Origin of the sequence: Streptomyces sp. CAI-85 (assembly GCF_013363615.1) — a bacterium.
Classification (GTDB): Bacteria; Actinomycetota; Actinomycetes; order Streptomycetales; family Streptomycetaceae; genus Streptomyces; species Streptomyces antibioticus_B.
The window spans coordinates 57,103-114,773 of sequence record NZ_JAANNX010000012.1 but is presented as its reverse complement, the minus strand read 5'-3'; the positions used below and the strand labels follow the sequence as shown (position 1 = coordinate 114,773).

At 73.2% G+C, this 57,671-nt stretch carries 42 protein-coding genes, 1 tRNA gene and 1 riboswitch (2 of these 44 only partly in view); of the genes, 23 read left to right on the top strand and 20 right to left on the bottom strand.

The features are described from left to right. The 3 genes in view from G6W55_RS16865 to G6W55_RS16855 are tightly spaced (at most 44 nt apart) and all read right to left on the bottom strand, a layout consistent with a single transcriptional unit that may run on beyond the window. A protein-coding gene (locus G6W55_RS16865; protein ID WP_030790626.1) for an acyl carrier protein crosses the window boundary here: on the bottom strand, positions 1 to 26 show its 5' portion. Its footprint begins 283 nt before the window's first position; only the first 26 of its 309 coding nucleotides appear in the window; the start codon lies at positions 24 to 26; the stop codon falls past the left edge of the window. Further along, positions 23 to 4,519, bottom strand: a complete 4,497-nt coding sequence (locus G6W55_RS16860; RefSeq protein WP_217687026.1) for a beta-ketoacyl synthase N-terminal-like domain-containing protein — start codon at positions 4,517 to 4,519, stop codon at positions 23 to 25. Before G6W55_RS16860 ends, G6W55_RS16865 begins: the two co-directional genes overlap by 4 nt. 44 nt (positions 4,520 to 4,563) lie before the next feature. Continuing rightward, the gene (locus G6W55_RS16855; RefSeq protein WP_175521667.1) at positions 4,564 to 11,529 is read right to left on the bottom strand and encodes a type I polyketide synthase; all 6,966 of its coding nucleotides are present in this window, start codon (positions 11,527 to 11,529) and stop codon (positions 4,564 to 4,566) included. 497 nt (positions 11,530 to 12,026) lie between these two features. On the opposite strand from G6W55_RS16855, the gene G6W55_RS16850 reads away from it, so the two are divergent. Both G6W55_RS16850 and G6W55_RS16845 read left to right on the top strand, forming a co-directional pair. Next, entirely contained in the window at positions 12,027 to 13,238 is a 1,212-nt protein-coding gene (locus G6W55_RS16850; protein ID WP_175521666.1) for a serine hydrolase, read from the top strand. Positions 13,239 to 13,332: 94 nt separating this feature from the next. After that, positions 13,333 to 13,406 (top strand) — tRNA-Pro (locus tag G6W55_RS16845). Here the strand turns inward: G6W55_RS16845 and G6W55_RS16840 are convergent. The 6 genes from G6W55_RS16840 to G6W55_RS39275 all read right to left on the bottom strand — a co-directional run bounded on the left by G6W55_RS16840 (position 13,388) and on the right by G6W55_RS39275 (position 20,757). Continuing rightward, on the bottom strand, positions 13,388 to 14,560 hold the full coding sequence (locus G6W55_RS16840; RefSeq protein ID WP_175521665.1) for a hypothetical protein: 1,173 nt from the start codon (positions 14,558 to 14,560) through the stop codon (positions 13,388 to 13,390). The two genes, G6W55_RS16845 and G6W55_RS16840, sit on opposite strands and share 19 nt — an antisense overlap. A 4-nt stretch (positions 14,561 to 14,564) precedes the next feature. Beyond that, positions 14,565 to 16,613 (bottom strand): methyltransferase, FxLD system, encoded by a 2,049-nt coding sequence (fxlM, locus tag G6W55_RS16835; RefSeq protein WP_175521664.1) that lies wholly within the window; start codon positions 16,611 to 16,613, stop codon positions 14,565 to 14,567. A 37-nt stretch (positions 16,614 to 16,650) separates the two neighbouring features. Next, complete coding sequence (locus G6W55_RS16830; protein ID WP_175521663.1) at positions 16,651 to 17,721, bottom strand: lanthionine synthetase C family protein; 1,071 nt, start codon at positions 17,719 to 17,721, stop codon at positions 16,651 to 16,653. Continuing rightward, positions 17,718 to 19,631, bottom strand: coding sequence for a lantibiotic dehydratase family protein (locus tag G6W55_RS16825; RefSeq protein WP_309243739.1), 1,914 nt, complete (start codon positions 19,629 to 19,631; stop codon positions 17,718 to 17,720). The genes G6W55_RS16830 and G6W55_RS16825 overlap by 4 nt, the downstream gene beginning before the upstream one ends. A 213-nt stretch (positions 19,632 to 19,844) precedes the next feature. Beyond that, entirely contained in the window at positions 19,845 to 20,033 is a 189-nt protein-coding gene (locus tag G6W55_RS16820; protein ID WP_175521662.1) for an FxLD family lanthipeptide, read from the bottom strand. Between the two features lie 337 nt (positions 20,034 to 20,370). Next, entirely contained in the window at positions 20,371 to 20,757 is a 387-nt protein-coding gene (locus G6W55_RS39275) for an ATP-binding protein (RefSeq protein ID WP_309243742.1), read from the bottom strand. A 253-nt stretch (positions 20,758 to 21,010) separates the two neighbouring features. On the opposite strand from G6W55_RS39275, the gene G6W55_RS16810 reads away from it, so the two are divergent. Continuing rightward, the gene (locus tag G6W55_RS16810) at positions 21,011 to 22,252 is read left to right on the top strand and encodes a helix-turn-helix transcriptional regulator (RefSeq protein WP_175521717.1); all 1,242 of its coding nucleotides are present in this window, start codon (positions 21,011 to 21,013) and stop codon (positions 22,250 to 22,252) included. A gap of 14 nt (positions 22,253 to 22,266) precedes the next feature. Here the strand turns inward: G6W55_RS16810 and cutA are convergent, their stop codons facing one another. Together cutA and G6W55_RS16800 are read right to left on the bottom strand one after the other, a co-directional pair. Next, positions 22,267 to 22,593: a divalent-cation tolerance protein CutA gene (gene cutA, locus G6W55_RS16805; RefSeq protein WP_175521660.1), complete on the bottom strand. Its 327-nt coding sequence runs from the start codon at positions 22,591 to 22,593 to the stop codon at positions 22,267 to 22,269. 115 nt (positions 22,594 to 22,708) lie between these two features. Continuing rightward, positions 22,709 to 23,359 carry a TetR family transcriptional regulator gene (locus G6W55_RS16800; RefSeq protein ID WP_175521659.1) on the bottom strand — a complete coding sequence of 217 codons (651 nt, stop codon included), beginning with the start codon at positions 23,357 to 23,359 and terminating at the stop codon, positions 22,709 to 22,711. A gap of 57 nt (positions 23,360 to 23,416) precedes the next feature. On the opposite strand from G6W55_RS16800, the gene G6W55_RS16795 reads away from it, so the two are divergent. The 12 genes from G6W55_RS16795 to G6W55_RS16750 all read left to right on the top strand — a co-directional run bounded on the left by G6W55_RS16795 (position 23,417) and on the right by G6W55_RS16750 (position 34,927). After that, on the top strand, positions 23,417 to 24,130 hold the full coding sequence (locus G6W55_RS16795) for a class II aldolase/adducin family protein (protein WP_175521658.1): 714 nt from the start codon (positions 23,417 to 23,419) through the stop codon (positions 24,128 to 24,130). Further along, positions 24,127 to 25,056, top strand: a complete 930-nt coding sequence (locus G6W55_RS16790) for a carbohydrate kinase family protein (protein ID WP_175521657.1) — start codon at positions 24,127 to 24,129, stop codon at positions 25,054 to 25,056. Before G6W55_RS16795 ends, G6W55_RS16790 begins: the two co-directional genes overlap by 4 nt. A gap of 130 nt (positions 25,057 to 25,186) precedes the next feature. Beyond that, the gene (locus G6W55_RS39570; protein WP_323181703.1) at positions 25,187 to 25,309 is read left to right on the top strand and encodes a putative leader peptide; all 123 of its coding nucleotides are present in this window, start codon (positions 25,187 to 25,189) and stop codon (positions 25,307 to 25,309) included. Between the two features lie 149 nt (positions 25,310 to 25,458). Next, positions 25,459 to 26,328: a glutathione S-transferase C-terminal domain-containing protein gene (locus tag G6W55_RS16785; protein WP_175521656.1), complete on the top strand. Its 870-nt coding sequence runs from the start codon at positions 25,459 to 25,461 to the stop codon at positions 26,326 to 26,328. Positions 26,329 to 26,429: 101 nt separating this feature from the next. Beyond that, a riboswitch (SAM riboswitch) is annotated at positions 26,430 to 26,550 on the top strand. Positions 26,551 to 26,932: 382 nt separating this feature from the next. Continuing rightward, positions 26,933 to 27,910, top strand: a complete 978-nt coding sequence (locus G6W55_RS16780) for an amino acid ABC transporter permease (protein ID WP_175521655.1) — start codon at positions 26,933 to 26,935, stop codon at positions 27,908 to 27,910. Then, a complete protein-coding gene (locus tag G6W55_RS16775) occupies positions 27,907 to 28,713 on the top strand; it encodes an amino acid ABC transporter ATP-binding protein (RefSeq protein WP_175521654.1) in 807 nt (268 codons plus the stop codon). The genes G6W55_RS16780 and G6W55_RS16775 overlap by 4 nt, the downstream gene beginning before the upstream one ends. Positions 28,714 to 28,809: 96 nt before the next feature. Next, positions 28,810 to 29,835 (top strand): transporter substrate-binding domain-containing protein, encoded by a 1,026-nt coding sequence (locus G6W55_RS16770; protein ID WP_175521653.1) that lies wholly within the window; start codon positions 28,810 to 28,812, stop codon positions 29,833 to 29,835. Between the two features lie 105 nt (positions 29,836 to 29,940). Then, a complete protein-coding gene (locus G6W55_RS39565) occupies positions 29,941 to 30,036 on the top strand; it encodes a putative leader peptide (protein ID WP_354799281.1) in 96 nt (31 codons plus the stop codon). Positions 30,037 to 30,111: 75 nt separating this feature from the next. Next, complete coding sequence (locus G6W55_RS16765; protein ID WP_175521652.1) at positions 30,112 to 31,302, top strand: LLM class flavin-dependent oxidoreductase; 1,191 nt, start codon at positions 30,112 to 30,114, stop codon at positions 31,300 to 31,302. 22 nt (positions 31,303 to 31,324) lie between these two features. Continuing rightward, complete coding sequence (locus G6W55_RS16760; RefSeq protein WP_078636117.1) at positions 31,325 to 32,698, top strand: NtaA/DmoA family FMN-dependent monooxygenase; 1,374 nt, start codon at positions 31,325 to 31,327, stop codon at positions 32,696 to 32,698. Continuing rightward, positions 32,695 to 33,786, top strand: a complete 1,092-nt coding sequence (locus G6W55_RS16755) for an LLM class flavin-dependent oxidoreductase (RefSeq protein WP_175521651.1) — start codon at positions 32,695 to 32,697, stop codon at positions 33,784 to 33,786. The genes G6W55_RS16760 and G6W55_RS16755 overlap by 4 nt, the downstream gene beginning before the upstream one ends. Next, positions 33,779 to 34,927 (top strand): LLM class flavin-dependent oxidoreductase, encoded by a 1,149-nt coding sequence (locus G6W55_RS16750; protein ID WP_175521650.1) that lies wholly within the window; start codon positions 33,779 to 33,781, stop codon positions 34,925 to 34,927. The genes G6W55_RS16755 and G6W55_RS16750 overlap by 8 nt, the downstream gene beginning before the upstream one ends. Positions 34,928 to 35,042: 115 nt before the next feature. On the opposite strand, the gene G6W55_RS16745 is transcribed toward G6W55_RS16750, so the two are convergent. Next, positions 35,043 to 36,125, bottom strand: a complete 1,083-nt coding sequence (locus tag G6W55_RS16745; RefSeq protein WP_175521649.1) for a M12 family metallopeptidase — start codon at positions 36,123 to 36,125, stop codon at positions 35,043 to 35,045. A 140-nt stretch (positions 36,126 to 36,265) separates the two neighbouring features. Here G6W55_RS16745 and G6W55_RS16740 point away from each other — a divergent pair, with 140 nt between their 5' ends. Then, positions 36,266 to 38,026 (top strand): helix-turn-helix transcriptional regulator, encoded by a 1,761-nt coding sequence (locus G6W55_RS16740; RefSeq protein ID WP_175521648.1) that lies wholly within the window; start codon positions 36,266 to 36,268, stop codon positions 38,024 to 38,026. Between the two features lie 16 nt (positions 38,027 to 38,042). On the opposite strand, the gene G6W55_RS16735 is transcribed toward G6W55_RS16740, so the two are convergent. Beyond that, positions 38,043 to 40,607: a CHAT domain-containing protein gene (locus G6W55_RS16735; RefSeq protein ID WP_175521716.1), complete on the bottom strand. Its 2,565-nt coding sequence runs from the start codon at positions 40,605 to 40,607 to the stop codon at positions 38,043 to 38,045. A gap of 310 nt (positions 40,608 to 40,917) precedes the next feature. On the opposite strand from G6W55_RS16735, the gene G6W55_RS16730 reads away from it, so the two are divergent. The 3 genes from G6W55_RS16730 to G6W55_RS16720 all read left to right on the top strand — a co-directional run bounded on the left by G6W55_RS16730 (position 40,918) and on the right by G6W55_RS16720 (position 43,510). Next, on the top strand, positions 40,918 to 42,342 hold the full coding sequence (locus tag G6W55_RS16730) for a S8/S53 family peptidase (protein WP_175521647.1): 1,425 nt from the start codon (positions 40,918 to 40,920) through the stop codon (positions 42,340 to 42,342). Between the two features lie 101 nt (positions 42,343 to 42,443). After that, complete coding sequence (locus tag G6W55_RS16725; RefSeq protein WP_030790569.1) at positions 42,444 to 43,019, top strand: RNA polymerase sigma factor; 576 nt, start codon at positions 42,444 to 42,446, stop codon at positions 43,017 to 43,019. Positions 43,020 to 43,024: 5 nt separating this feature from the next. Further along, positions 43,025 to 43,510, top strand: a complete 486-nt coding sequence (locus G6W55_RS16720) for a hypothetical protein (RefSeq protein WP_175521715.1) — start codon at positions 43,025 to 43,027, stop codon at positions 43,508 to 43,510. Between the two features lie 21 nt (positions 43,511 to 43,531). On the opposite strand, the gene G6W55_RS16715 is transcribed toward G6W55_RS16720, so the two are convergent. Beyond that, positions 43,532 to 44,329, bottom strand: coding sequence for an N-formylglutamate amidohydrolase (locus G6W55_RS16715; RefSeq protein ID WP_175521645.1), 798 nt, complete (start codon positions 44,327 to 44,329; stop codon positions 43,532 to 43,534). 107 nt (positions 44,330 to 44,436) lie between these two features. On the opposite strand from G6W55_RS16715, the gene G6W55_RS16710 reads away from it, so the two are divergent. Then, positions 44,437 to 44,778, top strand: coding sequence for a DUF5713 family protein (locus tag G6W55_RS16710; RefSeq protein WP_175521644.1), 342 nt, complete (start codon positions 44,437 to 44,439; stop codon positions 44,776 to 44,778). Between the two features lie 14 nt (positions 44,779 to 44,792). Here G6W55_RS16710 and G6W55_RS16705 read toward each other — a convergent pair whose 3' ends face one another. From G6W55_RS16705 to G6W55_RS16695, 3 genes are all read right to left on the bottom strand, one after another. Continuing rightward, the gene (locus G6W55_RS16705) at positions 44,793 to 45,926 is read right to left on the bottom strand and encodes a homoserine O-acetyltransferase (RefSeq protein ID WP_217687020.1); all 1,134 of its coding nucleotides are present in this window, start codon (positions 45,924 to 45,926) and stop codon (positions 44,793 to 44,795) included. Positions 45,927 to 45,934: 8 nt separating this feature from the next. Then, positions 45,935 to 47,245, bottom strand: a complete 1,311-nt coding sequence (locus G6W55_RS16700; protein ID WP_175521642.1) for a bifunctional o-acetylhomoserine/o-acetylserine sulfhydrylase — start codon at positions 47,243 to 47,245, stop codon at positions 45,935 to 45,937. Between the two features lie 217 nt (positions 47,246 to 47,462). Beyond that, a complete protein-coding gene (locus G6W55_RS16695) occupies positions 47,463 to 49,682 on the bottom strand; it encodes an NADP-dependent isocitrate dehydrogenase (RefSeq protein ID WP_175521641.1) in 2,220 nt (739 codons plus the stop codon). Positions 49,683 to 49,936: 254 nt separating this feature from the next. On the opposite strand from G6W55_RS16695, the gene G6W55_RS16690 reads away from it, so the two are divergent. Then, positions 49,937 to 51,529 carry a M1 family metallopeptidase gene (locus G6W55_RS16690; RefSeq protein ID WP_175521640.1) on the top strand — a complete coding sequence of 531 codons (1,593 nt, stop codon included), beginning with the start codon at positions 49,937 to 49,939 and terminating at the stop codon, positions 51,527 to 51,529. 16 nt (positions 51,530 to 51,545) lie between these two features. Here the strand turns inward: G6W55_RS16690 and G6W55_RS16685 are convergent, their stop codons facing one another. Next, complete coding sequence (locus tag G6W55_RS16685; RefSeq protein ID WP_175521639.1) at positions 51,546 to 52,649, bottom strand: mechanosensitive ion channel family protein; 1,104 nt, start codon at positions 52,647 to 52,649, stop codon at positions 51,546 to 51,548. A 231-nt stretch (positions 52,650 to 52,880) separates the two neighbouring features. Continuing rightward, on the bottom strand, positions 52,881 to 53,840 hold the full coding sequence (locus tag G6W55_RS16680) for a lysylphosphatidylglycerol synthase domain-containing protein (RefSeq protein ID WP_309243737.1): 960 nt from the start codon (positions 53,838 to 53,840) through the stop codon (positions 52,881 to 52,883). Positions 53,841 to 53,996: 156 nt separating this feature from the next. Here G6W55_RS16680 and G6W55_RS16675 point away from each other — a divergent pair, with 156 nt between their 5' ends. Beyond that, positions 53,997 to 55,871, top strand: a complete 1,875-nt coding sequence (locus G6W55_RS16675; protein WP_175521714.1) for an ABC transporter ATP-binding protein — start codon at positions 53,997 to 53,999, stop codon at positions 55,869 to 55,871. A 2-nt stretch (positions 55,872 to 55,873) separates the two neighbouring features. Here the strand turns inward: G6W55_RS16675 and G6W55_RS16670 are convergent, their stop codons facing one another. Further along, positions 55,874 to 56,875 (bottom strand): WD40 repeat domain-containing protein, encoded by a 1,002-nt coding sequence (locus tag G6W55_RS16670; protein WP_175521637.1) that lies wholly within the window; start codon positions 56,873 to 56,875, stop codon positions 55,874 to 55,876. A gap of 236 nt (positions 56,876 to 57,111) precedes the next feature. Here G6W55_RS16670 and G6W55_RS16665 point away from each other — a divergent pair, with 236 nt between their 5' ends. Continuing rightward, positions 57,112 to 57,671 carry the 5' end (the start) of a helix-turn-helix transcriptional regulator gene (locus G6W55_RS16665; RefSeq protein WP_175521636.1) on the top strand. 2,293 nt of this gene lie beyond the right edge of the window, so only the first 560 of its 2,853 coding nucleotides appear in the window; the start codon lies at positions 57,112 to 57,114; its stop codon lies beyond the right edge, outside the window.

Sequence of the window (57,671 nt, the reverse complement as noted above, 5' to 3'; positions counted from 1 at the left end):
CCCTCGTCCGCGGTGACGGGCGTCATCGGTCGTACTCCTTCGCTGGGACGGGGCCCGTGGTCCAGGCCACGACGTACTCCCGGGCCGGCAGGCCGGGCGGGTTGACGGACGGCTCGCAGTGCACGGTGTAGGCGCGCTCCAGCCGGCCGGCGACGGTCAGCCGGTCGCCGGACGGGGTCGCGTCGAGCACCGTGAAGTCCCGCGGCCGCCCGTCGAACCCGATGCCCTCCGCCTTGGCGACCGCCTCCTTCGCCGCCCAGAACCGGGTGAACCACCGCGCCTCCGAGTCACCACCGTCAGCCGACAGCCTCTGAAGCAGCCGGAGTTCGTCGGGACCGAGCGCGGTGGCGTGGGTTTCCGGGGTGCGGTCGACGACCTCCTCGATGTCGATACCGGGGCCCGGCCCCGGAGTGTGCGGCCGGACGATCGCCACGCCCGCCTCCGCGCGGTGCGCCAGGGACACGTCCAGCGCCGGCAGCACCCGGCCGTGCACGCCGGTGACGTACGGGCGGCCCAAGTCGTCGTTGTGCACCCGGAGTTCTGCCGGGAAGACGGGGCCCTCGCCGTGGTCCCACAGCCAGCGGCGGACCGCGTCCTTCACCGCGATCCGGCCCAGCAGCCACTGCCGCCGCCCGCGCGGGGCGTGCTCCGCGTACGCCGAACGCTCCACGCCGCCCAGGGAGTTGCGCATGATCAGCTCGCGGGAGGCCAGGTCGGGCCAGCGCTCGTGCAGCAGCGACCAGCCGCCCGGCCGGGCCTCGGAGAGCGTGTTGCGGTCCGGGAAGCGCTCCACCGGCCGGGTCCGCGGATCGTTGTCGAACCGCCGGTCCTGCCAGCCGGACAGCTCCGCCCACACCGCGCCGTCGACCGTCAGCCGGACGTCGGCCTCCAGGACGGTGTCGGTGAGCGAGGTGATCCGGATGTGGCAGTCCACCTCCGTCCCCACCGCCGGATGCGGGCCGTGGAACCGCATCTCCCGCATGCCGACGGGGAACACGACGGTCCGCTCGGAACGGGTCGCCATGATCCAGTAGCCGAGGATCTGGCCCACGTTGTCCAGCAGCGCGCCCGGCGCCGACGGGGTGCTGATGACCCCGCGCACATGGCGGTCGCCGATCGCGGTGAGTTCGGTGACCCCCTGGAACGCCGGGCCGTGGAACATCCAGCGCTCCGCGTAGAGCTGCGCGGCGGTGTGGTCGGGGATCCGTTCGTTCGCCGGGTCGAGCGGCCAAGGGGCGGCGGTGAACCGGGCGTATTCCGGGGCCAGTTCGACCGTGGCGCGGGCGCGCGGGCCGAAGGAGACGGCCACCCGGTCCGGCCCCTCGGGCGTCACCGTCACCGGTACGTCCACGGCGGGGGTGGCGGTCAGCCACTCCTCGAACCGCGCCCCGTGCACGGCGACGGGCACCGCGCCCGGCACGGCTTCCCGGGCCGCGTCCATCATGTGCCGCACGATCGTCGTCGCGGGCACGACCGGCCACCGGTCGGCCACGTCCGGCCAGCCGGGGCGCTGCGGGAAGAAGCAGTGGTCCAGAAGGTGAGGCATGGTGTCGGGGGAGACACGGACGGTGGTGCGCAGGGGTGCGGGCAGTGCACGGGGTGCGGGCCGGGCGGTCATGAGGGTGGCGGCCGTGTCCGCCGTCTCGCGGAGCAGGGCGCTCAACTCGGCGGCGAGCGGGTGGTGTTCGGAGAGGGTTTCGAGAGGGCTCGTGGTGGCCGTCGACGGGGAGATCCGTGTCTCGGTGCGGAGTTCCGCGCGCAGGGCGGCCAGCCGCTCCGGCGCCAGGGACACCAGGGCACCGCCGAGGTCGAGGCGTACGGCGGGCCGCCGGGACGACGGGTTCGCGGTGGGCCGGGACGCGGTGAGCGCCGGTGCCGTCTCCGCCCCCGCCGTCCACAGCGCGGTGGCGACCCGGCGGAGCTGGGCGAGGCCCGTGCGGTGCGGGGAGTTGGCGGGGACGACCAGATGGTCCCGGCTCCCCAGGGTGTCGCCGACGAGCGAACCGAGCTGCCCCGGTCCGACTTGGACGAACACCCGATGCCCCGAGCCGTACAGCGCCTCGGTCAACTGCCGGAAACGCACCGGCTCCAGCAGATGCCGGACGAACAACTCCCGTATCCGCGCCGGGTCCTCGGGGAAGGGCGCGGCCGTCGTGCCCGACCAGACGGGGGTGTGCGGCGGGCGCAGCCGGAAGCGGGCCGCCGCCTCCTCGATCGGGCCGAGATGCGGCCGCAGCATCGGCGTGTGGAATCCCGACCGGAACGGCAGCACTTGAGAGAGCACACCCCGGGCCCGGAACGCCCGGACGAACTCCTCGACGGCCGGCTCCGGCCCGCACACCATCGACTGGCCCGGCGCGTTGTCGTGGGAGAGGACAAGGCCCGCCTCTGTGCCGCCCTCCTCGCGCAGCGCGGCGAGCACCCGGTCGGCGCCCGCGCCGATCGCCCCGAACGCGAGACCGGGCACGCGCACACTGTCCGGGTCGAACTCCGCCATGAAGGCGTCGACCTCGTCCCCGGCGTACAGTCCGCCCGCCGCCATCGCCGTCCACTCGCCGACGCTGTGCCCGGCGACCGCGTCCGGCACGATCCCGACGCGGCGCAGCGCCGTGTCGAGCAGCCGGCTCACGGCGACCACGCCGAAGCCGTGCCGGCCTATGTCACCGGACCGCTCGTGCGGCAACTCGGGCGCGGACAGTCCGAAATGGACGGCGACGTCGTCCACGCGCGGCGTGAACTCGCCCTCCAGGCCGGGGAAGACGAACGCCAGCCTGCCGTGCCCGGTGCCCAGCAGGGGGCCCGGCCGGAACCAGACGTCGCTGCGGCCGTGCCAGGCACGCCCCTTGGCGACGACGCGGCGGGCCAGGGCCAGCCGTTTCGCGGTCGGGTCCACGACGCCGAGCCGGGCCGGTCCCGCGTCCGGCCGAGGGGCGGCGGGGTCGAGGCCCCCGGCGCGCACGGTGGTGTCGTCGGCGTCGAGGAGCGCGGCGAGGGCGGCCGGGGAGGGGGCGGCCAGCAGGAGGACGCGCTCGGGTTCGGTGACTTGTGCGGTCCCGACGGTGGCCGAAGGGCCGGCTGCCCCGACGGTGGCCGAAGGGCCGGCCGCCACGGCGGCCGCCGGTCCGGCGCCGGGTGCCTGCTCCAGCACCACATGCGCGTTGATCCCGCCGAACCCGAACGCGTTCACCGCCGCCCGGCGCACCGGCTGCCCGGGGCCGGTCTCCCAGTCGGCGGCCTTCTCCAGGGGGCGGAAGCGGGTGCGGGCCAGCGCGGGATGCGGGTCGTCGCAGTGCAGGGTCGGCAGCAGGACGCCGTGGTGGACCGCGAGCGCGGCCTTGATCAGACCGGCCACCCCGGCGGCCGGCATGGTGTGCCCGATCATCGACTTCACCGAGCCGATGACGGCGGTCCCGTCATCGCGTCCGTCCGCGTGCCGTGGCCCGAACACCTCGGCGAGGGTGGCCAGTTCGGCGCCGTCGCCCGCCGGTGTCGCCGTGCCGTGGGCCTCCAGCAGGCCGACCGAGCCGGGCGCGGCGGGGTCGAGCCCCGCGGCCCGCCACGCCTGCCGTACGGCCTGGGCCTGGCCGCCCGGGTCCGGGTTGACCAGCCCCGCGGCCCGGCCGTCGCTGGCCACCCCGGTGCCGCGGATCACGGCGTAGATCCGGTCGCCGTCCCGCTCGGCGTCGGCGAGCCGCTTGAGGACGACGACGCCGGTGCCCTCGCCGATCAGGATGCCGTCGGCATTCCGGTGGAAGGGGCGGATGCGCTGGCTGGGGGAGAGGGCGCGCAACTGCGAGAAGACGCTCCACAGCGTGATGTCGTGACAGTGGTGGACCCCGCCCGCGAGCATCACGTCACAGCGCCCGGAGCCCAGTTCGCCCACCGCCTGGTCGACCGCGACCAGGGACGAGGCGCAGGCCGCGTCCACCGTGTACGCCGGACCGCGCAGGTCGAGCCGGTTGGCGACCCGGGAGGCCGCGAGGTTCGGCACCAGACCGATCGCCGCCTCGGGGCTGTCGGGGCCGAGCCGCTCGGTGAAAGCATCGCGCACGCGGTCGAGTTGAGTGTCCGTCAGGTCGGGAAGCAACTCGCCCAGCGTGCGCACGAGCTGGCCCGCCGTGCGCACCCGCTGGTCCAGCCGGACCAGTCCGGGGGTGAGATAGCCGCCCCGGCCCAGGACGACACCCACGCGCGCCCGGTCGGGCAGCCGGGCCGTGCCGCCCGCGTCGTCGAGCGCGGCCGAGGCCACGTGCAGGGCGATGAGCTGGTCGGGTTCGGTCCCGGCCACCGAGTTCGGCATGATCCCGAACCGGGTGACCTCCACCTCCGCCAGCGCGTCCACGAACCCGCCCCGCCGCGCGTACACCCGGTCGGCGACGGCCGGTTCGGACGCCGTGCCCGGACGGTAGTAGTCCGGGTCCCAGCGCCCGGCGGGCACCTCGCCGATCGCGTCCACGCCGTCGCGCAGATTGCGCCAGTAGGCGTCGAGCCCGGCGGCGCCCGGCAGCAGCACCGCCATCCCGACGATCGCCACCGGAGTCTGACGGGGCGTCACTGCTGCCGTCACCAGCCCGAGGCGGTGTAGACGACGGCGGTGGCCGACTCCTCGCCCCACGCCAGCTCCCGCAGCAGCGCCGCGGTCCCCTCCTCGGGGTCGATCAGCCGGACACCCCGCCGGGCGTACTCGCGGGCCAGCTCCGCGCCGACCATCCCGGCGTGCCCGGCGGTGGGCGCCCACGGCCCCCAGTGCACGGTCAGCGCCCGGTGCCCGGTGCGGGCCGCGAAGGCCGAACCGAGCGTCTCCAGGGCGTCGTTGGCGGCCGCGTAGTCCGCCTGGCCCCGGTTGCCCAGGACGGCGGCGATGCTGCCGAACAACACGGTGAACGCCGGTGCCGTCGGCAGCTCCTCCAGCGCCGTGAGCAGCGCGTCGGCGCCGTTCGCCTTGGTGGCGTAGACCCGCTGGAAGGACTCGGCGCTCTTCTCGGCGATCAGCCGGTCCTCGATGACACCGGCCGCGTGCACCACACCGTCGAGCCGCCCGTGCTCGGCGTGGATCTCCTTCACCGCCTGCCGCACCGCGTCGGGTTCACGGAAGTCGACCGAGCGGTAGCGCACCCGGCTGCCCAGCGCGCCGAGTTCGGCGAGCGTGGCGGCGATCTCCCGCTGGGCGAGCAGGAGTTCGGCGGCCCGGTTGATCTCGGCCGGCTTCAGTCCGCCCCGGGCTGCGAGCACGGCCCGCAGCGCCTCCGGGGTGTGCGCGGCGGCGGTGTCGGGGTCCTCCGGGCCGTCCGGCGCGGGCGTCCGGCCGAGCAGTTCGAGCCGGCAGCGGGCGGCACCGGCGAGCGCGGCGGCGAACTGCGCGGTGATGCCCCGCGCCCCGCCCGCGAGGACCACCACCGAGCCCCGGTCCAGACCGAGCGCGGCCGCCTCGGCGGCCCCGTCCCCGGCCGGTCCCGCGCCCGTGCCGCCGAGCACGCCCAGCGGCGCCGTCACCAGCTCGAAGCCGTACCGGCCCGCCGCTGTCCGCAGCACCACCGGCTCCCGGTCGGCGGCCACCGCCTCGGCGACCACCGCGTCCGCGACGGCCGACGGCGAGGCGTCCGCCACCTCCACGACCCGGGCGACCGTCTCCGGGTACTCACGGGCCACCGTGCGGAACAGCCCGCGCAGCCCCGCCGACCGCCCGTCCGCCGCCGTGCCGTCGGTGCGGTCCGTGCCGTGGACGGCCAGCAGCCATCTCGGGCCGCGCGCCAGAGCCGCCTTGAGCACGGGGAACGTGTCCGGCAGCAGCGGCGGGCCGTCCGCGTCCGTCAGGGCCCCCACGTACAGCACACCGTCGACCGGCCCGTCCGCCTCCGACAGCGCGTGCTCCCGGCCGCGTACGACGGCCTCGGCGCCGTGGGCGGCCAGCAGGGCGGCGGTCTCGGGGGCGTCGCCGAGGACCGTCCAGCGGGTGCCGGTGAGGACGGCGGCGGGGTCGGGGGTGCCGTCGGGCGTGGCGAGGAGCACGGGGCGCAGGACGTGCCGTACCGGAGGCTCACCGGACGGCGTCTCGGTGCTCTTGTCGGGGGCCGCCCCGCCGGTCGCCCGGGGTGCAGTGCCGTCGCCGTTGCCGTCCAGCCGGGCCCTGAGCCAGTCCGTCACCGCGGCGGCTGTCCGGGCTTTCGCCAGTTCCTCCAGCTCGGCGTCGTCCATCGAGGCGAGGTCGGCGCCGGTGCTCGCGCCCAGGCGCCGGGCCAGCTCTCCGGCGATCTCCGCCCGCTTGATGGAGTCGATGCTGAGGTCCGCCTCCAGGTCGAGATCGGGCTCGATCATGTCGACGGGATAGCCGGTGCGCTCGCTGATGATCTCCAGGACCATCTGCCCCACGTCCACACCGACCGGGGCGGCCGGGGCAGCCGCGACGGGTGCGGGCTCGGGCGCCGACTCCACGGCCACGGGAGCCGGTTCGGCCACGGGAGCCGGTTCGGCCACGGCCCTCAGTACCGGGGGGCTCGCTGCGGCAGGGACGGCGGCCGGTTCCGCCCCCAAGTACGTGAGCAGCACGTCCCGTTGGGCGGCGATCATCTCCCGGCTGGTGCGCAGGAATTCGGAGATCAGCGCGTCCCGGTCGGACGGGACGCCGTGCGGGGGGTTGGTCGTCACAGTCGTCTCCAGAGGTTCCACGACAGAGGCCGCGACAGAAGGCAGGGCGGCTGCCTCGACTCGGCGGGCCGGGGCGAGCGCGCCCGGGAGGAGGGCGCCGTCGGCGGTGCGGACGAGATGGCCGTCCACCGTCCAGCCGGGCCGCTTCGGGACGGGCGTGCGGACGGCGTCGACCGCGTCCCGTCCGCGCAGCAGCCCCCCGGTGCGCACCGGCAGCCCCGCGACGGCGAGCCGGGCCAGCGCGTCGAGCCAGCCGCGCAGCCCGGAGCCGGGGCGGGGCTCGGGGGCCACCGTGCGGTGCGGACGGTCGCCGAGGATCTCCCCGGCAAGACGGGTCAGCACCGCCCCGGGACCGGCCTCCACGAAGACGCGCGCCCCGGCCGCGTACATCGCCTCGATCTGCTCGGCGAAGGCCACCGGTGCGCCGATCTGCGCGGCGAGCCCATGCCGTACGGCGTCCGCGTCGGCGGGATACGGGGTGGCGGTGCGATTGGCCCACACCGGGAACTCGGGCGGGTGCACCGTACGGTTCGCGAGCGCCTCGGCGAACCGCTCGCCCGCACCGGCCACCAGCGGGCTGTGGAAGGCGCAGGCCACCGGGATCCGCTTCGCGCCGAACCCGGCCGCGCGCAGCAGCCGTACCGTCTCGGTGACGGCGTCGGTCGGACCCGAGATCACCGTCTGCCGGGGGGAGTTGAGGTTGGCGACGACCACCGACGGCGGCGCTCCCGTGGTCCGCAGCGCTTCGCGGACCCGGTCGGCGCCGGCCGCGACGGCGGCCATGGTGCCCGGTTCCGGCCCCGCGGACCCGGCCGCCGCGAGGATCGCCGCCGCCCGCTCGGAACTCAGCTCCAGCAGGGTCTGCGGATCGAGGGCGCCGGCCGCGCTCAGGGCGACCAGCTCGCCGTAGCTGTGCCCGGCGGCCATGTCCGGGCGGACGCCGGCCGAGGTGAGCCAGGCGTGGGCCGCGAGCCCGGTGATCCCCAGGGTCGGCTGGGCCACCCGGGTGTCGGTGAGCGCGGCGAGCTGCCGGTCCCGTCCGGCGTCGTCGAAGGCGGCCGGCGGATACAACACGCCCGCGTGCGCTCGGCCCAGCTCCAGATACGCGTGCAACTCCGGGAAGGCCACGAACAGTTCGCCGAGCATCCCGGGCCGCTGACTGCCCTGCCCGGGGAAGAGGAACGCGACCTTGCCCGCCTCGGTGTCCCCGTCGCGCCCGGCCAGGTGCACCCCGTCGCGCGGCGCGTGGTCGCCGTTCAGGGCGCGCCGGAGTTTGGCGGTGAGGTCGTCCACGTCGTCCGCCACGACCGCGATCCACGCCGGGTCCGCGCTCGCGTCCGCCCGGCGGGCCGCGCTCAGCGCCAGGTCCCGCAGCCGCCACGGGCGCCCCTCGGCCTCCGCGGCCGTCAGCAGCTCGTTCGCCGCGCGGCGGGCGGCGTCCTCGTCCCGGCCCCGGAAGAGGAACAGTTCGGCCGGCCAGGCGTCCAGGCCGCGCACCGGCTGCACCCCGTCGGCGTACGCGGCGAGCACCGCGTGGAAGTTGGTGCCGCCGAACCCGAACGCGCTGACCCCGGCGACGCGTTGCTCGGGCGGCGCCGCCCACGGCTGGGCCTGCGCGTGGAAGGCGAAGGGGCTGTTCTCCCGGTCCCAGGCCGCGTTGGGCGTCTCGATGTGCAGGGTGGGCGGCCGGACGCCGGTGTGCAGCGCCAGGACCGTCTTGATCAGTCCGGCCAGTCCGGCGGCGCACTTGGTGTGCCCGATCTGCGATTTCACCGAACCGAGCACACAGTCGCCGGACGACGCGCCCGCCTCCGTGAACACCTCGCTCAGGATGCGGAGTTCGGTGCGGTCGCCGACCACCGTGCCGGTGCCGTGCGCCTCGACCAGGCCGACATCGGCCGGGGAGACGCCCGCGTTGCGGTAGGCCCGCTCCAGCGCCGACCGCTGGCCCTCGGGGCGCGGCGCGGTCAGACCGAGGGAGCGGCCGTCGCTGGAGGAGCCCAGGCCCTTGACGACGCCGTAGATCCGGTCGCCGTCGCGCTCGGCGTCCGCGAGCCGTTTCAGGACGACGCAGGCCACGCCCTCGCCGAGCGCGATGCCGTCGGCCGAGTCGTCGAAGGCGCGGGAGCGGCCGGTGGGGGAGAGGGCGTGCACGGAGGAGAACAGGACGTAGTCGTTGATGCCGTTGTGGAGATCGGCGCCGCCGCACAGGACCACGTCACTGGTGCCGCCGACGAGTTCCTTGCAGGCGACGTCCAGCGCGGCGAGGGAGGAGGCGCAGGCGGCGTCCACCGTGTAGTTGGCGCCACCGAGGTCGAGCCGGTTGGCGATCCGCCCGGAGATCACGTTGGCGAGCATGCCGGGGAAGGAGTCCTCGGTCAGCCGGGGGAGCTGCTCGTCCAGCCCGGCCGGGACCGTGCCGTAGTAGGAGGGCAGCACGGCCCGCAGGGTGGCCGCGTTCGACAGGTCGCTGCCCGCCTCCGCGCCGAACACCACCGAGGTGCGCGCCCGGTCGAACTCCCGCCCCCCGTCGCCGTATCCGGCGTCCTCCAGGGCACGCCTGGCGGTCTCCAGGGACAGCAGTTGGACCGGTTCGACCTGGCCGAGGGAGGCGGGCGGGATGCCGTAGCGCAGCGGGTCGAAGGGGATCGGGGGCAGGAAGCCGCCCCACTTGGACGGGGTGGACGTACCGTGGTGGACGGCCGGGTCCCAGCGCTGCGGCGGGACCTCGCCGACCGCGTCCGTGCCCGCGACGACGTTCGCCCAGAACGCCGGCAGATCGGGCGCCCCCGGGAACATGCAGGCCATCCCGACGACGGCGATGTCCAACGGGACGGGTGGCGCTATCTCCTTGGCCTCTTCCGGCGCCAACTCTGCGGCGCGCGCCGTGAGATGGTCGGCCGCGCCCGCCGTCACCGCCGTGTGCAGGGCGTCGAGCGTGGTGGTCGCCGAGCGCAGTACGGCCACCTGTCCGGCCATGAACATCCCCTCGGCGAGCTGGCGTTCCTCGTCGACGGGGGTGAGCGTGCCGTCGCCGTCCCGGGTCGTGCCCTTGCTGGCCAGGCGCAGCCGGCCGACGTTGAGCCGCTCCAGCTCCTCCCAGATCCGGCGGTCCGGGACGCCCTCGGCGCGCAGCCGGGCCCCCTGCTCGCGGTATCCGGCCGCGAACGGGCTGGGCACACAGCGCGTGGCGTGGCCCGGCGCCGACTCCAGCAGGGTGGTGCGCTCCGCCGCCAGCACCTGCCGCTGGAACAGCGGCCGGATCGCGCCGTGCGCCACCGCCTCCTCGGTGAACAGGTAGGCGGTGCCCATCAGCAGGCCGACGGCCGCCCCGCGCGCGGTGAGCGGAGCGGCGAGCGCGGCCACCATCGCCGCCGAGCGCTCGTCGTGCACCCCGCCCGCGAAGAACACCTCGATCACCGCGGCCGTCGAGTCGCCGGAGGAGCCAGGGAAGTTGGAGGACCCGGGAGAGCAGGCGGAGCCGGGGGAGTCCGCCAAGAAGTCTTCCAGTACGTCGAGTTGGGCCTCCCACAGCGGGAAGGCGGCGCGCGGTCCGACGTGCCCGCCGCACTCCGCGCCCTCGAACACGAACCGCCGCGCCCCCGCCTCCAGGAACTGCCGCAGCAGCCCCGGCGACGGCACGTGCAGGAAGGTCCGGACACCGGCCTCCTCCAACACCCGTGCCTGCGAAGGCCGTCCGCCCGCGATGATCGCGTGCGTCGGCCGCAGCTCCCGTACGGCGTCCAGTTGGGCCGCGCGCACGTCCTCCGGTGCGAAACCGAGCACTCCCACACCCCAGGGCGCGTCGCCCACCGCGTCCCGGGTCGCGGCGAGCAGGGACCGGGTCCGCGCGCCGTCCGCCAGGGCCAGCGCCAGGAACGGCAGTGCCCCCGCCCCGGCGACCGCGGCCGCGAACCCGGCCTCGTCGCTCACCCGCGTCATCGGCCCCTGCGCCAGCGGCAGCCGCGTCCCCAGCGCCCGCCCCATCGGAGAGTCCGCCCGTAACGCCCGTACGGCCGTGTCGTCGCGTACGGCGTCCAGGACCGCGTCGCGCACCGCCCGTACCGTGCGCCGGACATCGCCCCAGCGGTCGGCGAACCGGGCGGCGAGGAAGCCGTCCTGGCCCACCGGCAGCAGCCGGGCGGCCGGGTCCCCGGCGCCGAGCAGCGCCGCCACCGTCTCCGGGGCGGCGTCCTCGGGGAGTTCCGGGGCGCCGGGGCCGCGGCGCGGCAGGAAGCGGTGACCGGCGACGACGACGGTCTCCGAGCCGTCCAGGGTCCGTAGAGCGGCGGCCGCGGACTCGGGCAGCGCCGACTCGGCGAGCAGCGCGAGCTGGACGTCCAGGACGACCCCGGCCGCCCCGCCGGCCACCGCGGCGGCGGCCGTGCGCGGTCCGACACCGCCGTACGCCCACACCGGCAGGTCCACATCGGGGGCGGCCAGGAGCTGTTGGAGCAGTACGAACGTGCTCAGCTCCCCGATCCGGCCGCCGCACTCCGCACCCCGCGCGAGCAGCCCGTGCGCCCCGGCGCGCACCGCCTCGCGCGCGCCGTCCAGGTCGGTGACCTCCACCAGGACCCGGTGCCGTTCGGCGGTCCGCGCGACCGGCCAGGGGGCGTCCGCCGCCAAGACCACCGTGTGCGGTCCGTCGGCCCCGAGGTCGTCGGGGGCGAGCCGGCAGCCGGGGCCCACGCGGACCCCGAAGCCGCCGGGTGACGCGCGTCGCAGCCGGGCCAGCGCCTCCCTCGATCTTCGGTCGCCGGGCCCCAGATCCAGCACCCCGAGACCACCGGCCCGGGCGACGGCCAGGGCGAGTCCGGCGTCGGGCTCACCGAAAGGAGTGATGCCGATGATCATGTCCTCGGAACGCGCAGCGGACGTCATGATTCTCCGAATCAAGGAAGAAACCGCAGGGTGGGGGGGGGGTTCAGGACAGACAGCAAAGGCGAGGCACGGAACACGAACACGTGCAAAGACGCTTGCTCGAAACGCGTTGAAAGGTAGTGCTCTTATTACTCACTGGTCAACGTTCGAACGATCGGCCGGTAACCAGGCGCAATGATTCAGTCAGTCGCGGGCGGGGCGCCGGGGCGTAGGAAATCGGATGAATTCCTTTCGGGTCCGACGCCGTTCACTCGCGACTCACATTGTGGAAACATGAACGATCGAAAGAAATGCGTTCCTTTGGATTACATGTCCGAATCGGGGCGCCCTTTTCCGGCCTTCGGTCGACAGCTCGGAAAACTCCGCGTGTCGGCCGCCGAGTGTCCGGGAAGGGCCCTCTTGCCGCTGTCCGCTCCGTGCGTCCGTACGGGTCCGGCGCGCGAGGGCCCGGAGTGTTGATATCCGAACAGAACACGTCATCAGCTCATAGTGCGCGTATGACGCGAACCCGTACGGCGGCGGTTCTGTGTGCCGCCGCTCTTCTCGCCACCACCCTCCAGGCCACGGCCGCCGGCGTCCCCGCCGCCCCGCCCCCGGGCCGGGACCGGGCGGCGTGCGCCGCCACTGCCGAGCCGTCCGGCCAGGCGCGCAAGGTGCTCGACATCGTCCGCAAAGCACAGCGGGATCTCGACCTCCAGGCCGCGATCGTCCGCGTCACGGTCGACGGACGCCCGCTGGTCACGGCCGCGGTCGGCGAGTCCATGACGGGCGTGCCCGCCACCCCCGCGATGCACTTCCGCACTGGCTCGGTCGGCATCGCCTTCATGGGCACGGTGCTCAGCCAACTCGCCCAGGAGCGCAAGGTGAGCCTGGACGACAAGATCTCCCGCTGGCTGCCCGAACTGCCCCACGCGGACAAGATCACCCTGCGCATGCTCGGCTCCTCCACCTCCGGACTGCACGACTACGTCACCGACCCGGCGTTCCAGAAGAAGCTCTACGCCGACCCGTGGCAGCACTGGACGCCGAAGGAGCTCGTCGGCTACTCCCTGAGCCACCCCCTGTGGTACCGGCCCGGCACCAACTGGAGCTATTCGCACGCCAATTTCGTCCTCCTCGGCAAGGCCCTGGAGAAGATCACCCGTACCCCGCTGGACCGCCTCCTCCAGCAGCGCGTCTACCGCCCCCTGGGCCTGCGCAACACCCGCGGCAACACCACGGCGGTGATCCCGGAACCCGCTCTGCACGCCTACGACAGCGAGCGCGGCCGCTACGAGGAGTCCACGTACTTCAACCCGTCCTGGACCACCGCTCCCGGCGCGGTCATCACCCAGGACATCTGTGACCTCGCCCGCTCCGGCCAGGGCATCGGAGCGGGCGAGCTGCTCTCGCCGGCCGCCTTCCGCACGCAGATGAACCCGGGCACGGTGGGTCTCGGCAAGCCGACCGCCAAGTGTCCGGCCACGGTCTGCCTGCCGATGACCGAGAAGTTCCACTTCGGGCTCGGCGTCATCGTCAAGAACGGCTGGGTCACCCAGAACCCGTCCTTCTTCGGCTACGCGGCCGTGATGGCGTACGAGCCGCACAAGCGCCTCTCCATCGCGGTCACGACGACTGTCGGCCCGAAGTCCCCCGGCACCAACACCTCCGTGCCCATCGCCGAACGGATCGCGCAACTCCTCGACCCCAAACACCCGTTGGCCGACTGACCCGGCCGCGCCCCTCGTCCGGGCCGTCGAGCCCGGCCGGGTGCGGTAGGGTTGCACCCGCGCGTCACCGCAGCTCAACGGCTCGGCGACGCGGCGGGACGTGGCGCAGCTTGGTAGCGCACTTGACTGGGGGTCAAGGGGTCGCAGGTTCAAATCCTGTCGTCCCGACTGGAGACAGTCGTAAGTTCAGGGCCGGTTTCGGAGGCATCCGAAACCGGCCCTTGATCATTCTTCAGCAGCCTTTCCAGCTCTGCACCGGCGTGAGCGACCGCGCCCGTCAGCGCCTCGTGGTGGTGGGCGGGCAGGACGCCGGATCCCAGTCCGGCTGCGGTGATCACCGCGCCGAGCTCGTGTGTCGAACCGGCGTCCAGGGCGGACGCGGCGATGGGGTGGTGCAGTACCTCGCGGGCGGCGTAGGCGTCGAGCCGGGCCACCTCGGCGAGGGGTTTGGCGAGAGTGCCTGCATACGGTCCGTCGGGGTCCAGTTCGAGGGCGGTCAGGCCCGCCCGGGCCTGGAACACGGCGGTCGACGGATCGGGAGGGGCGAGGAGCGCGGCGGCTTCGTCCAAGGTGCGTTCGAGGTCGGCTCGCGCAACCGGTGCGCCGACAGGACGGCAGTGGGCGTGCAGGAGCAGGCCGATGGAGGTTTCCCAGGTTTCCGTGGGCCGGGTGGTGTCGATCATGTCGATGGCCTGCTGGCTCCGCCCTAGCTCCATCAGAGCCATGATTTTGATCTGGCGGCCGTCGAGCAGCCGGTTGCCGATGCCACGGTGCTGGGCCATGGCCTCGGCCGCCTCCGCCCACCGGCCGATGCGTGCGAGGGCGCGGGCGCCGTCCACGAGCAGGGTGACCCACAACTCCTGGCACACCTGCCGGTGATCTGCCTCGGTGCTCGTCAGCGAGGACACGTCGACGGTGCGGCCGCCTATCTCGGTCTTTCCTCGCTGACGGGCGGCGTGGTTGAGACGGGTGAGGAGGTCGTAGGCCGCCTCGCCCTGGCCGTCGCGTGTCAGTAGCCGGGAGAGGTTGACCAGCGGCATCAGCGACATGATCGCGATCCGCCCGCTGAGGCGTCCTGCGTCGGCGAAGAGCTGGTGCTGACGCCAGCACAGATCCTCGGCCAGGCCGGGCAGGCCGATGTCGGAGGCGATGAGCGCGGCGTAGTTGAGGACCCCGCAGGCGCGGGCCACCAGGTCATAGTGACTCGCACCTGCGGGCGCGACGGACAGCCCGGTCAGGTGGTTGATGCGCTCCTCCAAGGGAAGCGCGGGCGCCTTGGTACGGCGGACCAGGGGGATGCGGCTGGCAATCGCGGGGATCATCGGCTCAGCCCTTGCGCGCCCAGTCGACGACCAGTCGGCTGTAGGGCTTGTCCACGACGAAGCGCGGGTCGTCCGCCGTGAGCCGCTCACGGAAGTCGGCGACGGCCATCCGGAAGCCGGGTTCGGGGGCGTCGTTGCCGCCGCCGGCGTCCCAGGCACGGATCTCGCTCACGACCCGCTCGGTGAGTTCGACGCGGCCCTCGCCGTGGCCGATCACGCCGACTTCCCAGTACCGGCCCTTGTCGTCCTCGCCCTCGCGGACGGTCAGGTAGGCGAGCGATCCGCCGTCGAGCGCGGCCATGGAGCCCCACCCGAAGTGCGGGGTGAACCCGGGTCGTTGGCCCGGCAGGCGGGACAGGCCGTTGGGCAGTACGCAGGCCAGGTACAGGTACAGCCACTCCCACGCCGAGCCCTGCCGGAACTTCACCCCGGTGTACAGCTTGGTCTGCTGCTGGTCGAGCACGGTACGCAGGGCGTCGCGGTCGACGTCCTGTTCGCTGAACGTCTCAAGGCGGACGTTGCCCTCGCCGGCCATCGGCACGAGGGTGTACACGTCGTCGCAGACGCCCTTGCGCAGCGGGACGAAGGTGGCCATCTCGCAGGAGACGGTCTTCCACGTGTCGCCGTCGCGTTCGAAGGCGAAGGAGCGGGAGATGCTGCCGCGGATGCGCATCGGCAGGACCAGGCGCCCGTCGCGGGCGAGCTGGTCGAGGATCTTGACGGGTACGTCGCCGGCGCCGACCGTGAAGATGATTCGGTCGTAGGGGGCGTGCTCGGGCAGTCCGGCCGCGCCGTCGGCCAGCACTGCGGTGGCGTTGTCGACGGCGGCCTCGGCGAGGTGCTTGTTTGCGCCGCCGACGAGGTCCTGGTCGACGTCGAGGGTCCACACCTGCCCGCCGGAGGAGACGATCTTTCCGAGGAGGGCGGCGTTGTAGCCGGTGGCGGCTCCGGCTTCCAGGACCCTGTGACCGGGCTGGGCGCCGAGCTGTTCGAGCTGGGTGGCGACGACGGACGGCGCGGAGATGCAGGAGATCATCTCCCCGTGCTCGTCGTGCTTGATCGGGACCGCGTCCTCCTCGTACGCGCTTTTGAGGTCGACGCCGGGCAAGAAGGCGTGGCGGTCGGTGGTGCGGAACGCGGTGATGGCTGCCTGGCTGCGCAGATGGCCGCTGCCGACGAGCCGCTGGACGAGGGCTTCGCGCAGATGGGTGGGGTCGGTCACGGGTGTCACGGTGGTCTCCATTCGAGGGAGGCTAGGGTCCGCCGAGGCGGACTTGCGGGTAGACGCGTCAGCTCCTTCTCCGGTGGAAAAGGCGACGTGGCGGCCGAGCCATGCGGTGGCGGCCTGCGCGTCGACAGACACGCCTGCGCGGTTGAACGCGAAGATCGCGTGATGGGCGATGACGCCCCGGATTCCGCGTATCAACCGGCCGTCGGCGGCGAGTCGGCGCAGGCGTCGGCCGGCGTCCTCGAACGCGGCAACGCGCTCGGCCCACCTCGCCTCCGCGTCTGGGCGCAGGGCAGCGTCCGCGTTCATCAGCCGCCGCATCGCGGAGACAGCCTTCTCCAGCGCGGGGCCCTGGGGCGGGGTGACGGTGGGCCGTAGGGCGGCCCACCGTGCGTACACGTCTCCGACTTCGAACGGGTCCAGCCCGGCCGCGCGGATCAGAGCGGACAGCAGCATCACGCTGCGTTCGCGAGTCCCGGGGGTGCCGGTTTCGGCGAGCGCGGCAGGGCTGTCGGCGCAGAACACCTCGTGCGCGACCGCCATGCCCTCGGTGCCGCCGAAGGCATGGGTCTCCGGCTCGTAGATCCCGCCGGTCCAGCCGGTGATCACCCGGTCGGCGACGAGCTGATCGAGCAAGCTGGTCGTGGGCTGTTCGGTGCGAAGGCGCACGCCGGCGTCCTTGCGCAGGAAGTGGAAGCGCTGCCCGGCCAGCGCGGCCGCCAGGATGCGCGAGGTGCCGGCGTTCGGCGTCTGGGGAAAGGCCACCGAGGCGTGCCACCAGGACGTGTTCGGGGAGATCGGCAGGCTCTCGTCGTCGAAGGTCATGGGCGGGGAACTCCTTGTGAGGGCGGCGGGGAGAGGGTCAGGTGAGAAGCAGGGCACGAGTCCAGCCGGTGGTATCGGTGCCGTGCAGGGCGAGTTGGGCTCCGGCGCGACCCTCCAGAAACCCGGGCTTGGGTAGATGCCCCCAGTTGGCGGCCAGCCGGCGCTGCAAGTCCTGGACGATCGGGGCGAAGCGTGCGGGTGTGGGGCTGTCGGCGGCGACCGCTCGGGTGAGCGTCAGCAGTCCGGCCCAGCCGTGGCAGAGGGTCGAGTCGGTGATGAGGGCGAGCTGGTGTGGGTCGGTCAGGATGCTCGCGACGGTGTCCTCGGCCACCTGGCGACGGCCGGAGTCGCGCAGGGCGAGCGCGGCAAGCTGCTGGGCGCGGGCGATTCCGGGCCGGCCGTAGCACCAGGCCTGGCGGGCCGGTTGTGCTGCGGGCGGCTGGTCGGCGTCCAGATACGCTGCTGTGGACCAGTAGTGCGCGCCGTGTCGGTCGAGCCAGGCCGCGAACGTTCCGACGGCCTCCTCCTGGCCGGGGACACTGACGCCGTCGCGCAGGGCGAGGGAGAGCACGGCCAGTGGTCCCGCGATCCCGTGGGCCATCCCGTTGTTGCCGTGCCCGCCGGTCATCTCCTTCTCGTCCGGGCCAACCGGCGACCACCAACCTGGCATCAGCCGCGCATCGTGGCGCAGGGGGTGTGCGAGCGAGACGAGGCAGGCGAGCACGTCGGGTAAGCGAGGTGCGACGGGGGTGCGGGACAGCAGCAGAGCTGCGAGGCCGGTCAGGCCGCGGATGAGGTCCCATTCGGCGAGGTGGGGGAGCGCGCCGGCCGCCTGACGGCGGTGCACGGTGGCGAGCCGGGCGTCCACGACGCGGTCGACGGCCGCGCGGACGTCGTCGTCGGCTCCGTGGGCGCGGGCCAGGACGAACTCCAGGGCGGGGGCGCCGTGAAAGAGGCTGGCGTTGCTACCGGTGCTCACGCCCCGGGCGGTGGCCTGGGCGAGGTGGCGGCGGGCGGTGGACAGGTTCCTGCGCTCGATGTCGAGCAGGGCCATTCCCAGGGCGCCCTCGGACAGGTCCTGCGTACGGGGCATCGTCGTCGCGGTCATGAGCGCCTGGCCAGGGGGACGACGATGCTGTGGGCCCGGCCGCGGATCCACCCGTTGGAATCTGGTGGAGGTGCCTCGCACAGGGTGGCGACTTTGACGGGGGTGGCGTCCAGGTGAGCACGCAGTACGTCCAGGTCTGCGCCACGGGTGAGATCGAGAGGTAGCTGCTGATCGTCCTCGGCGAGCAGGACGTGTTCCGGCACCCTGAACCGGGTTCGCCAGGCGTGGAGTTGGTCCGCCCACTGCTGGAGTGGGGCGGTGCGGGCGGGCAGTATGCGGCTGCGGATCTTCCACCGGGCAGCAGTAAGAACGGTGCGCCGGTAGGTCAGAGCCGGGGTGAACGGCAGGGCCCAGGCGGCACCCCAGTCGAACCAGGTCACCTGCGGGCACGTGGCCCGGCTGATCTCGCCGAGGAACCGGGCCATCGGCGGGGTGTAGTTGTTCCACAGGAAGTTGATCGCGGTGGGGGCCAGCAGCTCCAGCCGCTTGCCCGTCGCGATTTCCACCAGGCGGGGACGGCTGTCGATGACGGTGACCGCGAGGTCGCGGGGGAAGAGGACGTGCGGGGCGGGACGGCGGAACTCGCCGACGCTGACAACGCGCGGCAGGGCCTGTGGCGCGCGGGTCAGCAGGTCGGCCGGCACCCGTCCGGCGTGGAAGGAGAGCTGCGCGAGTTCTGCCTCCGGATCGACGGTGGGCAGTTCTCCGTACGACGCCTCCGTGCCCGGCAGCAGGTGCCAGAACCGGCCGGTCATCGATCCGGCCGAGCGGGAGACGGTCAGAACGTGCAGACGGAAGTCGCCCCGGTCCAGGGCGGGGACGGAGGCGGCGTGGACCTGGGCTGATAGTTCGAGGTGGGGCGCCAGGTCGCGGGGCTTGGCACCGGCCGCTGCTTCCAGCTCCTCGATCATCGCCCCGGTCAGCGCTACGCTGCGGCTGCCTTCGACGGCGGCGGTGCCGGCCAGCTCCAGCAGCAGGCGGTCGCGCCGGGACATCGGTCGGGGCGGCTCGCTCGCCGTGAGGAATCCGTCCGGGAAACCCACGCCACGGTCAGGGGCCGTCACCGCCTCCACCGGCACCGTGGTGTTCTCGCCGTAGTACTCGGTGAACTTCTCGATCCACCGCCGCCAAGTCGGCGTCCCATTCGGGTGGGTGACCAGGCGGGCCAGGACGGTCGCTGCCGTCTTCACCTCGGTCAGCACCTGCTCGGGCAGCCGCACATCGGCATCCAGCCGCAGGTCACACGCGGTCCGCAGGCCGGCTGCCTGAGCGCGCACCGCGGACGGCAAGACGTCGGTGGGGTCGGCGATGGTGGCGGGCGCGCGCAGCGAAGAGCGCAGCAGCCGCACTCGCAGCAGTTCACGGAGCAGACGGTCGCGCGCGGTGGCGCTCGTGGTGGGGAACTCCGCGGCCAGTTTGTCGGACAACTGCCGGTACCCGATTGGCGATCGGGCCAGGTCGAGAACAAGACGGAGTGCGGGGCTCAGCGCGAGGCGGAAGGCGGCGTCGCCCTCGGAGGGCACGTGGATGTGCTGGTCGCGTTGGTAGATCAGGGTGTTGACGCAGACCTCGGCGTCGGCCATGCACACAGCACCCCTCTCCCAGGCGCTGAGCACTTCCTCAAGTCCGACCGGCTCGGCGCGGGCGACGGCGTGATGCTCCTCGCCGATGTGAACGGACGTTGTCCGGGCGAAGCCGAGTGGGGCCACGCCGGCGAACAGGCCGTAAGGAGTGGAGCGGTGGGCGTAGCGGATCGCGTAGCGGGCGGTGGACAGCGCCGCCCGGCGCATCCGGCGCACCTTCGGTGTACGGCCGTCGATCATGGCCTGCACCTGGTCCGCCAGATGAGGGCTCGCCTGCGACACGGTGTCGCGGAAGTCGGTGTCCGACCAGACAACGCTCAGCCACACGCGCCACTCCTCCACGGTCGCTGGGGGCGTCGGCCAGGGCGGCATGACAGGCTCGCTCGTATGGACCGCGGCACGCAGCATGGCCTGCCCCGCAGCCTCGTACAGGCTCGGCCTTTGCCGTGTCATCGGCGCTCTCCTCCTCTTCTGGCGTGACGGTGGGGGGCGGGCCGGGCGGGGTGACCCGTCCGGCCCGCGCTGCCGGGGTGGCCCGGCTTACGAGGTGGTGCAGGCGCTGGGGCAGGAGCTGCCGCAGTTGTCGCCGGTACCGCACATCAGGACGGTCTCGGTCGCCGGCGTGCCCTCGATGAAGGTGATGTCGAGCTCGAACGGGTCGTCGCCGGTCTTCACGAGGTCGGCCTGCGTGGCGGGGGCGGTCAGCCTTTCGATCTGAGTGGCGGTCATGCATGCCTCCTGGGAGTGATGGATGGTGCGGGATACCGAGCCCCGATGCGGGACCCGGCGTCTGATGCCGGACGGTGGGCGCGCGGCGAAGTCACCTCGGCGGGCGCGCGTCCGGGGTTGGTGTGTGGTGCCGTCAGGCAGCGGCGGGCCGCGCCTGCGGGTGGTCCTTCGCGGCCTGGCCCCGGCAGACACCGCCCGGATGATGAGGGCGGCTACCAGCAACGCGGCAAGGAGCTTCAAGGGCAGTGCCACGGCGCGGCGGGCACGGTGCGGCGTGATCGCGTCGGCCTGGAGCCGCCGTTTGCGGTGGCCGGTGCTGGCTGGCCGGGCGGCTGGTTCAATCCGCAACGTTCGCGTACCGGAACTCACACCACGTCTCCTTGCCGCTGCTCTCCCACGCGTCTGAGATCGCATCGACAAGCCGCATCCCGCGGCCCGATTCACCGTCAGGTCCGGCTTGCTTGAGTACGGCTGGGGCCGGATTGTGATCGGTGACCGAGACGCGCACCACGTCGGCGGACACCGTGATCTGGAGCGTGACTTCACCCCTACCGTGAACCACAGCGTTGGTGACCAGCTCCGAGACGGCGAGTGCGACGACCTCCGCCGGCGGCTCCGGAACACGGCACCGCCGCAGGAACGCCCGGGCTGTCTGCCGCATCTCCCCAACTTTCGCGAGATCAGGGAGAAAGGCCGCATGGCAGCTAGGGCCTACTGCCGGTATGCCTGCCCCTGCCGATGTGCCGTGGCGGCCTTCGCTGATCGACCTCGTGCATGACACGCCTGCCACGTCGGCAAGACTATGGATGTCCCCGCCGGGCGGGGTCCCCTCTTGGAGCCTGGTCATGGGGCTATCGCATCGCGTGGCGACGCCGTCGACCAGGGGAATTCAGAGGGGGAAAAATCTGTCAAGGGGGAAGTTGCAGGGGGAAATTGAGGTCATGATGGGATCCCGCCCACCAACAGAGGTCACACTCATGCCAGATCCGTTCGCCGACCTGCTCCTCCGGCTCCGGCAGGAGGCGGGCAGGACGCAGGAGGAGCAGGCAGACGCGATCAACGCCGTCTCCGGCCGGGACACCATGACCCGCCGAGAGATCAGCCGCTATGAGAACTTCGAGAACATCCCCACCAATCACACAATCGCCCACATTGCCGCGGCCTGCGGTGTGCCCTTCGAGGAGTTACGGCGGGAGGCCAAGGCTGCCCGTGCTCGGAAGAGGAAGGGGCATACCCATGCAGAGGAGGACCAGGACGCCGTGAAGCGTCGGACACTGCTGGGTGGCGCCGCCGTCGGCGTGAGCGCGGCAGCCGAGCCCTGGGGGCGCCTTGCCTTCGCCCTCAGCAAGCGGTCCAAGATCGATTCGCTCTCCGCCGCCGCGCTCATCGACCGGACCGCTGAACTACACGTCCAGGAACTCAGTCTCAGCGCCCGGCGGCTACGGAGCGCGGTCGAGTCGCACCTTGACGCGATCACCGCGGCTCTGCCTCGTGCCGGCGAACACGAGTGGGCTCTCACTGTCGCCGCCGGTGAAACTGCCGCTCTGGCCGGTTGGATGGCCTGGGATCTGGGTGAGCACGACAAAGCCGACGCCTACTACACGGTCACGTCGCAGTGTGCGACGATCGCGGGGCACCCTCCGCTCCGCGCCTTGGCCCTGACCTACAGCAGCTATGGAGCCTCGACGTCGAAGGCGAAGATGGAGCTCCTTTCCCAAGCGGCCGGCGACGTGCGAGGCCACGGCAACGCCACTGCTGCCGCCTGGGTGTTCGGCAGGCACGCGGAGGAGGCTGCGGCGGTCGGCGACGAAATGGGGGCGCTCCGTGCGTTGGAGCGAGCGCGTTTCGCCTACGACTTCGCAGATCACACCAGCGAGCAGGCATGGGTCCGCTTCGTGACCCCGTACCGCATGGACTCGTTGGCCCTCTCTGTGTACGGACAGTTGAGGCGTCCTGAACTCACCACCACGGCAGACACCGCGGTCGACCGCCTCGGGGACCAACTCCCGGACGGAGGCGTCGTGGTTCTCGGTGATCTCGCTTCGGCCCTGCTGCGTGGAGGCGACATCGATCAAGGGGTCTACGTGTCACGCCAGTTCGCCGCCGCAGCACGGGCCAAGCCCAACACCATGGGCAAGGAGCGCGCATCGACCATCGCGGCATCGCTCCCCGACAGAGAGCAAGATCTTGCCGTCCACCTGCGGCAGTTCGCCTCCTGAACCACCGTCGCTTCTCAGCCCTGTGTCGTCTCCTCAACGACCCAGGACAGATACGCCTCCGACCCACCGGACACGGGCAGAGTGATCCACTGGGGGATGTCGTACGGATGCTTCTCGTGCAGCCAAGCTTCCAGCGCCGGGAGGCGGTCCGTCGTGGTCATGTACGAGATCCGCCACTCCTGCGCTGTTTCAACCTTGTCCTTCCACCAGTAGAACGCGGTGATCGGCGCATCGATGTGGACGCCCGCTGCCAGCTTGCTTTCGACAGCCCCCCGGGCCAGCGCCTTCGCCAGGTCCTCGTTGTCGCTGGTCGTCTGCGCGATCACAATGTCGTTGGCCATGCAACTACCTCTCCAGCTCGGATATCGCGACCCTATCCAGCAGTCAGGGAAGCTGATCGGGTCGTCCCGACCGGTGGATCACCGGGTCGGAAGCCGTTCTCCGCCCGAAGTGGCCTCAGTACCGCCCCACCACCACCCCCAAATACCCCCGCAGCATCACCTTCGCCTCCTCCAGCAGTGCCGCGTCGCCCTCCGGATCCCGGCGGAACGCCTCCTGGGCGAGTGCGTCGGCCGTGAGGATCGCGGCGTGACAGGAGCGGGCGAGTGCCTCGTCGTCGCGGGCCACGTTCAGCGCCAGTAGGACCCGGCGGATCCCGTCGGCCATCCGGCGCTTGTGCTCGCGGTCGGCCTCCCGGGTGCGTTCGGTGAGTCCGCTGCCGAACCACAGGGCGCGGAAGCCGTGTTCCGTCCGGTAGATGTGCGCGTACGTGTCGACCAGGACGCCCACCGGATCCTCCCAGTGCTCGCGCGCCGCGGTCCCCGCGAGGTCGTCCATCACCCCTTCGAGACGGGTGAACCAGCCCGCCGCCAGGGCGTCGATGATCGCGCCCCGGTCCGGCAGGTACTGGTACAGCGAGCCGACCGACACCTTCGCCTCCGCCGCCACCCGGGTCGTGGTCAGGGCCTCCACGCCCTCCTCCACGAGGATCCGCTCGGCGGCCGCCAGCAGCAGCGCGAGGCGTGCCTTGCTGCGGGCCTGCCGGGGCGTGCGGCGCAGGGCCGCGGCACCGGTCTGGGAGGGGGGAGTCGAGGTCGGCCGGTCCAAGGGGCGTCTCCGAACGTGAACGTGACTTTGTTTCACGTTTACGCTACCTTCGCGCCCATGACCGCCTCAAGCTCGGCGCTGAGCGAGGAACGGGCCGCCGTGGCGGACGCCTGCCGGCGCCTGGGGGCCGAGGGCCTCCTGATCGGCACGGCAGGGAACGTGAGCGTGCGCGCCGGTGACCTGGTCGCCGTCACCGCGACCGGGGCCGTCCTCGCCGAACTGACGCCGGATCAGGTCACCGTGGTCGACCTCGACGGCGCGCTCGTCGCCGGCACCCTGCGGCCCACCTCCGAACTGGACCTCCACCTCGGCGTGCACCGACGACGCGCCACCGGGGCGCTCGTCCACACCCACGCCCCGATGGCCACCGCCGTCGCCTGTGTGCTGGATGAACTTCCGTGCATCCACTATCAGTTGCTCGCCCTGGGCGGGGCGGTCAGGGTCGCGCCGTACGCCACCTTCGGCACCCCGGAACTCGCCGAGTCCGTCCTCGCCGCCCTCGACGGCCGCGGTGCCGCGCTGATGGCGAACCACGGTGCCGTCACCCACGCCGCGACCCTCGACCGGGCCGTCGAGCACGCGCTGCTCCTCGAATGGGCCTGCGGTGTGTACCAGCGCGCGGCTGTCATGGGCCGGCCGCGCGTCCTCGACGAGCGGCAGCAGCAGGCGGTGATCGAGGCGGCGATCGCCCGCGAGTACGGCACCACCCACCCCGTGGCACCCGCCGCACCCGGATCACCCGTACCACCCGCTCAGGAGGGGCACCGATGAAGGTCTTCACGATGGGCGTGCACGTGCTGGACGTCCTGGTCCGGCCGGTGGAGGCGATACCCGAGGGGCAGGGCGCCACCCTGGTCGAGGACATCCGGATGACCGCCGCCGGGACGGCCGGCGGCACCGCCCTCACCCTCGCCAAGCTCGGCGCCGAGGTGCACAGCGCCGGTGCCGTCGGCGCCGACCCCAGCGGTGACCTGCTCGTCGCGCTGCTCCAAAGGGCGGGCGTCGGCACCGAGTTCCTCGTTCGCCGCGCCGACACCGCAACCTCCGCGAGTGTCCTGCCGATCCGCCCCAACGGCGACCGGCCCTCGCTGCACCTCCTCGGCGCGAACATCACCTACGGCCCGGACGACGTCCCCTGGGAGGCCCTCGCCCGGGCCACCCATCTGCACCTCGGCGGACCCGAGCTGATCGGTGTCGACGCCGCCGCGCGCATCCTGTCGTACGCGCGGGACCACGGGGTCGTCACCTCCGTCGACCTGCTCGCGCCGGGTGTCCTCGGCAGCTTCGAGCAGATCGAGGCGGCGCTGCCGTACATCGACCACTTCCTGCCCAACGAGGACCAGGTGCTCGGCTTCACCGGCGAGGAGGACCTGCTGACGGGGGCGCGCAAGCTGCTCGCCGCCGGGGCCGGAGTCGTCGCCGTCACCCGCGGCGGGGAGGGCGCGCTCGTGGTCACGGCGGACGGCGCGGAACCGGTGCCCGCCTTCGTCGTGGGCGTCGTCGACACCACCGGCTGCGGCGACGCCTTCTCCGCGGGCTATCTGCGGGGCGTGAGCCTCGGCCGGACGCCGGGGGACGCCGCCGTGCTCGGCAGCGCCGCGGCGGCGCTCGTCGCCCAGGGCCTCGGCAGCGACCACGGCACGTTCGACCTCGCGGCCGCCGACGCGTTCGCCGCGACGGCCACCTGCCACGCGTGACCCGGCACCGGCGACCCGTGCGAGAGGCCCTTCCCGCCGCTCGCCGACTCACCTGGTGGACGACCCCTTGACGCCGTGCGAGGGCGGATCGACACTCGGTACGGGAATCCTAGTGAACGGGTAGGGAATCATGGGGCGACAGGAGCCGGCCACCGGCCGAGCGAGCCGTACGTCATGGTCGTCGCCCCTTCTGACCTCCCGCCGTCACATCGACCTCCAGCGCGTGTGCAGCGCGATCAGCGCCCAGCGCTGAGCCGGCCGCCCCTACCGCGTCCGCCCCGGCGGTGCCCCCTGGGCACCGCCCGCCCGGCGCGCGGCCGCACGGTCCCCCCGTTCCGTCGTCCTCCGTCGTCGCATCCGCCGCGCGCCGGTCCGCCGCGCGCGCCGCCCCCGGGGAGAGTCATGTCCTTCACACCACCGGCCGCCCGGCTCACGGTCCGGTCCGTCCCCGTCTTCCGGGGCCGTATCGGCAGTGACGCCCGCAGCGGCCACTACGCCGTGCCGCGCCGCTACCGCCTCCATCTGTCCGCCGCCGACCCCGACGGGCTGCGCATCGCCGTCACCCACAGCCTCCTCGGCCTGGAACGCGCCTGTCCCGTCACGTTCCTGCCCGCCGTCCCCGACTGTCCCGACGGCGGCCACTCCGCGCTGCGCCCGCTCTACGACGCCAGCGCCCACCACTACACCGGACCGGCCGTCGCGCCCGTGCTCAGCGACGACTGGTCGGGCCGGATCGTCTCCACCCACGGCCCCGACATCGCCCGCGACCTCGCCCGGCGCTTCGGCGGCGGCCGGACCGCGCTGTACCCGTGCGGCGCCGAGTCCGAGATCGACGCCGTCGAGCGGATGTGCGCCCAGGGCATCGAGCGGGCCGCGCAGCGCGCCGGCACGGCCGGCACCGGCGACGAGGAACGCGCCGCCGCGCTCGACACCCTGCTCCACACCCTCGGCGTGCTGGACCGGGGACTGCGCGTGCAGCCGTACCTGATCGGTGATCAGATCACCGCAGCCGACGTGGAGTTGTGGGTCGCGCTGGTGCAGCTCGACACCGTGCACCGCCATCACCTCGACGCGTCCGCCGTGCAGCGCATCGCCGGGCACCCCGCCCTGTGGGCCCACGCCCGCCGGCTCGCCGCGCACCCCGCGTTCGGCGCGCACCTCGACCTCGACGGCATCGCCCGCCGCCACCACGCCCGTTGTCAGGGCCTGGAGGCCGCGGGCGCCGCCGTGCAGATCCTGGACTGGGCCGCCCACATCGCGCCGGCCCCGTAACCGCCCGGGGACGCGGGGCCGTTGCGGCCCCGCTGCCGTTCCAGCACATGGACCGGCGTTGACATTCGTTCGGGTGCCTGTCTTTACTTACGGCCCAGAACGGTCATGAGCGTCAGCGACAAGCCCTGGCTTGCTGACCGGCAACCCTCGCATCGCGGTGGGGTGCCCCAGGTGACGACCGGACCGGATGACGTGACCGCACGGATCCGGTAAGCGCGAGGGCCCCTCCGGGGTCCGCACGAGTGACGGAGAGTCCCATGTACGCAGCTCCCAGGACGGCGCCCCGCCGCCTTCGGGGCTGCGTGCGTCCGTCCGCGCAGCAGCCCCTCGTCGCCGACCGGGCCGTCGATCTGCTCCGCGTGAACAGCGCACTGTGTACCGCACCGGGCCGTGCCCGCTGTCGGGGCTGACACCAGCAGACCCGGCACCACCGCAGCACATTCCCCTCGCCCCGCCGCGTTCCCGACGCACACCGCAGAAGCGGTGAGCCGTCCACCGCAGCCCCACTCCGGTTCTCCGTACACGACCGTGCGCCGCGCGCCCTCCCGCGGCCGCCACCACGGCCGTGCCCGTCCGGGGTGCCCGACTTCCGCCGGAGCCCCTCATGAGCGAACCCCCAGGCGTCGCGACCCTCGATGCGAAGCCCATAGCCGACACCCCGTCAAAACAGCTCTCCGCACAGCGCGTTCAGCCGCTGCGACGGCCCGGACGCTGGATCGCCACCGCGATCGTCCTGGTCCTGGTCGCCCAGTTCGCGCACGGCCTGATCGCCAACCCGTTCTACCAGTGGGACCGCTTCGGCTACTGGTTCCTGCGGCCCGTCATCCTCGACGGACTGCTGATCACCCTGGAAGTCGCCGCCTACAGCGCGGTGCTCGGCCTTCTCGGCGGCATCCTGCTCGCCCTCGCCCGGCTCTCCAGGAGCCCGGTGCTGCGCGCGGTGAGCTGGACCTACGTCTGGGCCCTGCGGTCCATCCCGCTGATCGTCGTCCTGCTCTTCCTCTACAACTTCAGCGCCCTGTACCAGACGTTGAGCGTGGGCGTCCCCTTCGGACCGGCCTTCTTCACCTTCGACGAGTCCCGGCTCGCCACCGACATGGTGATCGCCGTCGTCGGCCTCAGCCTCAACGAGGCCGCCTACGCCGCCGAAGTGGTCCGCGGCGGCATCCTCTCCGTCGACCAGGGCCAGCACGAGGCGTCCGCCGCGCTCGGCCTGCCCAAGAGCTACCAGTTCCGCAGGATCGTCTTCCCGCAGGCGCTGCGCTCGATCGTCCCCAACTACGTCAACCAGCTCATCGGCCTCATCAAGGCCACCTCCCTGGTCTTCTACGTGTCCCTGCTCGACCTGTTCGGCACCGCGCAGACCATGGGCTCCACCTACCCCGGCGACATCGTGCCGCTGCTGCTCGTGGTCACCGTCTGGTACCTGATCCTGACCAGCCTGGTGTCCGTCGCCCAGTTCTACGTCGAGCGGTACTACGCCCGGGGCGCCACCCGCTCCCTGCCGCCGACGCCGTTGCAGAAACTGCGGACCGGGTTCACCGACCTGCGCGCCCGCATCCGCAGGGAGGCCGCCGTATGACCACCGAGACCACCGAGGCGACCACCGCCCCCGGGGCGAGCGTGCCCGCCGCCGTCGAGGTGCACGACGTGCACAAGTGGTACGGCGCCCACCGCGTCCTGGACGGAGTGAACCTGACCGTACGGCCCGGCGAGGTCACCGTGATCCTCGGCCCGTCCGGCTCCGGGAAGTCCACCCTGCTCCGGGTCATCAACCACCTGGAGAAGCCCGAGATCGGCCATGTCAGCATCAACGGCGAGCCGATCGGCGTCCGCCGGCACGGCGGCCGGCTGCGCGAGCTGAGCGAACGCGCCATCCTCACCCAGCGCAGCCGCATCGGCTTCGTCTTCCAGAACTTCAACCTCTTCCCGCACCTCACCGTGCTGGACAACATCGCCGCCGCCCCTGTCGCCACCGGCAAGCTCAGCCGCCCCGCCGCCCAGGAACTCGCCCGCGAACTCCTCGGCCGGGTCGGCCTCGCCGACAAGGCCGCCGCCTATCCCCGCCAGCTCTCCGGCGGCCAGCAGCAGCGCGTCGCCATCGCCCGCGCCCTCGCGCTGCGCCCCGGCGTCATCCTCTTCGACGAGCCCACCTCGGCCCTCGACCCCGAACTCGTCGGCGAGGTCCTCGCGGTCATCAAGGACCTGGCGACCAGCGGCACCACCCTCGTCATCGTCACCCACGAGGTCGGCTTCGCCCGCGAGGTCGCCGACCGCGTCGTCTTCATCGACGGCGGCCGGATCGTCGAGCAGGGCCCGCCCGCCGAGGTCCTCGACAAGCCGCAGCACGAGCGCACCCGGGACTTCCTGAGCAAGGTCCTCTGACCCGCGCGCAACCCTGGCGCGCCCCCAGACCTCCCCCCACGCACCACCCCGCCCCCACACCACCACCCTCTCTCACCCAGCACCAAAGGACGGCCCATGTCTGCCCACGTCACCCGACGCAGCCTGATACGCGGCATCACCGCGGCGACCGCGGTCGCCACCCTCGCCACCGGGCTCGCCGCCTGCGGTGGGGACAGCGACGCCGCCACCACCACCGACAGCGCCGCCGCCGGGGGCGTGACCGTCGGCCGCGTGTCCAACGGCGCCGCGAAGGAGACCACCATCAAGGTCTCCGAGGTCAAGTCCATCAGCGCCAAGCTCCCGGACGCCGTGCAGAAGAGCGGCAAGCTCACCATCGGCGTAGGCGCCCTTCCTTCCGGCTTCGCCCCGCTGGCCTACGTCGGCGACGACCAGAAGACCCTCACCGGCGCCGAACCCGACCTCGGCCGGCTGGTGGCGGCGGTCCTCGGCCTGGAGCCCGAGACCAAGAACTTCACCTGGGAGAACCTCTTCGTCGGCATCGACAGCGGCAAGGTCGACGTGGCCTTCTCCAACGTCACCGACACCGAGGAGCGCAAGAAGAAGTACGAGTTCGCCTCCTACCGTCAGGACAACCTCGGCTGGGAGGTGAAGAAGTCCAGCACCTGGAAGTTCGACGGCGACTACAAGAACCTCGCCGGGCTCACCGTCTCCGTCGGCTCCGGCACCAACCAGGAGAAGATCCTGCTGGAGTGGAAGAAGAAGCTGGAGAGCGAGGGCAAGAAGCTCACCGTCAAGTACTACCCGGACCGCAACGGCACCTACCTGGCCCTCAACAGCGGCAAGATCGACGCCTACTTCGGCCCCAACCCCGGCATCGCCTACAACGTCGCCAAGACCGCGGGCACGGCCAACGCGACAGCCAACGCGGGCACCTTCTCCGGCGCCGGCGAGACCCTCCAGGGTCTCATCGCGGCCACCGCGAAGAAGGACAGCGGTCTCGCCGAGCCGCTCGCCGAAGCCATCAACTACCTGATCGACAACGGCCAGTACGCCAAGTGGCTGGAGGTCTACAACCTCTCCAACGAGGCCGTCGCCAAGTCCGAGGTGAACCCGCCCGGCCTGCCGCTCGACAATTCCTGACGCACAGTTCCTGACACGTCGTCAGCCGGGAACATCGGGTCCGGCCAGGGCGTTCCACCGTAGAAGAGGCATGTGAGGCGCGATCGCGCGCCCCGGGAGAGGGAGGTGCCGGCCGTGACGCCCACCTTCCACGCCGTGCACCTCCACTCCCGGGCCCACATCGACCTCCAGCGCGTGGCCGGCGCGCTCTGTCGCTCCTGACACCCGTTCCCCGATGCCGCACCCCATGGCGCGGGTGACGTGCGCTCTCGTACGGACCTCCAGGAAGGCACCACCGTGTCCTCAGCATCCCTTTCCCCGCTCCACCTCGCCGTCGCCCTCGACGGCACCGGCTGGCATCCCGCCTCCTGGCGCGAGCCCGTCGCCCGCCCCCGCGAGCTGTTCACCGCCCGCTACTGGGCCGACCAGGTCACCGAGGCCGAGCGCGGCCTCCTCGACCTCGTCACCTTCGAGGACGGCCTCGGCCTCCAGTCCTCCCACTTCCTCGACCCGGACGACCGCACCGACCAGGTCCGCGGCCGCCTCGACGCCGTCCTGACCGCGTCCCGCGTCGCCCCCCTCACCCGGCACATCGGGCTGGTGCCGACCGCGGTCACCATCCACACCGAGCCCTTCCACCTCTCCAAGGCCATCGCCACCCTGGACTACGTCAGCACCGGCCGTGCCGGCGTACGCGTCCAGATCACCGGCCGGCAGAGCGACGCCGCCCACTTCGGCCGCCGTACGATCCCGCCCATCGACGATCTGCGCGGCCCGGTGGTGGCCGACCTGTTCGACGAGGCCGCCGACCACGTCGAGGTCGTCCGCCGGCTCTGGGACAGTTGGGAGGACGACGCCGAGATCCGGGACGCGGCCACCGGGCGCTTCATCGACCGCGACAAGCTGCACTACATCGACTTCGAGGGCCGCCACTTCAGCGTCAAGGGCCCCTCCATCACCCCGCGCCCGCCGCAGGGCCAGCCCCTGGTCGCCGCCCTCGCCCACGACACCGTCCCCTACCGGCTGGTGGCCCGCGCCGCCGACCTCGGCTTCGTCACACCCCACGACACCGGACAGGCCCGCGCGATCGTCGCCGAGATCCGCGCCGAACAGGACGCGGCGGGCCGGACCGCCGAACCGCTGCACATCTTCGGCGACCTGGTGGTCTTCCTCGACGAGGACCCCGCCGAGGCCACCGCCCGCCGCGAGCGCCTCGACGCCCTGGCGGGCGAGGAGTTCACGAGCGACGCCCGGATCTTCACCGGAACCCCCGCCCAACTCGCCGATCTGCTCCAGGAGTTCCAGGAGGCCGGACTCACCGGGTTCCGGCTGCGCCCCGCCGTCGCCGGCGACGACCTGCCGGCGATCACCCGCGGCCTGGTCCCCGAACTCCAGCGCCGCGACGCCTTCCGCCGCGCCTACGAGGCCGACACCCTGCGCGGGCTCCTCGGTCTGACCCGCCCCGCCAACCGCTATGCCGCAGCCTGAGCCGGACGGAGAGCCGACGACCATGAGCAAGCCCCTGAAGCAGATCCACCTGGCCGCGCACTTCCCCGGCGTCAACAACACCACCGTGTGGAGCGACCCGCGGGCCGGCAGCCATATCGAGTTCAGCTCCTTCGCCCACTTCGCCCGCACCGCCGAACGCGCCAAGTTCGACTTCCTGTTCCTCGCCGAGGGCCTGCGCCTGCGCGAACAGGGCGGCAAGATCTACGACTTGGACGTGGTGGGCCGCCCCGACACCTTCACCGTCCTCGCCGCGCTCGCCGCCGTCACCGAACACCTCGGACTGACCGGCACCATCAACTCCACCTTCAACGAGCCCTACGAGGTGGCCCGCCAGTTCGCCAGCCTCGACCACCTCTCCGGCGGCCGCTCCGCGTGGAACGTCGTCACCTCCTGGGACGCCTTCACCGGCGAGAACTTCCGCCGCGGCGGCTTCCTCCCGCAGGAGGAGCGCTACTCCCGCGCCAAGGAGTTCCTCGCCACGGCGAACGAACTCTTCGACTCCTGGCAGGGCGACGAGATCCTCGCCGACCAGGCCACCGGCACCTTCCTGCGCGACGCCAAGGCCGGCGCGTTCGTCCACGAGGGCCGGCACTTCGACATCCACGGCCGGTTCAACGTGCCGCGCAGCCCCCAGGGCCGCCCGGTGATCTTCCAGGCCGGGGACTCCGACGAGGGCCGCGAGTTCGCCGCCTCCGCCGCCGACGCCATCTTCAGCCGGTACGCCGGACTCGACGACGGCCGCGCCTTCTACACCGACGTCAAGTCCCGCCTCGCCCGCTACGGCCGCCGCCCCGACCAGCTCCTGATCCTGCCCGCCGCCAGCTTCGTCCTCGGCGACACCGACGCGGAGGCCGAGGAGATCGCCCGCGACGTCCGCCGCCAGCAGGTCAGCGGCGCCACCGCGATCAAGCACCTGGAGTTCGTCTGGAACCGCGACCTCTCCGGCTACGACCCGGAGGGCCCGCTGCCCGACATCGACCCCGACCCCGGCGAGCACCACATCGCCCGCGGCCGCGCCCAGGTCCGGATGTACCGGGACCCGATCGCCACCGCCCGTGAGTGGCGCGAGCGCGCGGCGGCGAACAACTGGTCCATCCGCGACCTGGTCATCGAGACCGGCAACCGGCAGAACTTCGTCGGCTCCGCCGAGACCGTCGCCCGCACCATCAACGACTACGTCCAGGCCGACGCCAGCGACGGCTTCATCCTGGTCCCGCACCTCACCCCGGGCGGCCTCGACACCTTCGCCGACCAGGTCGTCCCGCTCCTCCAGGAACAGGGCGTCTTCCGCACCGAGTACGAGGGCACCACCCTGCGCGACCACCTCGGCCTCGCCCACCCGGACGACATCCGCCACGAGCGGGCCGCGTCGTGAAGTTCCTCGCCATCACCCTGATCGTGCACCGCCCGGACCCGGTCACCGGCGTCCTGAAGTCCACTCAGGACCGCTTCCGCGAGGTGCTCGACAACGCCCTGCTCGCCGAGGAACTCGGCTTCGACGGCTTCGGCGTGGGGGAGCGGCACGAACGGCCGTTCATCTCCTCCTCGCCGACCGTCGTCCTCAGCCATGTCGCCGCCCTGACCCGGCGGATCCGGCTGTTCACCGCCGTGACCACCCTCAGCCTCCTCGACCCGGTCCGCGCCTACGAGGACTACGCCACCCTCGACCATCTCTCCGGCGGCCGCCTCGACCTGATCATCGGCAAGGGCAACGGCTCCGCCCAGCGCGACCTGTTCCACGTCACCCCCGAGGACCAGTGGGAGCGCAACGCCGAGAGCTACGAGGTGTTCCGGCAGATCTGGCGCCACGACAAGGTCACCGCGGCCACCCGCTTCCGGCCCGAGCTGAAGGACGCCGAGGTGTGGCCCCGGCCCTACCAGCGGCCGGTCCGCGTCTGGCACGGCAGCGCCACCAGCAAGGAGTCCGTGGACCTGGCCGCCCGCTACGGCGACCCGCTGTTCTCCGCGAACGTCACCCACCCCGTCGAGCCCTACGCCGAACTGGTCCGCCATTACCGCGAACGCTGGGAGCACTACGGCCACGACCCGGCGGACATCGCGGTCGGCGCCGGATCGGCCGGGGTGTACGTGGCCCGCACCTCGCAGGAGGCGCGCGAGACGTACCGGCCGATCTTCGAGAGCAACCTCGACTTCCAGCGCCGTACCGGCCTGCCCGTCGTCTTCGAGACGCTGGAGGACTTCGTCGAGCGCAGCTCCGCCCTGATCGGCAGCCCGCAGCAGGTGATCGACAAAGTCCACCGCTACCACGAGCAGTTCGGGCACTCCGTGCTCCATCTGCAAGCGAACGCGAGCGGACTGACGGACACTCGGCACCGCGACTCGCTGGAGCGGTTCCAGGCGCAGGTGGCGCCGGTGCTGCGCAAGGAGATACCCGACCCGCCGTTCGCCTGGGGCCCGGTGCTCCCGGCGGCGCCCGCCGAGGAGGAGCCCGCCCGTGCCTGAGACACCCCTCGGCGTCCTCGACCTGGTCCCGGTCCCGGCCGGGGCGACGGCCTCCGATGCCCTGCGCAACTCCCTCGACCTCGCCCGCCGGGCCGAACAGGTCGGCTACAGCCGCTACTGGTTCGCCGAACACCACCTCAACCCCGGCGTCGCGGGCACCTCACCCGCCGTCCTCCTCGCCCTCACCGCCGCCGTGACCGACACCATCCGGCTCGGCTCCGGGGCCGTTCAGCTCGGTCACCGCACCGCGCTGAACACGGTCGAGGAGTTCGGGCTGATCGACGCCCTGCACCCCGGCCGGCTCGACCTCGGCGTGGGCCGCTCCGGCGGCGGACCCTCCGGCCGCCCGGCCGAACCGCCGCCCACCGCCACCCCGGTGGTCGACGGCCGGGCGCCCAACGGGCTGGTCGTCCCGCCCCGGTTCTCCTTCGAGAACCTCCTCGGCTCCCCTCGGATCGCCCTCCAGCTCAGACTGCTCAAACTGCCCGGCGCCGAGTCCCAGGACTACGCCGAGCAGATCGACGACCTGCTCGCCCTGCTCGCCGGCAGCTACCGCTCCCCGGAGGGCCTGGAGGCCCATGCCGTGCCCGGCGAGGGCGCCGACGTCCAGGTGTGGATCCTGGGCAGCAGCGGCGGCACCAGCGCCGAGGTCGCGGGCGCCCGCGGACTGCGCTTCGCGGCGAACTACCACGTCAGCCCGGCCACCGTCCTGGAGGCCGTGGACGGCTACCGGGCCCGCTTCAAGCCCTCGGCGACCCTCGACCGGCCGTACGTGAGCGTCTCCGCCGATGTCGTCGTCGCCGAGGACGAGGACGGTGCCCGGGAGCTGGCCGCCGGATACGGGCCGTGGGTGCGCAGCATCCGCACCGCCGAGGGCGCCATCGCCTTCCCCACCCCGGAGCAGGCCCGCGCCCTGCCCTGGACGGACGAGGACCAGGCCCTCGTCCAGGACCGGCTCGACACCCAGTTCACCGGCACCCCGGCCCAGGTCGCCGACCGGCTGGAACAGCTCCAGGAGGCCACCGGCGCCGACGAGTTGCTCATCACCACCATCACCCACGACCACGCCGACCGGGTCCGCTCCTACACCCTGCTCGCCGACGAGTGGCGCCGCCGCGGGCATCTGCCCGAGGCCCCCTGACACCGGCCGCGGGACGCCGGTGCGGCCGGGATCACGTCACCCTCCCCCGAGGGGACGTGATCCCGGCGCTTCCCCCGGCGCCGGACTGCGGTATCGAGGGCGGCCGTGGCCGGTGTCACCAGCACATGACCGCCGTACGGCCCGACCCCCACCCGGAGTAGAGCCGCACCCGGACGAAGTAGCGGCGGCCCTTGACCAGGCGGGCCCGGATCGTGGCGTTGTCCGGGGTGCCGCCGTCGTCGCGGCCCGCGAGGAAGCGGGGCACGCCGTCCCGCTCCTCGAACACCACCACCACGGCGTCCCCGTCGCCGAAGGTGCCGACGGTGTACTCGCGGGTCTCCGGCGGCTCCACCGCGAAGTCGGCCTGCCCGCCCGGCCCCAGCGACAGCGGCACCGACCGGAACGGCACCAGCTCCGGCGGCGGCGCGGCCGCCGACGGATACCAGCGCAGCACGAACTCCTTGTCCAGCGCCGACAGTTCACCGCTGGGATGGACACCCCCGCGGAACTGCTCGGGCTCCAGGATCAGTCCGGCGGAGAAGGGGTACTCCATCACCGAATGCGGGTCCCACACCGAGCCGTTGACCTCGGCAGGGTCCAGCTTGCGCAGGATGTTGACGTAGGTGCGGTCCCGGCTCCAGTGGTTCGGCGGGCCCGCCAGATCGGCGTACACCGCCTCGTCGTCCCAGTGGATCCCGGCGAACGGGCTCTGGTGCTCGTGCTGCATGCCGAGCGCGTGCCCGATCTCGTGCAGGGCCGTGGCCCGTTCACCGGGCGCGGTCAGATCCCAGCCGAAGTTCATGGTGCGCTCGGCGAGTCCGGCGAACAGCGCGTCACGGCCCACCGCCGACCAGGAGCCGTCGCCCTGCTGGAAGCCGATCCGCAGCTCCGCCTCCGAGCGGTCGGCGACCTCGGCGAACGACACGCCGATGCCGAGCCCGGACCAGGCGCCGAAGCAGTCACGCACCACGTCCCGCTGGGCCTCGTCGCCCACCCAGGACACCCACCGGGTGCCCGCGGAACCCGGCACCGCGATGACCGACCCGTCGCCCTCGCCGTCGAAGAAGTGGTAGTGCAGGACCGTGCCGTTGACCCACATCCGGCGCCCGCTCAGCAGCGCGCCGAGCCGTTCGGCGGCCAGCCCCGGGGCGAACACGGGGGCCGGCTGCCGCGGCAGGGAGCAGTAGCGGGCCGTCATGCCCCCACAGTGCCGCGCCCCGCCGCCCCGGCGCCTGAGTCGGGGGCTACTCAAGTCGCCCTGTATCAGGCGTGAGTACACCGACTCCACATGGTGTGACTCCCCACGCCGTGACACCTCGTGCCGTGACGTCCCCTGCCGTGACCCCGCTTCGGGCGGTCACCGTCGCACCGCGCGCCGAGACCCTGCGCCCGCCCTGGCCGTTCACCGGACGGGAGGAGGAACTCGACCTGGTGCGGCGGTCGTTGGCCGCGGGACGGCCCGGGATCGTGGTGACCGGACCGGCCGGCTGCGGCCGCACCCGGCTGGCCGCCGAGGCGGTGCGCGGCACCGACTGCGTCCGGGTGTCCCCGACCCCCGAGACCCGGACCACCCCGTTCGGCGCCTTCGCCCCCGTGCTGCCCGAGTCCGTCACCCTCCACCGCGCCGTGCGCCTGCTGTCCGGGGTGCGGCTGCTGTGCGTCGACGACGCGCATCTGCTGGACGACGCCTCCGCCGCCCTGCTCCACCACCTCGCCGTCCAGGGCCGCACCCGGCTGCTGGTCACCGTCACGGACGGCGCGCCCGCGCCCGCCGCGGTGACCCGTCTGCGCACCGGCGAGTCACTGCCCCGGCTCGCCCTCGCGCCGCTCCCCGACGACGCCACGGACCCTCTCCTGGAGGCCGCGGCGGGCGGCCCCCTGGACGCCCTCACCGCACACCGGCTGCGCGGGCTGTGCCGGGGCGACCTGCGGCTGCTGCGGGACCTGACGGCCGCCGTCCACGACGCGGGCCTGCTCACCCGCCTGCCCGAGACCGGCCTGTGGGCGTGGCGCGGCCCGGTGCCGCCGACCCCGGCGCTGCGCGAGCGTGCCGCCGCCGTCCTGACCCGCCCCTGCCCCGAGGAGCGCGAGGCCCTGGACCGCCTCGCCTTCGCCGAACCCCTGCCGCTGCCCGCCGGCACCCTGGACCTGCGGGCCCTGGAACGCCTGGAGGCGGACGCCCTGATCGAGGTGGCCGACGACGACACCGTGCGCCTCGCCCACCCCCTGCACGGCCCGATGCTGCGCGCCACCGCCGGACGGCTGCGCGCACGGCGGCTGTCCGGGCTGCGCGGGCCGCTCACCGACGCCCTCGACACGGAGGCCGCCGCCCTGCTCGACGGCATCGCCCGCGACGACGTCCGCACCGCCCGCACCCCGGTGGGGGAGTGGCTGGTCGCCGAGGGCGCGCCCGTCCCGGCCGGGTACGCCGCCGTCCGCGCCCGCTTCGCCCGGCTGCGCGGCGAACTCCGCGAGGCCGCGGCCTGGGCCCGCGAGGGCCTGTCCGAGACACCCCGGCACCCCGCCTGCCACCGCGAACTCGCCCTCACGGCAGCCCGGTCGGGCGAACCCGGCCCCGACGAAGGCGCCACCGACGACGGCGTCACCGACGACCCCGACGCCTACGACGCCGTACGCCTCGGTGCTCCCGAGCGGGCTCTCGAACTGCTGCCGCCGGACGGGGTGTTCGCCCGGCACGCGCGTGCGCTGGCCCGTGCCGACGGGGCCGCCCTGGACCGGGTGGCCGCCGAACTCGGCGAGCGCGGCTTCCTGTTGTACGCCGCCGAGGCGTACGCCCAGGCCGCCTCCGCGCACCGCGATCCCACCGCGGCCCGTACCGCCCGTACCCGCGCGGCCGCGCTCGCCCGCCGCTGCCAGGGCGCCCGCACCCCGGCCCTGTCCGGACCGGCGCTGGGCGAACTCACCGCCCGCCAGCGCCAGATCGTCACCCTCGCCGCGTCCGGCCTCACCAACCGGCAGATCGCCGAACGCCTCACCCTCTCCGTCCGCACCGTCGGCAACCACCTCTACGGCGCCTACGCCCGCCTCGGCACCGCCGACCGCACGACCCTGCCGTGGCTGGTGGAACAGCCCGCCTAGGAGGCCCAGTCAGTGGTCAGGCCGCCCCGAACGCGGTGAACGCCCAGCCCGTCGCCCGGTGGACGGAGTCGCCGGGCAGGGCGGCGCGCGCGTCGCGCAGGGCCTCGGCCAGGGAGAGGCCGCCGCTCAGGCCGCGGTGCAGCGCCAGCATCAGGGGGACCACGGCGGCGTCGTTGACGGGCGCGCTGCTCGCGACCACGCCCGCCGTGCCCAGCGGCAGCAACGCGGTGACCAGGCCGAGGAGTTCGTCGGCGCCGGCCGGGGCGAGCCGGGCGGTGTCGCAGCTCGACAGGATGATCCGGTACGGGCTGCGGGCGAGGCGCTCGAAGTCGTGCACGATCAGCGGGCCGTCCGCCATCCGCAGGGACGAGAACATCGGGCTGTCGGCGCGGAAGGTGCCGTGCGCCGCGATGTGCGCGAGGGTCGCCCCGTCCAGTTCCTCCAGCACCCGCGGCACGCGCGCGTCGGCGTGCTCCAGCACCGTGGGCCGACCGTAGCGTCCGGCGACCTCCGGCACCTCGGCCCCGCCGGTGGCGAGGCCGGGCCCGCGCACCAGGACGTGCCGCCGGCCGGGCGGCGGTTCGGTCTCGCGGGCGCGCAGCCAGCCGCTCGCCGACGGCGACACGCTGACCACCCGCTCCCGCAGCGACGGCAGCAGCGCCCACGGCACCCGGTGCAGCCGGGCCGGCGGGACCACGACCACCGGTCCCGGCCCCAGATGCCCCGCCGCCGCGCCCAACAGCAGTTCCTCCAGGCGCCGTCCGGCCGCCTCCGCCAGCGGCAGCCGGCCCTCCGCGCCCGGATGGGCCAGCCGGCGCAGGGTGGCCTGGACGTACTCGGCCTCGTGCTCGGCCTCCGCGAGCAGTCCGCCCGCGAACCGCCGCACCCTGCCGCCCCCGCACAGCAGCACCTGCACCCGCCCGTCCAGGACGGCGAGTTCGACGAGCCGGGTGTCCCCGAGCCGCTCCAGGAGCCGCTTCGCCTGGAACCGGGCGCCGTCCCCGGGCGTGTCCCCGCGGCTGTGCAGGGTCCGGGACCGGATCTCCCGCTCCAGCCTGCGCTGTTCGCGCTCCAGGGCGGGCACCGGCCGCCCGTCCATGCGGGCGCTCTCCGCGCGGGCCGCGATCTCCCGGAAGGCCGTCAGCCCGCTCACCAGCTCCGGATCGGCGGGCGGCCGGGTCGGCGGCGTGGACAGCGCCGTCGCCCGCCACCGCTCGCTCCAGCCCAGCAACTGCCGGGGCCCGCCGCGCTCCAGGCTCACCTGCTGGGCCAGCGCCGCCAGTTCGGCGCCCTGCGCGGTCGCCCGCGCCCTCAACTCGGAGGCGCCCAGCGTCATCCGGTGGTCGTCGAGGACGTCCAGGCCGCGCCGGCACGCCTCCAGCACACCGCGCCCGGAACCGGTGGCCCGCGCCCACAGGGCCTGCGCCGCCCAGCCCGTCATCCGGGCCAGCGGCGGCCCGCTGCGCCGGCTGCGCGCCGCGATCTCCAGATAGCGTTCGGCGTCCGCCGTCCAGTCCAGGCCAAGGGCGATCCGGCCCGCCAGCAGCCACGCCTCCGGCGCGGCGGGCGCCCCGAACGCCGCCAGCCGCTCCGCCAGCCGGGCCGCGTCCGCCACCAGCCGGCCCGAACCCCGCCCGGTCGCCACCCGCGCCTCGATCAGCACCAGCCGGGCGTGCGTCTCCCACCAGCCGCGCCGCTGCCCCGCGAAGAGCCGTTCCGCCACCGCCGCCCGCGCGATCGCCGTCCCCGGATCGCCCGCCAGCCGCGCCGCCCTCGCCGCCATCAGCAGCAGCTCCGCCTTGAGCGTGGACTGTCCGCCGATCCGGTCGAGGACCGCGATCGCCGCGTCCGCCTCGGCCAGCGCCTCCGGCGCGAGCCCGGCCGCCATCAGCACCTCGCAGCGCCGGATGTTGAGCATGAACGTCGGTGTGCCGAGCTTGGCGTACCGCTCCCCGGCCTCGTCCAGCAGCCGCAGCGCGGCCGGGACGTCCCCGGAACGGAACGCGGCCAGCCCCCGGCTCTCCACCGCGTCCGCCTTGTCGTGCTCCTGGCCCGTGGTGTCCCACAGCGCCTCGGCCGCCGTGAAGTCCGCCTCCGCCCGCTCCACCGACCCGAGCGCGAGATGCACGGTGGCGCGCAGGGTGAGGGCGCGCGCCGTCCAGATGACGTCGTCCGCCCCCCGCAGCACGGGAATCGCCCGCCGTACGTCCTCCAGCGCCGCGCGGTGGTGCCCGAGCACCCACCAGGAGTAGGCCCGCCGGTACAGCACCCGCGCGCGGGTGTGCCCGCTGCCGCGCTCCACGCCCCGCTCGAACGCCGCCAGGCCCTGCCGGGTGCGGCCCGCGTGGATCAGCGCCACCCCCAGCGTGGCCAGCACGTCGGCCTCGCGCTCCGCCGAGTCCGCACGGGCCGCGAGGTCACGGGCGCGCCGCAGATGGTCCAGGGCGATCCGCAGGTCGCCCCAGTCCCGCTGCCAGATGCCGATCACCTGATGGGCGACCGAGGCGTGCAACGGCGTCGGGTCGGTGTCGAGGACTCCTTCCGCCCGCGACAACGCGTCGTTGGGGGCGGCGAACACCATCGGCAGCAGTTCAAGAACCGATTCGTTGCCCGTTGTTCCCGCTGTCACTCCACGGATGGTAGTGCTCCGGCCGGTACGCCACACCCGTTCGGTGCCGTATCCGGGGATATCAATTGGACATCATGTCAACGTACTTGGCGGCGTGCGCACGGCGTGCACGCCCGGCGCCCGGAGGACGGCCGGGGCGCACGCGGACGAACGCGCCCTCGGTGCCCGCAACCGCACCCCCCGTCCCGGCCGTCGCAACTGCTGTATCAGGACCGGGCCTCGCGGCTCAGACTGACGACATCGGCACTGGGGAGGACACGCCATGGCACCACAGCGATTCCACGAGCAGTTCGACCAGATCCAACGCTCGCTGCCCGACGTCCCGTTGGCGATGGGGCCGGACGACTCGGCCGAGTTCATCTACGAGCGGGGCGTGGTCCTCGCCCGCGACGGCGAGGAGGCACAGGTCGTCGAGGACGCCGTGCGCGACCACTTCACCGCCACCGCCGGCCTGGTAGGCGAACACGTCCGGCGCGCCGGACCGCGGACCAACCGCTCCGGCATCACCCGCATCCAGGTCGGCGACCCCGCCGACCGCGGCCCGGGGATCCGCGGCGGCGGGGACGACGCCGTCGCCGGCGCCCTGCGCGCGCTGCGCACCGCCGAGGGCCGCACCGGCCACCGGCTCGTCAGCCGCAACCACGTGGTGTCCATCGCCGTCAACGCCTGCCCCGGCGACGAACCCGTGCCCGTGGCCCACACCGAGCAGCCCAACCCCTCCCCGGCGCCCGGCGCCTACGACCCCGCGAGCGCGGTCGGCGTCCTGGTCGTCGACACCGGCCTGATGCACGACTACCGCTCCTACCCGCCGCTCGCCCACACCGACGGCGACCTCCAGATCCGCGAGACGGACGACGACGGAGTCCTCCAGCAGTACGTCGGACACGGCACGTTCATCGCCGGACTCGTCGCGGCCGTCGCGCCCAACACCGCCATCACCGTGCGCGGCACCCTCAACGACGCCGGAGCCATCCTGGAGGACGCCTTCGGCGAGGCGCTGTTCGACGCCGTCGAGGAGAGCGGCTGGCCCGACATCCTCAGCCTCTCCGCCGGCAGCTCCAACGGCCGCGTCGACGGACTGCTCGGCGTCGAGGGCTTCATGCGCGCGCTCAGGGGACAGCGCACCCTGCTGGTCGCCGCCGCAGGCAACAACGCCAGCGCCACTCCCTTCTGGCCCGCCGCCTACGCCACCCAGCCCGACTACGCCGACGCCGTCCTGTCCGTCGGCGCGCTGCGCGGCGACGGCGAGTACGGCGCCTGCTTCAGCAACCACGGCGGCTGGGTCCGCGTCTACGCCCCCGGCGAGCGCCTCACCAGCGCCCTCACCGGCTTCGACAGCCCCGTCCCGTACGTCTACCAGCACTCCACCTACGACGCCTGCCGCTACGGCTTCGGCTACGCCTGCACCTGCCGCGCCCCGCGCCACAACGGCGTCCTCAGCGACGGCTCGGGCAAGCCGGACCAGGTGATGTTCGAGGGCTACGCCTCCTGGAGCGGCACGTCCTTCGCGACGCCCGTCGTGGCCGCACTGGTCGCCGCCCACATGACGGCCCACCAGGAGACCGACCCGCGCGCGGCGGCCCGGCAACTGCTGGAGAAGAACGCCGAGTTCGCCGAGGTGCGCGGCGCGCACGTACCGGCCCTGCTGCCCGCCACCTGGCGCCCGGTCCCGGTCGGGCCGGCATGAGGAAGAGGCCATGAGGAAGCGGTCATGAGGACACCGTCATGAGGTCCGAGCGATGCCCCGCCACGGCGTACGATGACAGGCCGTACACGAGGGGTGGGGCCGTGGACCGTACTGATGTCGGCGCGCTCGTCCAGTCCGCCGTCGACGGTGACACGGCGGCCTGGAAGGCACTGGTCGAAGGGCTGAGCCCGCTGGTCTGGTCGGTGGTGCGCTCGCACCGTCTGTCGGACGCGGACGGGAGCGAGGTGTACCAGACCGTCTGGTTCCGCTTCGCCCAGCACCTGGGCCGGATCCGGGAACCGGACAAGGCGGGTTCCTGGCTCGCGATCACCGCGCGCAACGAATGCCTGAAGGTGATCAAGAGCGCCCGACGGCTCACACCGACCGACGATCCGCAGCTCCTCGACCGCGCCAGCGAGGACCGTACACCGGAGGAATCGGTACTGGACTCGGAGGAGGCGGCCGCGCAGAGCGAGCGGGTCCGCTTCCTCTGGCAGGAGTTCGAGGCGCTGGGCGACCGCTGCCGGCAGTTGCTGCGGGTGCTGATCGCCTCACCGCCGCCCAGCTATCAGGAGGTGTCGGCCGCCCTGGGCATCGCCGTGGGCAGCATCGGACCGATGCGCCAGCGCTGCCTGCGCCGCCTGCGGGCCCGACTCGACGCACGGGGAGCACTGTGAACGGCATCGACGACAACGACGGCCCCCGGCCGGGGGAAGACGCCTTCGACGACGAGGAGTTCGACCTCGGCGCCCTGGAGGAGGAACTGCGGCAGGCCGCCGCGATCCTCGACCCGGTCCCGGCCGAACTGCGGCGGACGGCGGTCGAGGCGTACGCGCTGCACGACCTGGACGCCCGGATCGCCGAGCTGACCTTCGACTCGCTGACCGACGCCATCCCGGTGCGCGGCGCCGAGGACGCGCCGCGGATGCTGACCTTCCACTCCGGCGACCTCACGGTGGACGTCGAGGTGACCGGGGACGGGCTGATGGGCCAGCTCCTGCCCCCGCAGACCGCCTCCATCGAGGTGCTGCACGGCCCGCGCGCCGGCGCCCCGCTCACCGCCGACGCGCTGGGCCGCTTCACCTGCGACAGACCGTCCGGCGGCCCGTTCGCGCTACGGCTGCGCACCGGCGGCGAGGTGGTCGTCACGGAGTGGCTGCGCGCGTAGGGAGGTCCGCGGGCCGGCCGGTCAGGACACGGCGTCCACCAGATCCGCCAACGCCCGTGCCGGCACGGTCAGTCCGGGGCGCGCGGGGCCGCCCGGCTCGGTCATGTAGGTGTCCCGGCGGATCTCCACCATCAGCGCGGACACCCGGGCGTCCGACCCGTAGTACTCCAGCGGGACGTACGTCCCGGCGAACGGGCTGTCGAGTCCGGTCTCACCGACCGGCGCGAACGCCTTCCGCGCGGCGGCGAGCAGCTCGGGCGGGGTGTGGAAGGGGTCCGTGCCCAGGCACACCGGCGGCCGCGGCCCGGTCCCGTGCAGCTCGTAGGGCAGCGGCGCGGACGGATAGGAGTGCACGTCGATCACGACGGCCCGCCCGACCGCGGCCAGCCGGTCGGCCACGGCCCGTGACACGGCCCGCGCGTACGGCCGGAAGTACCGTTCGACCAGCGGCTCGTGGTCGACGTAGTCCGCCCGCAGCACCTCGCGGTGCGTGGTCCGCGTGTAGACGGCGCCCATCCCGACGGCCCGCATCTCCTCCCGCTCGTCCGGGAACCGCTCCGGGTCGACGACCAGCCGCGACAGCCGGTTGACGAACCGCCACGGAGCCAAGGCGGCCAGCCCGGCCGCCGCCTCCGCGATCTCCGCGGTGTGCGCGTCAGTGATGTGGTCCAGCTCCCGCTCCAGCGCCCCGTCGTCCAGTACGATCCCGGCCCGCACGGCGTCCGGTATCGCCCGCGCCGAGTGCGGCACATGCAGAATCACCGGCGAACCGGCCCCACCGGGCAGCAGCTCGAAGGACGGTGCGTCGGCGGAGGACATCGGGCGGCTCCCGGGGCGTTGTCAGTGGCGTGGTGCATGATCGAAGGAGGTCGGCGGAGGTCGACGGAGCCATCACAACACGACGGGTCGGAAACGGGGAATCGGGCATGGCCGTGACGAACGAGCAGGTGACGGGGCACCCGTTCCTGAAGGCGCTCTACCGGGACGACTACTACCCGGACCGGGTGGTGGACCGGGGCCGGGACATCCTGCTGCGCCTGTGCGAGCGCGTCGAGACCGAGCGGCCGGCCGACGTCGACGCCCTGTACGTGCTGACGCATGCCGCCACCGAGGAGTTCAACACCCTCCAGGACGCCTTCTGGGAGGCCGGCAGCGACATCGAGACGGTCGCCCGGGAGGCGATAGCGGAGGAGTTCTGGTTCGTCGCCGGGGCGTACGGCTTCCCGGACGCCGACATCGAGGAGCTGATCGCGCCTCGGGACTGGTGAGGGCGGTTGTCGCCTCAGCCGAGGATCTCGTGGACCAGGGTGGCGACCTGGGCCGTCTCGATGAGGAAGCCGTCGTGGCCGTACGGGGATTCGATGAGCCGGGGGTGGTCCGCGGAGGGGATGAGGGCGGCCAGTTCGGTCTGCTGGGGTGGCGGGTAGAGGCGGTCGGAGTCGACGCCGGCCACCAGGGTCCGGGCCGTCACGCGGGCCAGCGCGGCGCGGGTGCCGCCTCGGCCGCGGCCGATGTCGTGGGCGTTCATCGCCTCGGTCAGCACCACATAGCTGCCCGCGTCGAACCGCCGTACCAGCTTGGCCGCGTGATGGTCGAGGTAGGACTCGACCTGGTAGCGGCCGCCCCGGAAGGGCTCCTCGGCGCCCTGGGCGGTCCGGCCGAAGCGCAGCGCCAGCTCCGGTTCGCTGCGGTAGGTGATGTGGGCGAGCCGGCGGGCGAGCCCCAGACCGGCGTGCGGGCCGTGCCCGGTGTCGTGGTAGTCGCCGCCCTGCCAGTGCGGGTCGGCGCGGACGGCGTGCAGTTGCACGTTCGCCCAGGCGATCTGCTCCGCGCTCGCCGCCGCCGTCGTGGCGAGCAGGAGCAGGGCGTCCACCCGGCCGGGGTGGGACACCGCCCACTCCAGCGCCCGCATGCCGCCCATCGAGCCGCCGACGACCAGCGCCCACCGCTCGATGCCGAGCGCGTCCGCGAGCCCCGCCTCGGCCGTCACCTGGTCGCGCTGGGTGAGGAACGGGAAGGCGCCGCCCCAGCGGCCGCCCGAGCCGGGCCGCGCCGAGGCCGGCCCGGTGCTGCCCTGGCAGCCGCCGAGCACGTTCGGCGCGACCACGAACCAGCGGTCGGTGTCCAGCGGCCGCCCCGGTCCGACCAGGCCGTCCCACCAGCCGGGCGTCGGATGCCCGGGCCCGGCCGGGCCCACCACATGGCTGTCCCCGGTGAGCGCGTGCAGCACCAGCACCGCGTTGGAGCCGTCCGCCGCGAGCCGCCCCCAGGTCTCGAACGCCAGCCGCACGCCCGGCAGTTCACCGCCCGCCTCCAGCGCCAGCGGCCGCTCGGCCGCGTACCACCGGCGCCCCCCGGGCGGGTCCCCCTCCCGCCATGCCCCGGTGGCCGGCGGGAGCGGGACCGTCACCGGCAGCGTCACCTCTATGCGCCCTTGGCCGCGCGGAACCCGGCCTCCAGGTCCGCCTTGAGGTCCGCGACGTTCTCGATGCCGACCGACAGACGCACCAGACCCGGTGTGGTGCCGGTCGCCGCCAACTGCTCCTCGTCGAGCTGGCTGTGGGTCGTGGACGCCGGGTGGATGATCAGGCTGCGCACGTCACCGATGTTCGCGAGGTGGCTGAACAGCTCGACCGCGTCCACGAACCGCTTGCCCGCCTCGACACCGTCCCGCAGCTCGAAGGAGACGATCGCGCCCGCACCGCGCGGCAGATACCGCTGCCCCGCCTCGTACCACGGGCTGGACTCAAGGCCCGGGTAGTGGACGGCGGCGACCTCGTCGCGCCGCTGGAGCCACCGGGCCAGCTCCAGCGCGTTGGCCGAGTGCCGCTCGATCCGCAGGCTCAGCGTCTCCACGCCCTGGAGCAGCAGGAACGCCGAGTGCGGGGAGAGCGCGGGGCCGAGGTCGCGCAGCAACTGCACCCGCAGCTTGACCGCGAACGCCCCGGGACCGAGCGCCGGCCAGTACTGGAGGCCGTGGTAGCTGGGGTCCGGCTCGGTGAAGTCGGGGAAGCGCTCGGCGTGCGCCCCGAAGTCGAAGGTGCCGCCGTCGACCACCACACCCGCGATGGCCGTGCCGTGGCCGCCGAGGAACTTGGTCGCCGAGTGCACGACGACGTCCGCGCCGTGCTCGATCGGCCGCAGCAGATACGGCGTCGGCACGGTGTTGTCCACGATCAGCGGCACCCCCGCCGCGTGGGCGACGTCCGCGACGGCACGCACGTCGAGGACGTTGCCGCGCGGGTTGCCCAGCGTCTCCGCGAACAGCGCCTTGGTGTTCGGCCGGATCGCGGCCCGCCACGCCTCCGGGTCGTCGGGGTCGTCCACGAACGACACCTCGATGCCGAACCGCGGCAGGGTGTGCTTGAGCAGGTTGTGCGTGCCGCCGTACAGGGAGGTGCTCGACACGATGTGGTCGCCCGCGCCCGCCACCGTCAGGATCGCGAGGGTCTCGGCGGCCTGTCCCGACGCCAGCGCCACGGCCGCGACCCCGCCCTCCAGGGCGGCGACGCGCTGCTCGAAGACGTCCTGGGTGGGGTTGTGGATCCGGGTGTAGATGTTGCCGGGCTCGGCGAGCGAGAACAGGTCGGCGGCGTGCTGGGTGTCGCGGAACACGAACGACGTCGTCTGGTAGATCGGCGTCGCGCGGGCGCCGGTCGTGGGATCGGGTGCGGCGCCGGCGTGGATCTGCCGGGTCTCGAACGACCATGCCGAGGTGTCGGGCTGGGTGCTCATGGTGCTCCTCGTGCGGGGAGAGCGCGAACGTGCGACGAGGTAAGCACAACGGGACAGGCCCCGACAGGCCCGCATGAACCATGACATGAGGACGTCACAAACGACATGCGTCGGCAACGGGAGGCAACGGGGGGACACAGGTGAACCGCCCCGGCCGGAGAGTCCCGGCCGGGGCGGTTCGTCGCGCGAGGAGGGCGCGAAGTGGGCGCGAGGCGTGTCAGCTCAGGGAAGCCAGCGCCGTGTTCCAGGTGGCGGAGGGACGCATGACCGCCGCCGCCTTCGCCGGGTCGGGCTGGTAGTAGCCGCCGATGTCGGCCGGCTCGCCCTGGACGGCGTTCAGCTCGTCCACGATGGTCTGCTCGGCCGCCGTGAGCGTCTCGGCGAGCGGCGCGAACGCCTTGGCCAGCTCGGCGTCGTCGGTCTGCCGCGCCAGCTCCTGCGCCCAGAACAGGGACAGGTAGAAGTGGCTGCCGCGGTTGTCGATGCCGCCGAGGCGACGGGTCGGGGACTTGTCCTCGTTGAGGAAGGTCGCCGTGGCGCGGTCCAGGGTGTCGGCCAGCACCTTGGCGCGGGCGTTCCCGGTCGCCGTGGCGTACTGCTCCAGGGAGGGCACGAGCGCGAAGAACTCGCCGAGGGAGTCCCAGCGCAGGTAGTTCTCCTTGACGAGCTGCTGGACGTGCTTGGGCGCGGAGCCGCCGGCGCCCGTCTCGAACAGGCCGCCGCCCGCCATCAGCGGGACGACCGACAGCATCTTGGCGCTGGTGCCCAGCTCCAGGATCGGGAAGAGGTCGGTCAGGTAGTCGCGCAGCACGTTGCCGGTCACCGAGATGGTGTCCTCGCCGCGGCGGATGCGCTCCACCGACAGCTTGGTGGCCTCGACCGGGGCGAGGATGCGGATGTCCAGGCCCTCGGTGTCGTGCTCGGCCAGGTAGTCCGTGACCTTGGCGATCAGGTTGGCGTCGTGGGCGCGGGTCTCGTCCAGCCAGAACACGGCCGGGTTGCCGGTGGCGCGGGCGCGGGTGACGGCGAGCTTCACCCAGTCCTTGATCGGCGCGTCCTTGGTCTGGCAGGCGCGGAAGATGTCACCGGCGGCGACCGGCTGCTCCAGGACGACGTCCCCGGCCCGGTCGACCAGGCGGACCGTGCCGGCCGTGGCGATCTCGAAGGTCTTGTCGTGGGAGCCGTACTCCTCGGCCTTCTGCGCCATCAGGCCGACGTTGGGGACCGAGCCCATGGTCGACGGGTCGTAGGCGCCGTGGGCGCGGCAGTCGTCGATGACGGCCTGGTAGACGCCGGAGTAGGAGGAGTCCGGCAGGACGGCGAGGGTGTCGGCCTCCTGGCCGTCCGGGCCCCACATGTGGCCGGAGGTGCGGATCATGGCCGGCATCGAGGCGTCGACGATGACGTCGGACGGCACGTGCAGGTTGGTGATGCCCTTGTCGGAGTCGACCATGGCCAGGGCCGGGCCCTCGGCCAGCTCGGCGTCGAAGGACGCCTTGATCGCGTCGCCCTCGGGCAGCGCGTCGAGGCCCTTGAGGATGCCGCCCAGACCGTCGTTCGGGGAGAGACCGGCGGCGGCGAGCGTGGCGCCGTACCGCTCGAAGGTCTTCGGGAAGAAGGCGCGGACGACATGGCCGAAGACGATCGGGTCGGAGACCTTCATCATCGTGGCCTTGAGGTGCACGGAGAACAGCACGCCCTCGGCCTTGGCGCGGGCGATCTGCGCGGTCAGGAACTCACGCAGCGCGGCGACGTGCAGCACGGAGGCGTCGACGACCTCACCGGCGAGGACCGGTACGGACTCGCGCAGCACGGTGGTGGTGCCGTCCTCGGCGACCAGCTCGATGCGCAGGGAGCCGGCCTCGGAGATCACGGCGGACTTCTCGGTGGAGCGGAAGTCGTTCTCGCCCATGGTCGCCACGTTGGTCTTGGAGTCCGGGGACCAGGCGCCCATGCGGTGCGGGTGGGTCTTGGCGTAGTTCTTGACCGAGGCGGGGGCGCGGCGGTCGGAGTTGCCCTCGCGCAGGACCGGGTTCACGGCGGAGCCCTTGACCTTGTCGTAGCGGGCCTGGATCTCCCGCTCCTCGTCGGTCTTCGGGTCGTCCGGGTAGTCCGGCAGCGCGTAGCCCTGGGCCTGGAGCTCGGCGACCGCGGCCTTGAGCTGCGGGACCGACGCCGAGACGTTCGGCAGCTTGATGATGTTGGCCTCGGGCGTCTTGGCCAGTTCGCCCAGCTCGGCCAGGGCGTCCGGGATGCGCTGGTCCTCGGTCAGGTACTCCGGGAACACCGCGATGATGCGCCCGGCGAGCGAGATGTCCCGCGTCTCCACGGCGACACCCGCCTGCGAGGCGTACGCCTGGACGACCGGCAGGAAGGAATACGTCGCCAGGGCCGGGGCCTCGTCAGTGTGGGTATAGATGATGGTCGAGTCAGTCACCGGGTGCTCCGCTCCACGTCCACGTCTGCAACATTGCTCGACATCAAGATATCTCGTGACCGGGCCGGGCTCGACAGCGGTCCGCGGCCCATGGGCGGGGCGCATACGGAACCCCTGTGATCCGGCCATGCGCGGGAACCGGCCATACACCCGTCCGGAGCAACCGAGCCCGCCGCTTCGTCCGTCAAGGAGGTAGATCGTCGACTCATCCGACGGCCGGACCGACCACCCGGCCGCCCGATCGAAAGCGGACCATGAGATATCGCACCAGAGTGACGGCACCCGCGGCCGCCCTGCTCGGCACCGCCGCCGCCCTGACCGGCCAGAACGCCGCCCACGCCACGACCACGGCGCCCGGCGCGGACGGCACGGCCGGCGCGGCCGCCCGGACCGGTGGGGGCGGTCCGGCACCCGCGCCCGAGACCCTCGGGGACCCGGTCTACCCGGACCTCGGCAACGACGGCTACCGGGTCCGCGCCTACCACCTGGACCTCGCCTACGACGCCGGTACGGCGCTGGTGGACGCCACGGCCACGCTGCGGATCCGGACCACCCGCCGCCTCACCCGGTTCTCCCTGGACGCCCTGGGGCTCGACGTGCGCTCCGTGAGCGTCGACGACCGCCCCGCCGAGTTCGAACAGGTGGCCGAAAAGCTGCGGATCACCCCGGCCTGGGCGCTGCCCGACGGCGCCAAGGCCCGCGTGCGCGTGACCTACGGAGCGGACCCGCGCCGCACCCTCCCGCACACCGCCTGGGTGCCCACCCCGGACGGCTTCGCGATCTGCCCGCAGCCCGACTCCGCGCACACCGTCTTCCCCTGCAACGACCACCCCTCGGACAAGGCGGACTTCAGCTTCCGCATCACCGTCCCGGCCGCCCTGACGGCCGTCGCCAGCGGCTCCCTGGTGCGCACCGAGGCCCTGTCCGGCGACCGGACCGCGTACACCTACCGCTCCCGCTCGCCGATCGCCACCGAGGTCGTCCAGATCACCGTCGGCGACTACGTGGTCAAGGAGCGGCAGGGCCCGCACGGGCTGCCCCTGCGCGATGTCGTCCCCGTCGCCCGCGCCGCCGCCCTGGAACCCGCCCTCGCGCTCACCCCGGCCCTGGTGGACTGGGTCGAACAGCGCCTCGGCGCCTACCCCTTCGAGACGTACGGGCTGCTGCCCTGCAACAACGACGCCCCGGACGCCTTCGACTTCACCGGCCTGGAGACCCAGACCCTCACCCTGTACAAGCCGAACTACCTCCTCCAGGAGGAGCCCAAGATCGGCTCGCACATGATGCACGAGCTGGTCCACTCCTACTTCGGCAACAGCGTCAGCCCCGCCACCTGGGCCGACCTCTGGCTCAACGAGGGCCACGCCGACTTCTACGGTCTGCTCTACCGCTACGAACGCGGCTGGCCGGACTCCCTGGGCCTGACCACCCTGGAGGCCCGGATGCGGGCGACGTACGCGCTCGGCGACCAGTGGCGCAGGACCTCGGGCCCGGTCGCCGCGCCCACGGCGGCCACCCTCTTCGACTCCCAGCGCTACCTGGGCGGCGTCCTCGTCCTGTACGCGCTGCGGCAGTTGATCGGCGAGGACGCCTTCGGCGCCGTCGAGCGGGCCTTCCTCGCCCGGTACCGCAACGCCTCGGCGTCCACCGACGACTACATCGCCGTCGCCTCCCGGGTCTCGGGCCAGGACGTCTCCGGCTTCCTGCGGGACTGGCTGTACGGCACGACGACCCCGCGGATGCCGGGCCACCCCGACTGGACGGTCACCCCGGTGCCGCCGTCCCTCGTCGCCCCGCACCGGCGCCCGACGGGCGCGCGCCGGCACGAGAACTCCGCGACTCTCTGAGGCAGTTGACGAACGATCAGGTGTCGAGGCGGGCGGCGGCGAACAGGTCGCCCGCCTCGTCCGCGGTGCGCTGCTGCGGGATGACCACCGCGGCGCCCGGCTGGAGCGAGACGTTCCGGGCGGGCGCCGGGATCCGGATGCCCTCCTCCCGGAAGCGGCGGTGCAGCCGCTTGATGAACTCGTGCTTGATCCGGTACTGGTCGCTGAACTCGCCCACGCCCAGGATCACCGTGAACCCGATCCGGCTGTCGCCGAACGTGTGGAAACGCACCGCCGGTTCATGCTCCGGGACCGCTCCGGTGATCTCCGTCATCACCTCGGCGACGACCTCCGTCGTCACCTGCTCCACATGCTCCAGATCGCTGTCGTAGGCCACCCCGACCTGCACCAGGATCGTCAACTGCTGCTCGGGGCGCATGAAGTTGGTCATGTTCGTCTTGGCGAGCTGCCCGTTGGGGATGACGACGAGGTTGTTGGACAGCGCCCGCACCGTCGTCTGACGCCAGTTGATGTCCTCGACATAGCCCTCCTCGCCGCTGCTCAGCCGGATGTAGTCACCGGGCTGCACGGTCTTCGAGGCGAGGATGTGGATGCCCGCGAAGAGGTTGGCCAGCGTGTCCTGGAGGGCCAGCGCCACGGCCAGACCGCCGACGCCCAGGGCGGTGAGCATCGGCGCTATGGAGATGCCGAGGCTCTGGAGCGCCACCAGGAAGCCGATCGCGAGGACCAGCACCCGGGTGATGTTCACGAAGATCGTGGCCGACCCGGCGACCCCGGACCGTGAGGAGGTCACGGACTGCACGAGCCCCGCGACCACCCGGGCCGCCGACACCGTCACCGCGAAGATCAGCAGCACCGTCAGGCACTGGTTGACGGTGTGCTGGACCGCCCGGGTCAGCGGCAGCACCGCCGCGGCCGCCGCCGCGCCGCCCGCGATCGCGGACCACGGCACGACCGTGCGCAGCGCGTCCACCACCACGTCGTCGCCGTTCCACTTGGTGCGCTTGGCGTGCTTGGCCAGCCAGCGCAGCACCCCGCGCGACAGGAAGGCCACCAGGAGGCCCGCGGCCAGCGCGATACCGGCCAGGACACCGTCGTCCAGAGTGAGCGCGCGGTTCACCGGCCGCCTCCGGAGGACCGCCGTGCCGCGAACCGGGCCGCCGGGGGCCGGATGTGAAGACTCGTCACCTTGTCACCTGCTCGTTTCCGGGATGTGCGGTCGCGCCTCCGCCGAACACGGGCGCGACCGTTCATCCTGCCGTATCCGGCAGGGCTGTTCGTACCCCGCGGCCCCGACGGGCGGACGTCTTCGGCCAGTTCACAGCCGTACCGGGGTCGGCGCGCGCGTCGCTCAGATCACCTTCAGCCGCACCAGCGCCCCCAGCGTCAACGCCCCCGGCAGCAACGGCAGCCAGACGGTGACCGCCCGGAAGGCGAGCACCACCGCCGTCGCCGGTGCCGCGGGGGCGCCCGCCGCGACCAGCGCCAGCACCAGCGCCGCCTCCACCGAGCCGATCCCGCCCGGGGTGGGCACCAGCGCCACCGCGACCGTCGCCGCCAGATACGCCACCGCCATGTGCGCCACCGGCACCGGAAGCCCCAGCGCCAGACCCACCGTGACCAGCGCCGACGCCTGGAGCACCGGGAACGCCAGCGCACCGCCCCACAGCGCCAGCGCCCTGGCGGGACGGCTGTGCACCGAGCGCGCCTCGCCGAGCGCCGTCCGCAGGAACGACCACACCGCCCGCCGCAGCCGCCGTACGAGGACCAGCGCGGTGGCCGCGAGGAGCACGGCCGCCGCCGCGGCGGCCAGGAGCGGGCCGAACGCCGACTCCGGCAGCAGCGCGCCGAACCGCAGCGCGTCCGGGAAGGACAGCAGCAGCACCGCCAGCAGGCCGACCCGGGCGACACCCTCGGCCAGCAGATACAGCGCGAGGGCCGCCGAGGAGCGGGCCAGCGGCACCCCGCACACGGTCATGAACCGCAGATTGACGGCGCTCGCGCCGAGCCCGGTCGGCAGCAGATGGTTGGCGGCGCCCGCCGCGAACTGGGTGGCCAGCAGCCGCAGCCGGGGCAGCCGCTCCACCACGGCGCCCTGCCGGGTGACGGCCGCCGCCACCCACGTCAGACAGGTGACCGCGGCCGCCGCCAGCAGCCAGGGCCACTCGGCGGTGCGCAGCCGGCCGAGGCCCTCGGCCAGCACCGCGTGGTGCCGCACCGCGACCACGGACACCAGCAGCACCGGCACGAGACACAGGACCCGGCGGACGGGGAACCGCCGGGGAGCACGGGGGAGCGGGACGGTCGTCACACTCGCAGAGGGTCGCCGCACCGGACCAACCAGGGGTTGCGGCAGCGGGGACGGGACGTTTCGTACGGTCATCGGATCCTTCGCACGGGGAGACACCGGGCCGGCACCGGGCTTGACCTCAACATTGGTCGAGGTTCTACGTTCGCTGCCATGAGCATGGACGCCACGGCGTGGACGCAGTTGTACAGCGTCATGAACGCCCAGCAGGAACGCCGCCCCTTCGACCCCGCCACCCTGCGCCGCATCGGCGCGTTCGCCCGGCCGCACCGCCGCCGGATCACGCACTTCGTCCTGCTCGGGGTGGTGTCCGCGCTGCTCGCCGTCGCCACCCCCGTCCTCGCCGGACGGGTCGTCGACGCGATCGTGTCGCACGGCGACGCGGACACGGTCGTACGCCTCGCCCTGCTGATCGCGGGGATCGCGGTACTGGAGGCGGCGCTCGGCATCCTGGGCAGGAGGCTGTCGGCGACGCTCGGGGAGGGGCTCATCCTCGATCTGCGCACGGCCGTGTTCGATCATGTGCAGAAAATGCCGGTCGCGTTCTTCACACGTACCCGTACGGGAGCGCTCGTCTCCCGACTCAACAACGACGTGATCGGCGCTCAGCGCGCGTTCAGCAACACCCTCTCCGGAGTCGTCGCCAACCTGGTCACCCTGGTCCTCACCCTCGCCGTCATGCTCACCCTGTCCTGGCAGGTCACCCTGCTCGCGCTCGTCCTGCTGCCGGTGTTCGTGATCCCGGCCCGCCGGATGGGCCGCAGGATGGCCGGGATGCAGCGCGAGGCGGCCACCCTCGACGCCGCGATGGGCACCCGGATGACCGAACGGTTCTCCGCGCCCGGCGCCACCCTCGTCAAGCTCTTCGGCCGCCCCGAGGACGAGTCCGCCCAGTTCGCCGAACGCGCCTCCCGTGTCCGTGACATCGGCGTACGCACCGCGACCGCCCAGTCGGTGTTCATCACCTCCCTCACCCTCGTCTCCGCCCTGGCCCTCGCCCTCGTCTACGGCCTCGGCGGCCGGCTCGCCCTGGACGGCACCCTCGACCCCGGCGCCGTCGTCGCCCTCGCCCTGCTCCTCACCCGCCTGTACGCGCCCCTCACCTCGCTCGCCGGAGCCCGCGTCGAGGTGATGAGCGCCCTCGTCAGCTTCGAGCGGGTCTTCGAGGTGCTCGACCTGACACCGCTCATCGAGGAGAAGCCCGACGCCCGCGAGGTCCCCGAAGGACCCGTCTCCGTCGAGTTCGAGGACGTCCGCTTCGGCTACCCGTCCGCCGACAAGGTCTCCCTCGCCTCACTGGAGGAGGTCGCCGGCCTCGACACCCGCGGCGGCGCCGAGGTGCTGCACGGCATCTCCTTCCGCGCCGAACCCGGCCGGACCGTCGCCCTCGTCGGCTCCTCCGGCGCCGGCAAGTCCACCGTCGCCCAGCTCCTGCCGCGCCTGTACGACGTCGACGCCGGCGCCGTCCGGATCGGCGGCGTCGACGTCCGCGACCTGACCGCCGCCTCGCTGCGGGCCACCCTCGGCATGGTCACCCAGGACGGCCACCTCTTCCACGACACCGTCCGCGCCAACCTGCTGCTCGCCCGGCCGGCCGCCGACGAGGACGACCTGTGGGACGCGCTGCGCCGCGCCCGCCTGGACGACCTGGTCCGCGCCCTGCCCGACGGCCTCGACACCGTCGTCGGCGAACGCGGCTACCGGCTCTCCGGCGGCGAACGCCAGCGCATGACCATCGCCCGGCTGCTGCTGGCCCGCCAGCGCGTGGTCATCCTGGACGAGGCGACCGCCCACCTCGACAACACCTCCGAGGCGGCCGTGCAGGAGGCGCTCACCGAGGCCCTCAGCGGCCGTACCGCCGTCGTCATCGCCCACCGGCTGTCCACCGTGCGCGCCGCCGACCTCATCCTCGTCGTGGAGAACGGCCGCATCGTCGAACGCGGCACCCACGACAGCCTGCTGGCCGCCGACGGCCGTTACGCCGAGCTGTACCGCACCCAGTTCGAGGAGCCGGCGGCGCCCGCCCTGCCCTGAGGTCAGGTGATCTCCTTCGTCACGTCCCACACGCGGGGCCCGTCGTCGTAGCCCGCGGTGACGATCAGAGGAGGGCCCTCGGCCGGACGGACCTGGCAGGCGCCGCGCACCCAGCCGTGACCGCTGATCAGACCGGCCAGGTCCAGGCCCAGGGAGGCGGCGCGTTCGCCGGTGGCGGGGTCCCAGACGGCGGTGCCGGGGCCGTCGCCGCCCGCCACCAGCAGGGTCCGCCCGCCGACGTCCGCCCGGCACAGGGCGAACACCGGGCCGGTGCCCGACGTGAACGCCCGTACCTCGCGCCGCCCTTGAAGGTCCCACAGCCGGATCAGCCCGTCCCGGCCCGCGGAGGCCAGCAGGGCGCCCTCGCCGCCGGACACCTCGCCGCCGGACACCTTGCCGTCCGGGACCTTGTCGTCGGGTACCTCGCACAGCGTCCACACGAACCCGCGGTGCCCCGTCAGCTCCACCTCCGGCTCACCGGACTCCGCGTCCCACACCGTCACCGAGCCGGTGCCGTGCCCGGCGGCCAGCAGGGTGCGCCCGCCCGTCCGCACCGAGGTCAGCGCGAAGATCCAGCCACGGCCGCGCCCCGTGTCGACCGCGCGCACCAGCCGGCCGTCGACCGGGTCCCACAGCCTGAGCACCCGGTCCCGGCCCGCCGACGCCAGCAGCTCGCGCCCCGCCACCTCGACCGTGCACAGGGCGTTCACCCAGCCGCGGTGCCCTCGCAGGTCCGCCACCCGGGCGCCCCCGCCGTCCAGGTCCAGCAGCCGGACCACACCGTCCCGCCCACCGGACGCCAGCAGCGGCCTGCCGTCCGCCCGCACCTCGCACAGCGCCCGCACCCAGGTGCGCGGCCCGGAGAGAACGGCCACGTCCTCGCGGGCCACCGGATCCGCCAGCCGGATCACCTTGCGATGCCCCGCGTACGCCACGAGCACGCGGCCGCCCACCGTGACCTCGCAGACCGCCTCGTACACCGGTCGGAACCGGAACCTGCCCACACCGTCCTCCTCGTCCCCCGCGTCCTGCCCCGCCGTGCCGGAGCGTGATCCTTCGCGACGCGGCGGGCCGTGACGACCGTGGTGTTACGTAGGCCGGTTACGTAATCGCCGCCCGGCGGCAGGTACTTACCCCCGAGGCGCGAGATCCGGCCGTCGCACGACGGGACGGAGGGGACTGTCCGTGACGTACGACAGAATGACCGGACAGACCACCACGGGGCGCGGGGGCGTGAGGGATGACGACGGAACGGACACCGCTGATCGGCAGAGACGCCGAACTGGCGCGCGTCGACCGTGCGTTGGCGGACCTGGTGGGCGACGCCGACGGACGCCCGGCGGTGCTCGACGTCAGCGGTGAGGCCGGCATCGGCAAGAGCCGCTTCGTCCACGAACTGTGCCGCCGCGCCGCCCGGCTCGGCGCCGGTGTGCTGCGCGGCCGGGCCACCGAGTACGAACGCCACATCCCCTTCCAGCCGTTCACCGACGCCTTCGCCGACCTCGACCCGGCCGTACGCGAGTCGTTCCCGGCGGCCGCCGAGGCCGCCCCCGTCCTCACCGGCGCCCCCCGCGGCGCCGACCGCTTCGGCCTGCACCGGGCCACCGCCGCCCTCCTCACCCACGCCGCCGCCGACCCCCTGGTGATGGTGCTGGACGACATGCACTGGGCCGACCCCGCCTCCCTGGAACTCCTCGACCACCTCGTACGGCATCCCCCGCGCGCCCGCGTCCTGCTGGTCGTCGCCCGCCGCGCCCGGCAGAGCCCCGCCCCGCTCACCGCCACCCTGGTCCGCGGCAC

Bases quoted from the DNA above. Each gene is read 5' to 3' on its own strand.
- fxlM (WP_175521664.1), bottom strand. From the start codon at position 16,613: ATGACCTTCGACGACGAGAGCCTGCCGATCTCCCCGAACACGTCCTGG.
- G6W55_RS16675 (WP_175521714.1), top strand. From the start codon at position 53,997: ATGGACGCCACGGCGTGGACGCAGTTGTACAGCGTCATGAACGCCCAG.
- G6W55_RS16760 (WP_078636117.1), top strand. From the start codon at position 31,325: ATGAGCAAGCCCCTGAAGCAGATCCACCTGGCCGCGCACTTCCCCGGC.
- G6W55_RS16730 (WP_175521647.1), top strand. From the start codon at position 40,918: ATGGCACCACAGCGATTCCACGAGCAGTTCGACCAGATCCAACGCTCG.
- G6W55_RS16855 (WP_175521667.1), bottom strand. From the start codon at position 11,529: ATGACGTCCGCTGCGCGTTCCGAGGACATGATCATCGGCATCACTCCT.
- G6W55_RS16710 (WP_175521644.1), top strand. From the start codon at position 44,437: ATGGCCGTGACGAACGAGCAGGTGACGGGGCACCCGTTCCTGAAGGCG.
- G6W55_RS16780 (WP_175521655.1), top strand. From the start codon at position 26,933: ATGAGCGAACCCCCAGGCGTCGCGACCCTCGATGCGAAGCCCATAGCC.
- G6W55_RS16810 (WP_175521717.1), top strand. From the start codon at position 21,011: ATGCCAGATCCGTTCGCCGACCTGCTCCTCCGGCTCCGGCAGGAGGCG.
- G6W55_RS16690 (WP_175521640.1), top strand. From the start codon at position 49,937: ATGAGATATCGCACCAGAGTGACGGCACCCGCGGCCGCCCTGCTCGGC.
- G6W55_RS39570 (WP_323181703.1), top strand. From the start codon at position 25,187: ATGGGGCGACAGGAGCCGGCCACCGGCCGAGCGAGCCGTACGTCATGG.
- G6W55_RS16770 (WP_175521653.1), top strand. From the start codon at position 28,810: ATGTCTGCCCACGTCACCCGACGCAGCCTGATACGCGGCATCACCGCG.
- G6W55_RS16830 (WP_175521663.1), bottom strand. From the start codon at position 17,721: ATGACCGCGACGACGATGCCCCGTACGCAGGACCTGTCCGAGGGCGCC.
- G6W55_RS16735 (WP_175521716.1), bottom strand. From the start codon at position 40,607: ATGGTGTTCGCCGCCCCCAACGACGCGTTGTCGCGGGCGGAAGGAGTC.
- G6W55_RS16745 (WP_175521649.1), bottom strand. From the start codon at position 36,125: ATGACGGCCCGCTACTGCTCCCTGCCGCGGCAGCCGGCCCCCGTGTTC.
- G6W55_RS16840 (WP_175521665.1), bottom strand. From the start codon at position 14,560: ATGATCCCCGCGATTGCCAGCCGCATCCCCCTGGTCCGCCGTACCAAG.
- G6W55_RS16790 (WP_175521657.1), top strand. From the start codon at position 24,127: ATGAAGGTCTTCACGATGGGCGTGCACGTGCTGGACGTCCTGGTCCGG.
- G6W55_RS16775 (WP_175521654.1), top strand. From the start codon at position 27,907: ATGACCACCGAGACCACCGAGGCGACCACCGCCCCCGGGGCGAGCGTG.
- G6W55_RS16700 (WP_175521642.1), bottom strand. From the start codon at position 47,245: ATGAGCACCCAGCCCGACACCTCGGCATGGTCGTTCGAGACCCGGCAG.
- G6W55_RS16795 (WP_175521658.1), top strand. From the start codon at position 23,417: ATGACCGCCTCAAGCTCGGCGCTGAGCGAGGAACGGGCCGCCGTGGCG.
- G6W55_RS16860 (WP_217687026.1), bottom strand. From the start codon at position 4,519: ATGGCGGTGCTGCTGCCGGGCGCCGCCGGGCTCGACGCCTACTGGCGC.
- cutA (WP_175521660.1), bottom strand. From the start codon at position 22,593: ATGGCCAACGACATTGTGATCGCGCAGACGACCAGCGACAACGAGGAC.
- G6W55_RS16715 (WP_175521645.1), bottom strand. From the start codon at position 44,329: ATGTCCTCCGCCGACGCACCGTCCTTCGAGCTGCTGCCCGGTGGGGCC.
- G6W55_RS16820 (WP_175521662.1), bottom strand. From the start codon at position 20,033: ATGACCGCCACTCAGATCGAAAGGCTGACCGCCCCCGCCACGCAGGCC.
- G6W55_RS16785 (WP_175521656.1), top strand. From the start codon at position 25,459: ATGTCCTTCACACCACCGGCCGCCCGGCTCACGGTCCGGTCCGTCCCC.
- G6W55_RS16850 (WP_175521666.1), top strand. From the start codon at position 12,027: ATGACGCGAACCCGTACGGCGGCGGTTCTGTGTGCCGCCGCTCTTCTC.